The organism is Ruegeria sp. K5 (assembly GCF_056531805.1).
Genome location: NZ_JBQFML010000003.1, coordinates 1 through 57,671 on the forward strand (window position 1 = coordinate 1; position 57,671 = coordinate 57,671).

A 57,671-nucleotide genomic window follows, 5' to 3' on the forward strand; every position below is an offset into this window, starting at 1 on the left:
TTACCTGCTCCTGCTGCAGCATGAAGATGGCCGCTATGCGGAGTGGACGCTTGACGATCAAGGCGTGCGTGTGAGCGGCCAGCCGATCACCAACGTCATTGATGTCGAGGTTTTCTACGGCGTTGATCTGGATGGCAGCGGCTTTATTGGTCCCGCGCCAAAAGTTACCCAACAAAAGATGGCCCAACTTGCGCCGATTTCGGACAGTTTGTCAGATGAACCGGAATTCGATTTTGTTCCCTTGGATACGGACCACGCCACTGAGGGCGAAGAATTGCTGGCAAATGGCTTCGATCTTTCCGAGCGGTTGGGCTTGGACGGTACATCGGAGCCGGTGTCGATTGACATAGTTGATAGCGGTGGCGATCTGGGTATCGCGAACATTTTGGAAGATGACGTTTTCCTGCTCTGAAACGATTGGAGCGGTGCCGTCCTGTGGCGTCTCTCCAAAATCTGAAGCAATTGCAGATTTCCGGGTTCAATCACGCAGTTGCCGGCGTTCCAGACCAATTTTTGTCTTTCGACTGAGCCGCGTCAGGGCCAGGTGGAAGTCTGAGCGCTAGGTTGAGTAGGGCTCAGATGACTTCAAAATCCTCTTTCGCCGCTGCATCTCGGATGACGCATATTCGTCATACAGGCTTTGCTGCTCCATATTGACCAGGTTTGCGGGGATATCCAGTTGGGCCAGCGCCTTGGCGATACGCAATCTGATTTCCGACACGTCATCGGCCAGAACACAGTATTTAGTGAGATACCAGGTCAGAAATTTTTTCTGAAAAGCCGGATCAATCGGCGACGGTTTTCCACAAGCTTTCAGCAAACTGTCAAGTTCGGTTACATGTGTCGTGGCCAACGCGAAATCCGATTTCGCGAAGGTGATCACATTGGCCCCTTGCAGCAAAGCCTCGAATAGGACACCGGAGTTTCCTCCAACCACGCAGGACGCCTTGTTTATCAGCCCATGGATCGAACCGTCCGTCAGATAAACGCTTTCGAACTTGCGCTGCAAGTCAGTCAGCATTCTTTCTACGGCACGGGATTTACATGAAGGGTGGCGTTTTATGACCAGAGTCTGGCCAACTTTCTCACAATAATCCGCCAACGCAAACGCGACCTGAGGCGGTTTGATGTGGTTGAGCTCGGCTACGGTATCTTCGACTGTTTGCAGCGGCATGAAGATGAATTGCCCCGGCGGGTGGGACTTGATCTTTGACTGCTTGTACTTTGATGCGTTCCTTTCAGCCTGCGATTTGGCCAGACCCGCTACAAAACGCTCTGCGTCCCTTGACGAAGTCCGCTCAATACGATCCAGGAAGTTTGACGGATGGGTCGCCAATTCCGAGAAGCCGGAATACCCGAGCCTGTCCAAAGTGTAATAAGGTGGAACGTAGCTTTCTTTGAAGCGCAGAACATTTCCCGCCCGGCCAATGGAATGGAAACTGATGACCAATTGACCTGGTTTGTAAAGGCGCGGGCTCTTGTCAGCGCCAAAGGGCAAACGCACGGGCCGCACACGAACAGAGAGATCGCTTAATGCCAACATGACCGAAGAATAGAACAAGCGGTGCCTGTCACCGTCAGACGGATTGGTAAGGTGGCCATCGGACAGTTCCAGAATGACTTCAGCGTCTGTCGGCGACATTATTTTTCCCTCAATTCACCCATGGGATACAACAAACGCCCAACTATCCGGTGCAGTTTATTGTCTTGATTGCGTGCAAACAGGACAGGGTCAGCGTCGAATTGTTCCAGCCGTTCAGGGTGACGCTTCGATTTGAGTACGGGCCGGACAATCGGCCGCCAAGCACGCAAAACTCCAAATGGACCCATAACGTTCCAATCAGGAAAGATCAGGTCAACGATGAGTTTGTCACGCTTTTTCCGCGTCCACTTCTCACGCGCGAACCTTGCAGGGTTTCGCTTGTAAATTGCCTTGGTCTGGGGCGTAAGGCGGTTTTTCCAGACCCGGCGCAAGACCGGAGACAGCAACCAAAGCCGCCAGCCAAATATACCATAGTTGACGAGAATCTTGGATCGACCTACAGCATTCTGCATTGGCTCTGCTTCGAGTTCTTGGACCGGCTTGAAGCGATCATAGGCTTTGGAGACGATCGCAATTTCGTCTTGATACAAAGCGGTTTCGGCCGGTTTGGCCTTGTCGCCGCCAAACAACGTGCCTGTCGATCGTCCAAGCCACAGCTGTGCGATGTTTGCATTCGTCTCCTGACAGGCAGATCTGATCCAGTCTTCGTTGTCAGGGGTCAGCAGCCAAGGTTTTGGCATTGGCAGGTCGCGCGACTTCCTCCAGTTGCTAAGGCCTGTCGTCGCCTCTTCGATGAAGTCCAGATATGCCTCTTTTGTTCGAAATGGTCTTGAGTTGTAGCTTCGGATTAACTCAACATGCGGCCCGGACAGTTGAACGGAATTGGTCTGAGATTTCGATGGCATGGGAAGCCTGGTCAACAGTTCCAAATCTGTCGATTGGGAAAAATCCGTAACAAGATCGTTGTCTATCAACTCGGACTTCTGGAAAAGACGAATGGTTATCTTCTCCCGCTCAATCGTGCTGGCCCAGGCGTTCAACACGTTTCGGTAGTCCAGGAAACGGGCAACCTCGGCGCTTTCCAACCAGTTGGAAATCGGGTCTTCAACTCTGCCGATTGCTCCGCCGGCCACAAACTCGCAATATTGCGCGTTGGCCCATTCGACCTGATCGCGCAGATAGACGATCATCTCAACATCATAGCCAGAGAAGTACTCTGGAATTTTATGCGCGTTCTTTTGTAAGAAATACGCTTCGCTGGAAAGGACAATGGTATGAATGCGCCCTTCCATAAGTTGAAGGCCGCGTTCAATATATTGCAGGAAAAAGCGATCGTCTGACACGATATAAGGCACAACGCCCGCGTGTCCCGCCTGTTTGTGCGGTCTCGACTCCTGCCAGAACAGACCGACTTCGGGATACCACACCCCATTACGCATCAATTCAGGTCGGTTCTGCTCTAACAGGTGTTGAATGTAGGTGCTGCCGGTTTTTGTTGAGCCGATATGAACAACAATCCGGGGCTTGTCGAAAGGTTTGCTGGCCGCTGGCTTGGCAATCGTCACGCGTTCGTTACGCGCGTAGGTATTCAAGGCGGTCTGCAGGTCCCGCTGGGGTGTGGCTGCCTGCGTTTCCTTTAATGTGACCTCGTACAACTTGTCCTGTGGTATCGGCTCTCTGTTGATCACATAGTCCAGTATGTCAGCACGTTCTGCCAAAATACTTGCGGCAATCAATGGATAAGCCGAAGCTCTCGCAAGCGATTTGTTATTATGTACAAACTCCGAGAGGACTTCGTCCGGTGAGATTTGGCAATGCTCAAGGATCTGCTTCACGCTTTTTATGAACGCGTCACGCTTACCCGGCCCTTCAGAAACGGCAAACCGATAGGCTTCACCATCGACCAATTGAGCGAGCAATTGTGACACGTTGTAGCGAAGATGTTCGCGTAGCGGGCTGCTGGCATCGCCCGCACCGGCATCGAGCAGGGTATCGAGCGTGAATTTGAAGTTCTGCAACATTAGCTCGAAGTCTCGAGCGGTACGAACGCGACGGGCCGTAGAGCCAACTCGAATTCGATACGCTGTAGAATCTATGTTGCGCAGGCTGATTTTTTCTGCGTTCACAAGGGCTTTCACAAGAAAAGCTCTCTCTTCCCACTGCGTAGTCCGGAAGTGGATATCGTTCTGCAGCAAGAATTCCCGGCGATACAGCCAGACCCAGAAATGCCTGTTATTCAGAATATTTGGCGTATCCGCGTAAGTCGTTCGATAGACGTCGTCCTCAAAGAAACGTTCGGCTCTGTCCTGCTTCTTTTCAACCAGTTCATCGCCGACAAAAATAGCCTCATAAGCCTTTCGGCCGCGCACCATGTCAAAGTCTTCGGACTTTGCGTGATCGTACAGAGCGCTCAGTGCTTTGGGGTTTGCCAGCCAGTCGTCACCATCGATGAACCAAACGTATTCACCACGCGCGGCCTTGATCGCCTTGTTGCGCGCAAAGCCCTGGCCGACGTTCTTGTCCAGAATAATCGGGCGAATCCTTGCGTCATGCATGGCAAGGCGGTCGATTATCTCCTGGCTCCCGTCGGGCGTACAATCGTTTACCGGGATGATTTCTATGTCGCGCAATGTTTGTTTTTGAACCGAAGCAATGCACTTTTCGATATAGTCTTCAACGCCGTAAACAGGGATTACGACTGAAACTTTCGGCGGTTCTTCGGTCTCGGTTTCGGCGCGCGGCAGATCAAAAGGTCTGTTTTCTTCGATGTATTGGAGAACATCTTCGATCTCGCTCGGCGCAGTGTGTCCAGGCACGTGGTAGATCGTGTACCAAACATAAAAATAGTAAAACACCTCCTCCAGCGAACGTTCCCGCTTGCGATGGGGGATTGTCTTCCGGTCATCGGTCAGACCCCAACCCGCATAAAAAGGCGCTCCGAAACAAACGACCTCCTTGCCGGCAAACAGTGCTTCCAGCCCCATTTGGCTGGTCGCGACATAGACTTTGTCCACCATGTCAAACAAAACAAACGGGTTCACCGGCTCGCGGATTAGGCGCACACGACCAGTGGACGACAAGTGCGAGTAGTAACCGCTTCGGGTCTCTTTTTCCCAAGACGTATCTGGGTGTGTCTTGACCAGAATCTCAGCGTCCGGATTTTCTTTCAACGCCGCGACCAACATCCTTTGGAAGTCATTCTTGCTGGCCTTGCCGAAAATGGTTGAGGCATCCGCGAAGGCTTGGTCACACACCAATACGCGCCGCTTATATGTCTGACTCGTCGGTGGAGCCTGCATGGGCTGCGCGTTGTATTTGCTGATGCGCTGGGATGCTATTCTGTCGATCAGGCTTTTAGCACGGGCGAGTTGCTCGGCTGACAGAGATTCCTCGCTGTTCAGTTTGTGTGTCAAACGGTTTGGGAAATCCGACATATAGTAGTGCGATATGTCGTCATAGACATAACCCAAGCAGGCGTAACGCGGGTCGCCTTCCCGAAAGGAATGAGACCAACTGTGGGTGCTTGCAAGAAAACCTTGCTCAAAGAGAATAAGATCCGCGTCGATTGGTAAAACGTCGTACAGACCCAACAGCCCCTTGTGAGATTTCTGTTCATTCTGAAAAACTGCGCCGGACCCGAAATAGCCCCGTCCCCGATCCGCATTGGGTGCATTGAAAGGCTGGATATTGGCAAACAAGCTTTTAAGGTTGGCGCCGTAGCCATTGTCAAGTGTTCCGTCGGCGTAGCCGAACACGGCCGGATCGTTTCGCAATGATAACACATGCTCACGAATGTCACGCCCGGCCTCATGGCTTGATTTTCGCAGGTCCAGGAATTCCGAAAATCTAACTTTCTTTTGACCAAAGCTCTGTTTCATTTTGGCGTCGCTTTTATTCTTTTTAAACATCGAAACTTTGGCGCTACGTTGTTAGTTCTGAAACTGCCACCAGCAGTTTCGTCTCGAGATTGGCGTTAGCATTTGGCAACCCGCGCTCGCGGGCCTCACAGAACATCTCTTCCCATTCCGCGAAGATCGTCTCTTCGGAATAATAAGTGTCAAAACGCGTCAAAGAGGTGTTGCCCATTGTCTCTCTGAGATCCGGATCAGACATCAAGCTTTTGAAGGCATTGGTCAGATTCTCTGTTGGGCTGTCAGCCGCACACAAAATACCATTTTCGCCAGACGCGATTTGTTCGTTGATGCCGCTGCAGTTTTGGAACCCGATCAGCGGCAGCCCATGCGCCATCGCTTCCAGGCCACAAAGTGGAAATCCTTCAAAGAAAGATGACAGAACGAATGCGTCGGCATCTTTGTAGTACGGATAAGTGTCGTGTGTCTCACCGACAAATTCGACAGACTTGGCGATTTTCAAGGCAGTCGCCTGTTTACTGAGATTTTCACGCTCCGGCCCGTCGCCAACAATTCGAAGAACCCAGTCCTGGTGACGTGGGTAGCTTCTGGCGAATGCTTCGATGATCAGATGAACGTTCTTCCGGGGAACGAGACGTGCGACCGTCAGCAGTACCTTCTTTTTCTTTGACCTGTCCCCAGGTCGCGCGATCTGCGTTGGCTTTTTAACGGTATTTGGGATAACTCGGATCCGTTCCTGCATGAAGTTCGGCAGTGTCGAGCGGAAGTCTTCGGTCAGCAAGTGAACCAGAGTGGCGCCAAAGAAAGCGGTTTGCCGTTCAAAGACTGTATTGGTTCCGATCCAACGCGGATAGCGTGGGTCAATATGCTCGGACAAAACAAGAGGCACACCCGCGCGATGCGCGCATTTCACGTAGCGCTTGAACTCTCGGTTCATATGCAGCCCCACAAGAACGTCAAACGAACGACTGGCAATAGCCAGCATCATCTGGTCGTCTTCGCGCTCATTACTGTCTTCACCGAAGTAATTAAGCTCGATTGTGTCGTCCAGCGGCCATTGCGAGCGTTGTGCCTGGTCGTCAAATGTAAAGATCGTTACGTCATGACCACGTTTCGCCATGGCATTCGCCATCATCTGTCCAACGTTTTCCGTCCCGCCTTTGCCCTTGGTTATGAAGGGGACAAAAAAGCCAATGCGCATCTTCGCGATGGGCGGCGGCGATTTCAGAGTCTTCCGAGATACAGGCACTTGTTCGGGTATTGTATTCCACTTCCAGTTGACTTGAGTCAGCTGTCCTTCGAACCGTTGCTTCGCATCGAAACCTTTCGGGAAACGCCCCGCATCCCGAAGCGTTTCAAGGTCTCCATTTGCCCTGTGCAATGCGCCCTTTGGTAACGGGCCGGGCCCCCGCTGAGCGATTCCGAACAGATTGTAGCCGTGGTGAATGAACCGTCCATCGGACAGATCGAACCCGGCGTCAGCAAGGACATACATCAAGGTGCCGAGGTTCCAGCCCGAGTTGACATGGCCCCCCACGACCTGATGTTTGAATGGCGGCACGGCTATAAAGAGGTGGCCGTCAGGTTTCAGCACACGCCGGATTTCGCCTAGCGCGCGGCCGGTGTCAGAGACATGTTCCAGAACATGAGCACACCAAACGCAATCGAGACTGGACGTGGCGATCGATTGCATGTCGCAAATATCCAGATCGGGCAGCAGTTCAATGCCCTCCGGAAACCCCCCTTGGTCTTCGTCCAAATAAGCTTCCATGTCCATGCCGGATGCCAGAACATCCCAACCTGCACTGAAAAAGCTGCGGGCTGCCAGACCAGATCCAGTACCGATGTCTAATATGCGACCTTTCTGAGGGAAGCTGGTGATCACTTCATCGACCAGGTCTTTTTGGCCTTGGATTGACTTGGTTACGCTGATGTTCATTCGGTTCACTGGCTTGAAAGTCCTTGCGGGAGTTCGTTCGGCGTTTGCCCTAAGCCTAAGGCTCGCCGCTCTAACGATTAAAATTGTCTAACATTTTTGAAAGTGGGTGCAACATCGTATCAACCGAGCTGCTTTGGCGAAAGAGTCAGTTTCGCGAACTAAGTGGGCGTCCGCGACCGAATTCAATGCGCGCGACGTTGCTGTGTCGTGCCAAGAAGCTTACCGCTGCAGGGCACTATCCTGCGCGATCGTGGGTTACTTGCGTGTTTTGGGTTGCGTCAAGGTGCCAATAATTAAGAATAAAATTCTAGCTTCTTCGCGGGGCCTCAAAACAGAGGCCTGTTCGAAAAGAGTTTAGAGAATGGCGGAGGCAAATTTTCCGATGAATGCCGACGGTGGCAAAGGCTATGTGGCCAAGCGTTCGTACGTATAAGCGGGCTGTCGCCTGACCCTGAGGCTCAGGCGACTATCCGTCAGCTAAGCTCATGTAGAAGCGTTTTCCCTGCAGGTATGCGCCTCCGGCGTCATCCTGTCGCCTGATCCCTCAAATACGCCAGAAGATTCACGATGTCTTCGTCCTTTCTGAGGCCCGGAAACTGCATTTTGTTATCCGGAACCACGCCCCTTGGGTCGCGCAGAAAGGCGGATAGGGTCTCGGGTGTCCAGGTGATGCCGGACTCTTGCAAGGCCTCTGAGTATCGGAATCCGTCGACTTGTCCGGCCTTGGCGCCGAAGATTCCGAACAGCGATGGGCCAACGCCGTTGCGCCCTTCTTTCACCTGATGGCAGGCGCTGCATTTGCGAAAAATCTTTTTACCGGCTTTGACGTCGCCGTACAGCGCGACGGCGGCGACCTGAGGCGAGGATACGGGCGCAATGCTGGCCTGTTCGTCATCCAATTGAAAGACAAACCGCGCGGTGACGGGAACGGTGCGGGTGATGCCCGGCAGATCGGCCAGTTCCATCAGCTTGTCGATACCCGCATTCACGCCCGCATCTTCGGTGCTGACGAATACCATGTCGCTTGTTGTCACCAGCACCGAGTTCTCCGTCAGGCGCGCGACAAACAGCTCTGCGTCAAATTCGACATCTGTTCCGACCAGCGACAGGGCGGCTTGGCTTTCCAGCGTGGTGGTTTGGCCAACCTCCAATGCGGTCAGGTTCTCCATATCGATCTTGGCGGTCAGGGTTGCGGTGCCTGCTTTGCGAAAGACGTATTCGATCATCCTTTCGTTGCGGATATCGATGTTTGTCTCGACCGAGGACAGGTCGATCTCGACCTCGACCTGCCCATCCGGGCTGACCTGACCGCTAAGCGAGGTGAAGCTGTTGACCTCGCCCACCGTGTCTTTCTTGATGCTTCCATATGCAAGATGAGAGCTTTCGGGCACCAATGTCCAACTTGCCGCAAAGGCCGGGCCTGCAACAATTGCCGACGCAAACGTGACTGCCTGTATGAGATGTTTCATTTCATTCCTCCTCGGGTTATGCCAGTCCTGAGCACGCGGGCCCGGTCCGTGGAGGAGAAACACACACAGGTCGCATTTTATTCGATGGCTGGTGAAATGAGCTCGGAACAGGCGGTGCGGACCGCCGTGCAGACGCATTCCAAACGTGTCTGGCGCTTTGCGCTGGCGTTGTCGGGCGCGTCGGATGTGGCGGATGATCTGGTGCAGGCCACATGTCTGCGCGCGCTGGAACGCCACCATCAGGTGACATCGCAGGATCGGCTGGATTCCTGGCTGATGACAATCTGCCGCTCGATCTGGTTGAATGAGGTGCGCTCGCGCGCGGTGCGACGGGCGCAGGCGTTGTCGGTGACGCCCGAGGCGGAGCTTGTTGCGACCGGCCCCGATTCAGAAACGAATATTTTCGCCGCTGAAGTGTTTACACAAGTGATGCAGCTGCCAGAGGCGCAGCGCGAGACGGTGATGCTTGTGTTCGTCGAAGGATACAGCTACCGCGAAGCCGCCGCGTTGCTGGACGTTCCCATCGGCACGATCATGAGCCGGTTGTCCAGCGCCCGGCAGAAATTGAAGACCGTAATGCAACATGATGCGGCAGGCACCGCGCAACGGAGTGGCAAATGACGTTTTCCGACGAGACGCTGCAGGCGTATCTGGAAGGCACACTGGACGAGGCGCAGTCTCGGGCCATCGAAGCCGCGGTTGAGCAGGACGCCGCGCTGGAAGGCCGCCTGATGGCGCTTGATCCGTTTGCGCCCGTCGTGCAGCAGGTGTTCGAGGGCCTGCCCGCCGTTGCCCCGGAGATTGACCTGCCTGCGCCCTCTGCCCCTGAACGGTCGGGCGGTGTGGTGCGGTTGTGTGCCGTGGCCGCATCCGCCGCAATTGCTGCCTTTGCAGTAACCTTCTGGGCCACGCGCCCGGCCGAGTTGGGTTGGGCGCAGCAGGCGGCGATCTACCAGTCGTTATATGTGCCGGAAACCATCGCCGGGCTGGATGTCTCGCCTGCCACGCTGGATGCGCAGATCGCTGAGGCCGAAGAGACGTTGGGCCGGTCTTTGAACCGAGAAACGCTGGAGTCCCTGCCGGGGCTCGAGTTGAAGCGGGCACAGATCCTCTCGTTCAAGGGCAAGCCGCTGGTTCAGATCGTGTTCGCGGATGAGCAGGGCCAGCCGCTGGCCTTCTGCGTGATCCGGCAGGGTCCGGCTGCCCCCGCCAAGGACGTCAAGCAGGCGGTGCTAAGCGGTCTGGCCACCGCGACATGGGCGCAGGGCGGGTATGGCTATATGCTGCTGGGCAGCGATCCCCAGACGGACCTGAGCGGTGAGTTGGGCGTGCTGACCCAGACATTTGCGGGTTAAAGCGCTTTGCGTTTAACTTGAATCGGAATGCGCTTCCTCTCCCTTTGGTCGAACGCGCATTCCGATGAATGTACCTCAGACAAAACGCAAAACGCTGTAGAAGAAACCCCTTGTGAACCGTCCAAAATGCCCAAAGAATGCGGGCATGAAGTCGAAACATGTCATACCTGCGCCTGAGGATGAGGCCGAAGACGCCACACCGCGCAGCATCTATGACACCGACCCCCCGGATGACGATGATCTGTGGTTCCTGCCGCCCGAAGAGGATGAACCACGCGACGATTTCCTGCCCCCCGGTCCTCGCGCAGATACGCGGGTTTTGTTTGATCCGCGCGATTGGCGCAGAGCGCAATCAGAACTGTCCGCCGAACTGGCAGATCTGGCTGTCACCTTTGGGGCCTTGGACGAGCGCTTGCGGGCCGGACCCGAGGGGTGGACCCATCGTCTTGCGCTGATGGATGTATCCGATCTTGGCTGGTGGACCGGGGATCGCATCAGCGTCGACCGGCTGGCCCTGTGGACGGGTCTGCGGATCGGCGCGACCAGTGATGATGTACAGGCGCTGTTCCGGGCAGGTTGGGCCGTGCGGCGTCTTACATCTGGCGCGGCGCCCTCGGCGCACGGCTGGGAGACCGGACTGGCCGCATTTCTCGACCGAATGGCGCAGGGGATCGAAGAGGTGCCCGAAGCCGTTGCCGATCTGGCCGAGGTTATGCGAAACGCTGAAGGGCTGCACCCGGTCACGCAGGCGGCCATCGCGTTTCACGCCTGGCGCGCACTATCCGAAGGAATTGGTCAGGATACCGAGGCCGCGATTATTGCTGCGCGTCACGCCGCCTCGATGGGGCGGGGCGGGGCGCTGTTCATGCCGCTGGCGCTGTCCGGGCCGGGGGCTTTGCGCGGGGTTGGCGAGCCCGAAGAAAAACTTTCGGCGTGGATCACCGGGGCAGGGCAGGCGGCGCTGGCGGCCCTGTTGCATCTGGATCGCGTCAGCGCCTGGGAGGTGCGTGCCCGTGAAGCCACGCAGGACCTGTCCGGACGCACGCCGCCGGTGTTGATCGATGTGCTGACCGCCTGGCCGATGGTGTCGGCCCCGCTGGCCGAGGAGCTCACCAAAGCCTCGCGCGCGGCGGTTCAGCGCAATATCGACCGCTTCATGCGGCGCGGCCTGATCCGCGAGGTCACAGGGCAGGGACGTTACCGCGTCTGGACGGCAGCGCTGTAGTCCAACAGCCACTCGCGAAACACACGGGCCGGAGGTCGCAGGTCGGTGCGGGACGGGTAGATCAGGTGATAGGCCTCTTGCCCGGCGACCTGAGCGTCGGGAAGGCAGGGCACCAGCCCCGAAACCTGCATGATCCGATCCGATGCGGGCGCGCGGGCCAGCGCAATTCCGGTACCGCTGGCCGACAACTCGGCAGCCATGATCGAATTGTCAGCAAAAAAGAACCGGGCCTGCCCGGCGGGTAAACGCATGGTTTCGAACCAATGCGGCCAGCTTACGCGATGGGTCGAGACCTCGATCAAAGTGAACTGAAACAGATCCTGGGGGGTTCGAATCCGGGCGGCAATCTCTGGCGGCGCGACGGGGTACAAAACCTCGCGCAGCAGTTCATCGCCTTCATTGCCGAACAGGGCGGGGTTGCCGAAGACGATTTGCAGATCCGTGAACCGGTTGACGAAGTCCGACGCAATATTCCCGGTGGCCAGCGACAGGTTGATCTGCGGTTGCGCGGCCTGAAACGCAGGCACGCCTTTGGCCAGAATCCCATGGGCGAACAGCAAAATGGATTGTAAATAAAGCCGCTGCTCGCGGGTTTCTCCGAACAGGCCCGAGGTCGCGGTTTCCAGCATCAGAAGGGATTGCTGAACCGATGGCAGATAGGCCCGCCCGGCTTCGGTCAGCGTAACCGCATGGGCGTGACGGTGGAACAAAGGCGTGCCCAGTCGGGTTTCCAGCGCTTTGACCTGCTGGCTGACGGCAGCGGCGGACATGTTCAACTGCGCGGCGGCCCGCGCAAAGCTTTCGGTTCGCGCCGCAGCTTCGAACACGCGCAACCAGTTGAGAGAGGGAATGCGGCGAGACATGGGCGCAGGCTAAGTCAAGCTTAGCCTGACAGGCAAGAGGTTCAGTTATGGAATGCTGAAAAGCCGGGATAGGCTGAACGCGCAAAGCGAACAGGTGACCGGATGTCTATGAATACCACTTTGACCCAAGAACAGGCCGACCAGTATTGGCAGGACGGATTTCTGTTTCCTCTTTCCGTCTTTTCCAAACACGAAGCCGCCGGGTATCGGGCGGAACTGGAGCAGATCGAGCGTGACTGGCTGGCCGCAGATCTGCCATTGCCGCTGAACACCTACAAGCGGATCAACGCACATCTGGTCGTTCCGCTTGCCGCGCAGATTGCGCAGGACCCGCGCGTTCTGGATGTGGTCGAAGGCGTTCTTGGCCCCGATATTCTGATATGGTCGGCCGAGTTCTTCATCAAAGAGCCGAATACCAAACACACGGTTGGTATGCATCAGGATCTGACCTATTGGGGCATGGGTGAGACGCCCGATCAGGTCACGGCCTGGATTGCGCTGTCACCGGCGACGGTTGAAAGCGGGTGCATGGATTTCGTGCGTTCCAGCCACAAAAACCCGATCCTGCCGCATACGGATACCTATTCGGACACCAACCTTTTGTCCCGTGGTCAGGAGGTAGCCGTAGACGTTGCAGACAGTGACAAAACCCATGTCGAGCTTGCGCCCGGTCAGATGTCGCTCCATCACGGGTTGACGATCCATGGGTCTGGGCCGAACCAGTCCGAGGATCGGCGGATCGGCCTGGCGATCCGTTACCTCAGCCCCGGCGCCCGGCAATTGGTGGCCGACAAAGACTATGCGCTGCTGGCACGAGGGTCTGATGCCCACAGCAATTTCATCCCGGTTCAGCCGCCGACCGAATTGTTCTCATCCGAGTCTCTGGCGATCTATGAACAAGTGCGCCGCGATCAGAGCAAGGCATTGACCGACGGGGCCAGCAACTCGGTTCCGCTGTACGCTGCGAAGTGAGGGCGAGTTCATCGGGCGCTCAGCGCCCGACCCCCACATAAGTTTCAAAGCCGGATTTCAGCACTTTGCTTTCAGAATAGATGTTGCGTAGATCGACCATCCGGGGCGTGTTCATCGCCTCGGCCAGATCGTTCAGGTTCAGCGCGCGGAACTCGTTCCATTCGGTCAGCAGAACCACGACGTCGGCCCCTTTTGCGGCGGCATAGGGATCCTCGCACCAGTCAACACCGGGCAACAGGGCCTCACCTTCGGATTTGCCTTGCGGGTCGACCACGCGCACCTTGGCCCCGCCGCCGATCAGGGCCGGGACAATGGTCAGCGATGGTGCATCGCGCATGTCATCGGTGTTGGGCTTGAAGGTGACGCCCAGCATCGCAACGGTTTTGCCGTTGAAACTGTCATTGCAGGCCTCGCGGATTTTCTCGATCATCCGCTTCTTCACCTCATCATTCACGCGTATGACGGTTTCGGTGATCTGCATGGGATGGGCGTGTTCCTGTCCGATCCGCGCCAGCGCGGCGGTGTCTTTCGGGAAACACGAGCCGCCATAGCCCGGCCCTGCATGCAGGAACTTGTTGCCGATACGCCCGTCCAGACCGATGCCGCGCGCGACCTCTTTCACATCGCCGCCCACCCGTTCGCACAGGCCCGCGATTTCGTTGATAAAGGTGATCTTGGTCGCCAGAAATGCGTTGGAGGCATATTTGATCATCTCGGCGCTTTCCAGATCGGTGGTCAGGATAGGGAAGTCGCGCAGATAGAGCGGGCGGTAGATCTCGGCCATCACCTCGGCGGCGCGATCGCTTTCAACGCCAACCACCACACGATCGGGGCGCATGAAATCGTCAATCGCCGCGCCTTCGCGCAAGAATTCCGGGTTCGAGGCGACATCGAAATCCGCATCCGGATTGGCGGCAGAGACAACCGAATGCAACTTGCGGTTGGTGCCCACGGGCACTGTCGATTTGGTGACGATGACGGTATAGCCGGTGACGGCCTGAGCAATCTCTTCCGCGGCCGCCATTACATAGGTCAGGTCTGCGTGGCCATCGCCGCGGCGCGTCGGCGTGCCGACCGCGATGAAAACTGCATCCGCGCCGTCCACGGCTGCGGCCAGATCGGTGGTGAAACTCAGCCGTCCTGCGGCCACGTTCTTGGCCATCAGCACATCAAGGCCGGGTTCATAAATCGGAACGTCTCCGGCCCGCAGCATCTCAATCTTTGCTTCTGCCTTGTCGACACAAATCACGTCATGGCCAAAATCCGAGAAACACACCCCCGACACCAGGCCCACATAGCCGGTGCCGATCATCGCAATACGCATTCTAAAAAATCCTTCTCACCAATTACCGCCTGCGGCGCGGATACCATCAAAGAAACTGCGCCCAGTTTCAATGCCTGACAGGGGCTTTGACCGGCATTCGACAGTTTCTTGCTGTTCTGACGGTGTGATTTGGTGCAGAGGATTCAATCTCTGGGCGCGCAGAGAACGGGTTGAGGCAAATCCACTCAACCCGTTCAGTCTGCGCCGGGTAACGAAAGGGCGTTACGTCAGAACCAGCGCCCGACAGCGATGGCAGTTGGTGACACGGTTGCGCTGTCCGAGGTTGCGGACAGCACCTTGTAGGCTGCTTGTGAACCGGATGGGGTATCGAAGCCCACGAACCGCGCCAAAGCGCCGCCGTCGCCGCTAATTGCGGGTGTGTCCGCGAAGGTTGCAGGGAAGGCCCATGTCGCGGTGGCGCTGGCAAACAGCGCACCCTCGACATTTGTGCAATCGGTCGCGGGCAATGTGGCGGTGCAGATTTGGGTCCCGTCGGCAAAGCGCACATAGTCCCCGGTTGCGCTGCTGCCGCGTTCGATCACTGCGCCGGTCGGGGTGCCTGCCGCTTCTGACACTGTGCCCAGCAGGTTGCCCGGCCCATAGCCGTAATCCGCGCGCATCAGGCGACCCGAGGTTGTGTCATCGGGGCTGCTCTGGACCGCCGACCCAGCTGCGTGGCCGGTGGCGGGATCAAAGCTCAGCGCTTCGGTCCATGTCCCGCCATCCGGGGACACTTTGATCGAAAAGCCAGTGCTGCCGGACAGCCCCATCTCTGCATGGCCCGTCCAATTGGACTGGAACAGCAGGGATGCGGTCTCGGACGCGCCGGATTTGTTGATCTTTAGCTGGTGACCGCCGCCATCATGGCTCAGCAACGTGGCCGGGCTGCGAACAGACAATCGGTTGGTGCTGTCATAACTGGTGGCGACACCCAGACCGTCCAGATTTTGCGTCGCAATCGGAGGAGTAACCCACGCGTTGCCATCCCAAATCTTCGATTGCGCGCTGGCCAGATCCCAAGCGCGCCATCCCGGTTGAGGAGAGACAAAACGCCAGGCGTTGTCCAGCCATGCGGCCAGTTCACCGCCATGCCCCGACCAGTCCCCGCCGGGTGTCGCACCCAAAGCGTGGATTTCACCCTGCTCGGGTGCGGGTGGTGGCGTGGTTGCGTCGACAGTTGCGACGGTTAACTGAACAACCAGATCCAGCTCGCGCAGCGCCTCGTTATGGGTGACATGTTTCTGCGCCTGAGACGGTTGCAGGAAAGGCAGGTTCAATCGGGGTGAGTTCTGAGACACGGGGCGCGTCCTCCTGTAGCTGTCGGTCCGACGTTTCTGTTGCGCGCCACCCTGCCGCGAGGCGCGTGAATCCCGTCTGACCGGGCCGAACGCCCGATTTACCTGCCGCTAATAGGTGGTTTCCAATTTGGGGACAAACCTTGACTGAGCGCTGATCTGTTCAGGCATTCGCCAAGGGTGTTCTGGGTGGGTGATTCTGTGAACCCAACTTTCAGACGCAGTTAGCTGCGCGCGTAGATATCTTCGTACCGGATGATGTCATCCTCACCCAGATAGCTGCCGGTCTGAACCTCAATCAATACCATCGGAACCTTGCCGGGGTTTTCCATCCTGTGAACCGCGCCCAACGGGATGTAGACCGACTGGTTTTCCGACACCAGGCGGACCTCATCGTCAATTGTGACTTTGGCCGTGCCCTTGACGACGATCCAGTGTTCGGACCGGTGGTGATGGGATTGCAGGCTCAGCGCTGCGCCGGGATTGACGTGGATGCGTTTGACCTGAAACCGGTCATCGACCACAAGGCTTTCAAACCACCCCCACGGGCGGTGATCGACGGGCAGGGATTCCGCCTGACTGGCGCCCTTGGCCTTCAAAGCGGTGACCGCCTGTTTGACGTCCTGAGCCCGGTCCATGCTGGCGACGAGAACCGCATCGGGCATGGCGACGGTGATAATGTTTTCAAGACCCATTGCCACCACTTCTTGCGCCGGGGATTCCGAGCGGATCAAGACGTTGTGGCAGTTGATGGTCGTGACTTCTCCGGTCGTGGCAACACCGTCTGTGTCGGGGTGGCTCAATTCGTGCACGGCGGTCCAGCTTCCCACATCGGACCAGCCGGCGGCATAGGGAACAACGCTGAGGTTTTGGGCCTTTTCCATCACCGCATAGTCGATCGAAATGTCGTCAGCCTGCGCCCATTCCCCGGCATCCAGCCGCAGAAAGCCCAGATCGGTTTTTGCCTGATCGACAGCTTGTTTGACGGGGGCGATCAATCCCGGTGCGTGTTCTTCGAACGCAGCAACGATGTCGCGCACGGCGAACAGGAAAATCCCTGAATTCCACAGATAGCTGCCGTCGGCCAGCATGGCCTTGGCATTGTCCAAATCCGGCTTTTCTACAAACCGATCCAGCGGCACGGCCGCGCCGGATGTGTCAGGCGTCTGGCTCAGCTTCAAATAGCCATAACCGGTTTCAGGCCGGTCCGGAGTAATACCGAATGTCACCAGATCCCCGCGGTCAGAAATCGCGTTCACGCCTTGCGCCACGGCGGCATGAAAGGCGGATTTGTCTGGGACCACGTGATCAGACGGAGCGACAAGCATGATCGCGTCCGGATCGCTGTTGGCCAGATACAACGCAGCCGCCAGAACCGCAGGCGCAGTGTTGCGCCCCTCGGGTTCGATCAGGATCGGGCCGGGGTCGATGCCAACGGCCCCCAACTGCTCGGGCACTACAAAGCGGAAGGCTTCGTTGGTCAGAATCAAGGGCTTGGCATACGGTGCGCCGTCCGTCCCGCGCATCCGCTGGGCGCAATCCTGCAGCAGGCTCGTCTCACCCACCAGCGGCACGAACTGCTTGGGGTAGCTTTTGCGCGACAGGGGCCACAGCCGGGTGCCTGACCCACCGCACAGAATGACGGGATAGACAGTATTCATGATGCGCACGCCTTTGAACTGCAAGTACCCGACGGTATCGCCTTAATTGCAGTCAAGGGAAAGGGCCTGTGATTATTGGGCCGCCTTCCCCGTGGCAACGATGTCATTCAGATACTGGCTCAGATCGCCGCGCAGATCGTCGCGGGCCAGCGCAAACGCCACTGTGGCCTGCAAAAACCCGGCTTTCGAGCCGCAATCGAAACGCTGCCCGTCGAACTTGTAGCCAAAGACCGGAACGCCGTTGCGGATGTCTTCCGCGATCGCATCGGTCAGTTGAATCTCGCCACCGCTGCCGGATTTCATCGAATTCAGGTTATAGAGGACCGACGGGCCAAGCACATAGCGCCCGATCACGGCAAGGTTCGAAGGTGCCTCATCCGGTTTGGGTTTCTCAACCATACCCCGCGTGCGCACAACGGTGCCCACATTGTCGCCCACATCCAGAACCCCATACGAGCTTGTTTGTTCATGCGGAACTTCCATCGCGGCGACCATGTTGCCGCCTGTTTCCTCATAGGCTTCGATCATCTGCTGCAAACACGGTTTGTCGGCGGCGATGACGTCGTCGGGCAGCATCACGGCAAAAGGCTCATCCCCAATCAGACGCCGCGCGCACCAGACCGCGTGGCCCAGCCCCAACGCCTTGTGCTGACGGATATAGGCAATCGCGCCGCTTTCCATGTTGGTGGCGTTCAGCGTTTCCAGCAGATCGTGTTTGCCTTTGGCCTCTAACGCCTGTTCCAGCACCAGATTGTGGTCAAAATAATCCTCAAGCGCCGACTTCCCGCGCGAGGTTACAAAGATGAATTCCTTAATCCCGGCAGCGCGCGCTTCGTCGATGGCATATTGCACCAGCGGACGGTCAACCAGGGTCATGATTTCCTTTGGAACCGATTTCGTTGCTGGCAGAAATCGGGTGCCCAGCCCGGCTACGGGAAAAATCGCTTTGGTGACCTTACGTGTCATAGTGCCTCTCAATTCGTAATTCGGCCGGAAGGTCGCAGCGCGTCCGGCATTTCCTCATAGGCTGCGAAACCAGATCAATCAATGATGCCCGTCCTTGTGGGCGTGAATAGGATAAATCGTGCCATTTGGAAGGGTCAGAGTCAAAATCCAATCGTTAACGTGAAGGATTTGTCATCCGGAGTTTACCCATTGTGCATTGCATATGCCCCGATCAGTTTTTCAGGCTGGCTTTCATGCGCTGTTCCGGAAAACAAGTCGCGCTTTGGCCTGTCGCCTCTTGCCAGCGTCCGATTGATCGGCGGGTTTTGAACCCCGGCAGCCCATCCGCCCCGCCGACGTCATGGCCTTGCGCTTCGAGCGCGCGTTGCATCGCCGCAATGTCCGAGCGGTAGAGGCCGCCAACCTTCCCCCAGCGGCCAGAGAAATCGCCGACGCCAAACTGGATCCGGTCCCCGACATGGCCGACAAACAGGGCATAGAGGTCGCTTTTGTTGTACTCTTTCAGCACGTAGAAATTCGGCGTCACCACAAAGGCAGGTCCGTTGCGCCCGGCGGGCATCATCAGATAGCCTTCACCCGCCAGTTCATGGGCCGGGAAGGGCTTGCCCGAGACGCGCGTGATGCCCATTGCCGCCCAATCGCGAATGGGCCGCCCCTGATCCGGCCCTTCCAGCGCGCAGGACACTGTGTTGGGCACCGTCACCTCGAACCCCCAGTCTCGACCAGTGACCCAGCCATGCCGGGCCAGATAATTCGCAATCGAGGCCAGCGTGTCATCGGCAGAACCCCAGATATCCGCCCGCCCGTCGCCATTTCCGTCGGCGGCATAGGTCAGAAAGCTGGATGGCATGAATTGCGGCTGCCCCAACGCCCCGGCCCACGAGCTTTTCATGTCCCGAACATGCCCGGCTTCGGCAATCTGCAGCGCGGCGATCAATTCGCCGGTGAAATAGTCCGCCCGTGTGCTCATGAACCCTTTGGTGGCCAGCACCTGAAAGGCGTCATGTCGGATCGGGACCTGTCCATATCCGCTTTCCCGGCCCCAGATGGCCAGAAGGATGCGCGCGGGCACACCGGTCTGCGCCTCAACCCGCGCAAGGGTTGCGGCATGACGTTTTGCCATTTGCCGCCCGACGGACGTTGCCCCCAGAACCGAGCCCGCGTTGAAATACCGCCCGGGCGAGCCGAACTCGGCCTGCTTCTGCTTCTTTGGCGTCTTCGGCTTGCTTCCGGGCGGGACAAGATCGGGCAAGTCCCAGTTCAGAGTAACCCCTGAAAACGCGCGGTTCATAGTGTCACGAGAGACACCCTTGGCACGGGCCTGCGGCCAGATCGTTTTGTTCAGCCAGGATTGAAATTGCCGCTCAACCGATGCGCGATCCTGCGCATTGGCGCTGCTGGCCGCAAAGACCAACAGAAGGATGGAAAGAAATGCACGCATCGGATGTTTGCTGCCCTGTGCCTGTCTGGTTAAACCCAAAGTTCTTGCCGTCAAGGATGCAGGAATTGGGCAAATAAATCCATTCCTGCTCTTCCAATAGACGAATCCTCTGCGTTCTCGAAAAAACCTTGAGAATTGTCCTGCACTTGCCGATAGTTGACGCTAATCGGGGGCCACAGAGGACAGGCGGGTATGAGTACCATCAGAATGCCCCTCGGGTCGGTTTTGGCGCTGATCGCGGTGGCTATGCTGGTTGCCTCGGCCCAGATGGCGGGTGCCAGCGACAGTTTCATGGACCCTCAGGGCCCTATAGCGGCCGTTCAGAAAACACACCTGTTGCGGGCGACGGTGCTGATCCTTGTGGCGGTTGTGCCTGTTCTGGTGCTGGTCCCTCTGATTGCGCTGCGCTATCGCCGCCGAAAGGGTGGCACTGCGGCTTACAGCCCGAATTGGGACTTTTCCGGCCGGCTTGAGATGCTGATGTGGGGTATCCCGGTCGTGATCGTGGCGATCCTGTCCTTCTATCTGTGGAAGGCGACCCACAGGCTGGATCCCTATGCTGCACCTTTCGGGGACGAGCCCGCCGTGCAGGTTCAGGTTGTGGGTCTGGATTGGAAATGGCTGTTCATCTATCCCGAACTGGGCATCGCCAGCGTGGGTGAACTGGGCATTCCGGTAAAACAGCAGATCGCCATGACGCTGACGACGGATACGGTGATGCAATCCTTCATGATCCCGGCGCTTGCGGGTCAGATTTATGCGATGCCGGGCATGACAACTCAGCTGCATCTGGTCGCGGACCGGCCCGAGACGATGCAGGGCGAGAACACCCAATATAACGGGCGCGGCTTCACCAAGCAGAAATTCGAAACGCTTGCCATGCAGCCTGACGAATTCGAGACATGGGTCGAAAGTGTCCGGCAAAATGGCATCGTGTTGGATCAGGCGACCTATCAGACCCTCGCCATGCGCACAGACCGGGATGAAGTGCAGGCGGCACTTGGTACTCCGCAAATGCCTGAAAACGCGCTGTATTTCCGGCTGGACGACGGTGATCTGTTTCAGACGATCCTGCATCGCTATCACTCGGGGCAGGCTTTGCCATTGGATCAACAACCGGGAACAACCGCTTACGGGCAGGAGGTCGGGCAATGACATCAGAGTCCGGCTTTTTCGGTCGCCTCAGCTGGGATGCGCTTCCCATCACGGGTCTGATCCAGAACCCGAACGCAAATGAGATCGTCGCCAATGCCGCCGCAGCGGTGGTTATCGTTGGCGCGGTTGCGGTGGTTGCCCTGCTGTCATGGTTCCGCCTGTGGGGTCCGCTCTGGCGCGATTGGCTGACCAGCGCTGACCACAAGAAAATCGGCATCATGTATGTCGTCTTCGCCATAGTTATGCTGGCGCGGGGCGTGCTGGAAGGCGTTGTCATGCGCGCGCAACAGGCCGCAGGACCGGGCGAGGGGTTCCTTGAGGCCGAGCACTTCGCTGAACTGTTCAGCACCCATGGCACGATCATGATCTTCTTCGTGGCCGTGCCCTTTGTGTTTGGTATCGCCAACTATGTCGTCCCGCTGATGATCGGCGCGCGGGATGTGGCCTTCCCGGTGATGAATCAGATCAGCCTAGGCCTGACCGTTTCAGCAGGCATGATGCTGATGGTGTCGCTGGTTGTGGGCCATTTCTCGACCGGAGGTTGGACGGCCTATCCGCCCTATACAGGGGCCGCGTTTAATCCCGGCGTTGGGCCGGATTACTGGATCTGGGCCATTGTCGTCTCTGGGATAGGAACCACGCTGACCGGGATCAACTTTGCCGTCACGATCTACAAGCTGCGTGCACCGGGCATGACCTTCATGCGGCTGCCGATGTATTGCTGGACGATCATCTGCAGCTCGATCCTGATCGTCTTTGCCATGCCGCCCCTGGGCGTTGCGGCCCTGTTGCTGGCCGCTGACCGCTATCTGGATTTCCACTTTTTCACCAATGACCTTGGCGGCAACATGATGAACTACGCCAACCTGTTCTGGCTGTTCGGCCACCCCGAGGTCTATCTGCTGGTGCTGCCCGCCTATGGCATCTACTCCGAGATCTTCGCGACCTTCTCGGCCAAACGACTTTATGGCTACGCCTCGCTGGTCATCGCCACCATGTCGATTGCGGTACTGTCCTTTACGGTCTGGCTGCATCACTTCTTTACCATGGGCCAAAGCGCGCTGATCAATGCGGTGTTTGGCATTGCAACCATGCTGATCGCGATCCCGACCGGAGTGAAGGTTTATGACTGGATGGCAACCCTGTGGCGTGGGCGGATCCGGTTCTCGGTGCCGATGCTGTATGGTCTGGCCTTCCTGATGCTTTTTGTGATCGGCGGGCTCAGCGGCGTGATCCTGGCCAACCCGACTGTCGACTATCAGGTGCATAACACGCTGTTTCTGGTGGCTCATTTCCACAATGTGCTGCTGCCGGGCGTGCTGTTCGGTTTGCTGGCCGCCTATAATTACTGGTTCCCCAAGGCCTTCGGGTTCCGCCTGCACGAAGGCTGGGGCAGGGCGACGGTTGCGCTTTGGACCATTGGGTTCATGCTGACCTTCCTGCCGCTGTACTTTGTCGGCCTGATGGGCATGCCGCGCCGGTCCTACAGTTGGGAAGACCCCAGCTTTCACCCCTATATGATTGTCGCCGTTATCGGAGCGCTGGTCATAACGGCGGCTCTGTTTTCAGTTCTGGTCCAGCTTTGGATCAGCATCCGCGACCGGGATAAGACCCGCGTGCCTGTAGGGGACCCTTGGGATGGGCGCACTCTGGAATGGTCGATCCCGGCGCCGCCGCCGCCCTATAACTTTGCCATCATTCCGCAGGTGACGGACCGGGATAACTTTGCCATCGCCAAGGAACGCGGAGCAGCTTATCCCAAGCCTGAGGCCTATGAAGACATCGAAATGCCACGCAACACAGGCATCGGCTTCATCCTCTGCGTAGCTAGTGGCATCTGGATGTTCGCCTTGGTCTGGTGGATCTGGTGGCTGGCTGCGCTGATGACCGTTGCGATGATCCTGGCCTTCATCCTCTGGACTTTCGACACCAGCACCGAGATCACGATTCCAGCCGAAGAGGTGCGCAAAGAGCACGAGGCCTGGCTTGCTCTGGTCCATAGCGAAGCCGCCGTGGACCGTGACCATGAGACCGCGCCGGAAAACCGCGGCCTCGCCCGCCCGGATTTGGAGGCGATCACATGAAGCGCGCGCCAACGCACAGCTATCCGGGGATCAACCTCGGCGACCGCCACGCCAGCGCCCACAAGGCATCCGAGGTCGTAACCTTCGGCTTCTGGGTCTTTTTGATGAGCGATCTGGTCTATTTCGGCCTGATGTTTGCTATCCACATCACCATGATCGATGCGCAGGCGGGCGGTCCGGGCCCGCATGAGTTGTTCGATTTGACCAGCATCTTCGCCCAGACGATGATCCTGTTAACCAGCAGTCTGACCGTTGGGCTGGCAATGCTGGCCCTGAAATACAACCTGCCCCGGCCAAGGATTATTCTGTGGTTCGGCGTGACGCTGCTGTTGGGCATCAGCTTCCTCGTTCTGGAAATCCGGGACTTTATCGCCATGGCCGAAAAGGGCGGCATCCCGCAGCGCAGTGGGTTTCTGTCGGCCTTCTACGGTCTTGTTCCATTGCATGGCCTTCACGTGGCCGCCGGCTGCGTGTGGCTGGTGGTGCTGGGCATCCAGTTGCGGGTGATGGGCATGACCGATCTGGTGATCTCGCGCGTGGTGCGGCTGGCGCTGTTCTGGCACTTTCTCGACCTAATCTGGATCGGCATCATCACAATCGTCTATTTCGGAGGGCTGACCTATGGATAAACGCTCTGAAATGCACCGGCGCGAGCGGCGGCGCTATGTGATTGGCTATGGCGGGTCACTGCTGCTGACGTTTGCCATGTTCGGCGTGGCCTATCGCTGGGGGATCGAAACGACCGGAGTGTATCTGACCATCGGTCTGCTGGGGCTGGCCCAGCTTATTTTCCAACTTGTCTACTTCCTGCATATCGACCGCCGTCGCAGCAGCCGAGAGGATCTGGATCTGATCCTGTTCTCAACCCTTGTTCTGCTGATCATCATCCTGGGCACAGTCTGGATTTTGGGCAATCTGGCGATCCGTATGCATGTGCACCCGATGTAAGAAGGTCTGAGTTATGAAGTCGCTGAAGCTGGTCGCAATTCTTGTCATGCTTGCCGCGATTGGTGCGGGGCTGTTCCTGTTCTGGCGACATGAAGAGAGGTATCCGTCCACGCAAGACGCCTATGTCGGCGCGAATATCATCTACATCGCGCCGCAGGTGACCGGGCAGGTGGCCAAGGTACATGTTGACGAAAACCAAGCGGTCAAAAGCGGCGATCTGCTGTTCACCATAGATGACACGCAGTTCAAGGCGTCGGTGGATCAGTCCAAGGCCAATCTGGACAGCGCCGAGCAGCAGGCCAAATCATACGCAACTCAGATTGCGGCCGCCGAGGCATCGGTCGCAAGCGCGCAATCCGCTTATGACACAGCGCAAAAGGCGCTGGAACGCGCCAAGGTTCTGTTCTCGACAGGGGATGTGGCGCAGTCTTCGCTGGATCAGACAACCTCGGATTTCGCGCAGGCTTCGGCACAGTTGACCAGCAGCCAGTCCAGCCTTTTGGCCTTGCAAAGCGGGCTGGCGGCGAAGCAGGACGATATACTGTCAGCACGCGCCCAGCTGGAAATCGACAAGGCCAATCTGGCCTGGACCAAAGTCTTTGCTTCCGCCGATGGCTGGATTGCCAACCTGACCCTGCGGCCCGGATCGTCGGTGTCTGCCAATGCGCCGCAGTTTTCCATCGTCGAATCCGCCGACTGGTGGGTCGATGCGAATTTCAAGGAAACCGCGCTGCCGCGCATTCGTCCCGGTCAGCCGGTGACGGTTCAGATCGACATGCTGCCGGGAGTGACTTTGACGGGCAAAGTCGCCTCGATCGGGCGCGGGTCGGGGGATACATTCTCATTGCTGCCCTCCGAGAATTCCAGCGGCAACTGGGTCAAGGTCACCCGCCGCTTCCCCGTTCGGATCGAGCTTGATCCGACCGATGCACCCCTGCGGGTTGGTGGCAGCAGCAAGGTGGTCGTGGACACAACAGCGGCAACACAATGACCGGCGTGACAAGCAGCCACGTCAATCCGGTGATCGTGGTCGCCGTGGTCTGCAGTGCTATTCTGGAAGTGCTGGACAGCACAATCGTCAACGTGGCCCTGCCGCATATTCAAGCCGCGTTCGGGGCCACCACCGATCAGGCCACGTGGATCCTGACCAGCTATATCGTCTCGGCCGTTGTGGTGATGCCGCTGACCGGCTTTGTCGCGCGCCGGGTCGGGCGACGCCGCTTGATCCTGACCGCCGTGACCGGCTTTGCCTGCATGTCGATCATGTGCGGCCTGTCCTGGAGCCTTGAGACCATCGTGTTCTTCCGACTGGCGCAAGGCATGTTCGGGGCCTTCCTGATCCCCTTGTCGCAATCTATTCTGTTCGACGCCTTCCCGCGCGAAAAACGGGGCGAGGCGATGGCCGTATTTGGCCTCGGTGTGGTCGTGGCCCCGGTTCTGGGCCCAACGGTGGGCGCGATCCTGACCGAGTATTTTTCGTGGCGGATGGTCTTTTTCGTGAACCTTCCCATTGCGGCCATGGCGCTGCTGTTGCTTGCCGGAGAGCTGCCGAAAGACGAGACCGAAGAGGTGAAGATCGATTGGCAGGGGCTTGCGCTTCTGGCCCTTGGCATCGGGTGCCTGCAGTTCATTCTGGATCAGGGTGAGACCAAGGACTGGCTGTCCTCGCGCATTATTCAGGTTGCGCTTGTTGCGTCGGTTCTGGGCGCGCTGGGGTTGATCGTACATTGCCTGACAGCAAAAACTCCGGTTGTTGATCTGCGCCTTTTCGCGGACCGCAACTTTGCCCTGTGTAATCTGGTGATCGTGGGGTTTGCGGTGTCGCTCTATGGCGGCATCGCCATTTTACCGACCTTTGTTCAGACGCTGCTGGACTATCCGGTCATCGAATCCGGCCACCTGTTCATCCCGCGTGGTCTTGCGGCCGGCGTGTCCATGGTCGCAACCGGGGCCGTGCTGGTGAAACGGTTTGACCCCCGTGTGCTGGCCGGGGTCGGAATGACGCTGACCGCAATCAGCAATTTCATGATGGGGATGCTGAACTTGAATGCAGGATTCTGGGAACTGGCCATTCCCGGCATCATCAGCGGTCTGGGTATGGGGCTTGTCTTTGTCCCGATGTCCATTCTGGCCTTCGAAAGCATCAGCAAAGCGCGGCAGGACGAGGCCTCGGGCCTGTTCAACGTCACCCGTCAGTTGGGCTCATCGGTTGGTATTTCACTGGTCGGGACTTGGGTCGTGCGGGGATTGCAGACCAATACCGCGGTGCTGAGCCAGAACGTCACGCCCTATAACCCGGCGGCACAGGCTTATCTGGCGCCCTTGGGGCTGACACCGGACAGTGCCCAGGGCGCGGCCATTCTGGGGCAAGAGATCGCGCGACAGGCCGAGATGATCTCGTACCTGACCGTGTTCAACAATCTGGGGCTGCTGGCGCTGGCGACCTTGCCGCTGTTGTTTTTCTGCCGGGCCCCGAAGCCGGGCACAACGGCTCAGGTACATGCCCATTAGCGGGTTAGCACCAACCCCAGCCACAAGGCCCCCCAGCACAGAATAAGGCTGACCATGATATTGCCTGCCGCCAGTGCAAGCGTTCGTTCGCGGCGCAATTCCAACGTTTGATAGGCAAAGCTGGAAAACGTCGTGAACCCGCCGCAAAAGCCGAAAACCAAGCGTTTCTGTTCTTCCCCCATCTCGACCGGACCGCCCAGATAGCCGATCCACAGGCCCAGCAGCAGACTGCCCAGAACGTTCACGATCAGCGTGGACAGGGGCAGGGCGTGGGTGACCCGCAATGCCAGCCAATGGCGCAGAACCGCACCAAGCCCGCCGCCCAAGCCGAACATCGCATGCAGGTACAGGTCAATCATTGCCGCCCACCTTTTGCATGAAACCACCGCCCCAATGCCTCACCCACAAGGGCCGCAGCCAGACCAAACGCGATCTCAAGCGCCGCAGCAGCGGGGGCCGTCCAAAGCGCGGTTTGGGCCAGCCGGTCAAGTTCTGCCACGAATGAGGAAAACGTTGACAGCCCGCCACAGAACCCAACGGCCCCCAGATGCAGAACATGCGCGTGGACCCGGTGCCGGATGGCATACAGCCAGCCCAGCACAAAACACGCGAAGATGTTGATGCCAAAGGTTGCGGTCAGGATGGGCACGCCGGGAATGTCCAGCGCAAACAGTTCGCGCAGAAGCGACCCAAGCGCCCCGCCCACGAATACTGACAGGAACATCAGGACACGCCCATGTTTCGCAGTCTTGCCGTTTGGTCCCGCCACCCGTCCCGCCTATTGCTGTCGCTTGACCGGCATACTGTGCGCGAACCGCGGGATCAATCAAACCTGTAACGTGGTTTCACATTCCCGACCGGTTTGTTTCCGCGAAACCTAAGGGCTTGCAATCAAAAGCCAAGATGTTTCACTTTGGCGTCAACGCCTTCGGTCTAAATCACATGGGTTCAGACCGTCCCCACCAACAACCCACCCAAGGAGATCAGGAATGGTTGTACGCAGGCTCTATTATTTTCTGAGTTTCGTCTGTCTGCCCTTGGTGGCGATCCTGGGCTTTTTCTGGCCACCGGCGCACTGGCTGCTGGTCATTTTGATCCCGTACGCCGTGATCGGGATGTATGATATGCTGACCACCAAGCACAACGTGCTGAACAACTATCCGGTGCTGGGGCACTTCCGCTACATGCTGGAATTTGTCAGCCCCGAGATCCGGCAATATTTCGTGGAAACCAACGAAAGCGGGCGGCCCTATAATCGGATCATTCGCAGCCTTGTCTATTCCCGCGCCAAGGGTCAGGTCGATACGCAGGCGTTTGGTACCCAATATGACATCCTGACTGTGGGCTACCATCGGGCCAACCACTCGCTTGCGCCCAAGGATGTGCACGAAAGCGAAGAAAGGGTGATGCTGGGCGGGCCGCAATGCGACAAACCCTATGACGCGTCGCGCCTGAATGTGTCGGCCATGAGCTTTGGCGCGCTCAGCGCCAATGCGATCCGGGCCCTGAACGGCGGGGCGAAGGATGGCGGGTTTGCACATAACACGGGCGAAGGTGGGCTGTCGCCGCATCATCTGGCCGAAGGTGGCGATATCATCTGGCAGATCGGCACCGGCTATTTCGGCTGTCGCACGCCCGAGGGTGGGTTTGACAAGGACAAGTTTGCTGAAAAGGCCCAAAAGGATGTCGTCAAAGCGATTGAAATCAAGCTCTCGCAAGGGGCAAAGCCTTCGCATGGCGGGGTGCTTCCGGCCGCGAAGGTCGACAAGGAAATTGCCGAGATCAGGGGTGTGCCCGAACATCAGGATGTGATCTCACCCCCCGTTCATTCCGCTTTCGACGGCCCCACCGGGTTGATCGAATTCGTACAGCATCTGCGCGAGATGTCGGGCGGTAAGCCGATCGGCTTCAAACTGTGCATCGGCAACCCGTCCGAGTTCATGGCGATCTGCAAGGCCATGCTGGAAACCGGAATTCTGCCCGATTTCATCACCATTGACGGCTCGGAAGGCGGAACCGGGGCTGCGCCGGTTGAATTCACCAACCGTCTGGGAATGCCGCTGAACGAGGCGTTGATCTTCGTGAACAACTGCCTGCGCGGTGCCGGGCTGCGTGACAAGATCCGGATCATATGCTCGGGCAAAGTGGCCACCGGCTATGACATGGTCGAAAAATTCGCCCTTGGCGCGGATATGTGTAACGCCGCGCGCGCGATGATGTTTGCGGTAGGCTGCATTCAGGCGCTGCACTGCAACACCAATCGCTGCCCCTCGGGCGTGGCCACGCAAGACCCGATCCGGGGCCGCGCGGTGAATGTTCCGCAAAAACGCCAGCGGGTGCATCGCTATCATGACGCCACCTTGGAAAGCTTCCGCGAGTTGCTGGGCGCGATGGGAAAACAGACAGTGTCCGAACTGACACTCGCTGATATCCGCCGCCGTACAGCGGACGAGCGGGAGTATTCTTACGCCGAACTATACACGCTGGTCGATGAAGGCGCGTTTCTGTCCGACACGATTCCGCCCGAATATGCAGCGGATTGGCAGCGCGCGTCAGCCGCGCAGTTCTGACGGCGTCAGTTGACGGTCGAACGGGGGTTATTGGCAGCGTGCGTATTGATCCGGCGCACGCTCCATTCCACCGCGTCCCGCATCGTTCGTCCCAATGCGACGTCGAAGGCATTGACCAGATCGGGCGTCTGATCGCTGGCGGCCACTACGTTTTCCTGAAACGAGCTTGAGGCGATGATCTTGTCTTCATATTCATCGATGATCTTGATGTTCATACGGACTTCGATACGGACGGTTTTGCCGTTTTCTGTTTCGGACACCACGATGCCCTGAAATTCGCGCAGATCCGGCGCGATGACGTAATCGGCGCGAAGACCCACGGTTGAACGACCAACGGCAGCGACCTTGCCCGAATTCTCATAGCTTTCGACCAGCAGCGCCTGCACGATCAGCGGAGCCCGATCCACCCATCGCGCGCGGGGCAGGTATTGAACCTGCAAAGGGGTCGGTTGCACCGCGATCTGATCGGTGTTCACAGCCGCTGTTGCGGTGGGTTCTTCAACCACGATCTGCTTCTGGATACGCGGCAGCGAGGATGCGAACGTGCTTTTCGGCGTCAAAAGATACAGGTCGTTCGGTTTTGAGGCCTGCTGCAACGTGCCCAAACCGGCGCAGCCGCCCAGTATCACAGCCACCAGGGATAGAATAAGGGGCCTTATCATTGACGGAACTCCGATGCTTGGGTGCCCAGCAAAAAGCGTGCCGGGTCGCGTTCGACCTTGTCGACCAGGCGATCAAGGCTGATGACCAGACGCTGGGATTCTTCAATAAACCGAATGAACTGCGGTAATCCAACCCGCAGGAAATCAGACACCTGACGGCGATTGTCCTGCACCACCCCGTCGATAGTGCCCAGCAGCTCTTTCGCGGAATTCGACGCGCTGAGCACGTCGTCAGAGATCTTGTCGATCTTGTCGGTAATGCCTGCGACGGTTTCGGTCACCTGATTGGCGGCTCGGCGAATATCCTGCGCCACCGGGGCGACGTCGGTCTCGATCACCTGATTGGCCGAGTCAAAGGCCCGCTCTGCCGAGGCCAGCGCCCCCTTGGCCGAGTCCATGGTCGAGGTGATCGATCCAAGCGTCGTGTTGGCGTTCAGAACAGTCTCGGTGATCACGCTGAGGGATGCGCCAGCCTCCTGCGACAACCGGGTGAGGTTCTCGGCCAGATCCGAGCCGCGTTCGATGAACGGGCGAATATCCTGTTCGATCACACGGTTGGTCGTTGTCAGGGTCACCTTGGCCTCATCCAGCGCCTCTTTTGCGGTGTCGGAAGCGGTTTTGATCGACTTCAATGTGTCCGTACCGGTTTCAAGGGTGGATTCAGCGGAACTGATCAACGGGTCCAGCTTTTTGGTGAAGACCCCGATATCCTGCGCCGCATTGCCGATATTGGCCGAGACGGATTCGAAATCCGAAAGCGTCTTGTCCAGCCGACCGGTGGCCGAGGCGAGGTTTTCCAGAATGTCGGATACGGCCTTCCGGTTCTTCTCATCCACGACCGAGTTCAGTTCCTGTAGCAGGGTCACGGCCTCGTCCAGCACTTTGGGCGCGCCTTCAAACAGGGACTGGATGGTGCTGCGTTTGCTTTTGATCACGCTGTCCTGCGGCAAACGTGCTGCCGAGGTGGAGCCGCCGGTTAGCTCGACATAGCCCACTCCGGTCACCCCCAGCGATTGCAACTGCGCAATGGTTTCTTCGGTGACCGGAATATCGGCGTCGACCTCGATGCGCACGCGAACCTTCGACGGATCGTCCTCATCCAGCTTCAAGGATATAACCTGCCCGACCGGCAGGCCGTTATAGCTGACGCCGCCCGCCGCCGACAGGCCCGAGACATTGTCGAACAGCACATCGTAATAGGCGTATTGGCGGGTCACTTCGAATTTGGCAAGCCACAGGAAGAAGCCGAACGCCCCCAGAATGCCCGCAAGGGTGAACGCGCCGATCAGAATGTAATTCGCCCGGGTTTCCATCGCCTCTACCTGTCCTGCCCTTTGTCCTGCGCCGCGCGGGCGCGGGGGCCTGTGAAGTATTCCTGCACCCAAGGATGATCGACCTTGGTCATCTCTTCAATCGGACCTTCGACCAGCACGCGCTTTTCTGCAAGCACGGCGACCCGGTCGCAGATGGCATAAAGGCTGTCCAGATCGTGCGTGACCATAAAGACGGTCAGTCCCAGCGCCTGCTGCAACTCGCGGATCAGGGCATCATAAGCAGCCGCACCGATGGGATCCAACCCGGCGGTGGGTTCGTCCAGAAACACGATCTCGGGGTCCAGCGACAGGGCGCGGGCCAGCGCGGCCCGTTTGCGCATACCGCCCGACAGTTCCGACGGGAACTTGCCGCAACTCAGCTGTGGCAGCCCGACCAGGCTGATTTTCAATGCGCCCAGCGACTCCATCAACCGTTCGCTGATACCGGTATGTTCGCGCAGCGGGGCCATGACGTTTTGCAGCACAGTCAGCGAAGAAAACAGCGCGCCATCCTGAAAGGCGACGCCCCAGTGGCGCTCGATCCGGCGGCGATCTTCTTCGGGGCCGTTCAGAACATCGACGCCCAGAACCTCGATACTGCCCGCCGCAGGTGTGTTGAGCCCAACAATCGTGCGCAACAGTACCGATTTACCGGTGCCCGAGCCGCCGACGATGCCCAGAACCTCACCCCGCCAGACATCCAGATTCAGGTCGTCATGCACCACTTGCGGCCCGAATTGATTGCGCAGCCCACGCACGCGGATCACGGCCTCGCGCTGTGCGTCCACCGGGGTTGTCTGATGCTGCACGGTGCCGTCCATGTCAGATCCCCAGCTCTGAGAAGAAGATCGAAAACAGCGCGTCGATCGCGATCACCATGAAAATCGACTGCACCACCGAGGCGGTGGTGCGTTGCCCGACGCTTTGCGCCGAGCCCTTGACCTGCATGGCCTGCCAGCACGCGATGACCCCGATGACCAGCGCAAAGAACGGGGCCTTGATCAAGCCAACGGCCAGTTGCCAGACATCGGTGCTTTCGTTCAGGCGCGTGATGAACATGCCGGGGCTGATGCCCAGATCGATCCAACTCATCAACGCGCCGCCGAACAACCCGGCCATATCGGCGACAAAGCCGAGAATTGGCAACATGATCAGCAGGGCCAGAACACGTGGCACCACCAGAACCTCGATCGGGTCCAGACCCAGCGTGCGCATGGCGTCAATCTCCTCCTGCACCTTCATCGACCCGATTGAGGCGGTAAAGGCCGAGCCTGACCGGCCCGCGACAATGATCGCGGTCAGCAAAATCCCCAACTCGCGCAGAACCGAGATTGAGATCAGTTCGACCACAAAAATCTCGGCCCCGAACTGTTTCAGCTGCGTGGCCCCCTGAAAGGCCAGAACAACGCCGATCAGAAACCCCATCAGCGCCACGATGGGCAGGGCCTTGAACCCGGTTTCTTCCATATGCGTGAACAGGGCCGCCCGCCGCAACCGCCATGGCATTGCAATCGTGCGGGCCAGCCGGTGCAGGGTCAGACCCAGAAACCCGAGGATCGACAGCGTATCCTTCCATGCCCCGAAGGTGCTGCGACCAACGCTCTCGACCCAATCGGCGAAGGTCCTTGGTTGGGCCAGCCGCCCCGGCTTGTCGGGGATGTTGTGCGATACGGTATCGATCAAAGCGGCATGTGCCGGTTTCAACCCCAGAAACTGAAGCTGCGCACCATTGGCCGTGAACCGCCGCGACAGGTCCGCCACCAACCACGCCCCGCCGGTATCCAACGCCTCGATTTCCGACAGGTCCACGGTCACGTCGCCGCCAACTGGCTGAACCGCGGCGAAGTCGCGTTCGACCGTTTCCAAGGACTGCGTCAACAGCGCGCCCGAAATGCGCACATGTGTGCCGGTGCTTTCGCGCTCAGAGGTGATCTTGGGCGGCGTCATGAGGACATGTGACGGAAAACGCCCACGGGCTGCAACGGCTTTGTGCGCTTTCGCGGGGATTTGGGGGATCAGAATGGCCTGGGTGTGACACTGCTTGGCGTCAGAGGGCAGATTCCCGGTCGCATTGTGACCCAATTCACTTGTTTCAACCGAAGGTAATGCTACCTTATTACATGTGGTTGAGTTTTAGTTGTTTGGTTGTGTGTCATGTCTGACCATCACGCGAATGTTGATGTCGAAATCGGGTCCGAGCGCGGGTTCGGATTTGTCTTCACAGCGGTTTTTCTGATCATTGCCCTGTGGCCTGTATTTGGCGGCGGGTCTCCGCGTTGGATACTGCTTGCTATTGCAGGGATCATCCTTGCGCTGACCTTTCTTGCCCCGCAGGTTTTGGCCAAACCGAACCGGCTTTGGTTCAAGTTTGGTATGCTGTTGGGGGCCATTGTCGCGCCTGTCGTGATGTTTCTGGTCTTCATCACCACCTTTGTGCCGTTTGGCCTTGTGGCGCGTTTGTTGGGCAAAGACCTTTTGTCCGAAAGGCTAGACAGCAGTGCAGATAGCTATTGGGTCGTCCGTAAGGACCAGCCTGGCAGCATGAAACAACAGTTTTAAAAAAGGGAGTACCAGACGTGACATTCGTTTCCGAGCTCTGGTCGTTTTTGAGGGTCAGAAAGAAGTTTTGGCTGCTGCCCATCTTTGTCATGTTGGGTGTATTCGGAGGGCTGATCGTCCTTAGCCAAGGTTCGGCCATTGCGCCGTTCGTCTACACGCTGTTCTGATCTTATGACGTACATTTTGGGCATTTCCGCGCTGTATCACGACAGCGCCGCAGCATTGTTGCGCGACGGCCAGATCGTGGCCGCCGCACAGGAAGAGCGGTTTACCCGCAAAAAACACGACCCCGGATTTCCGGAAAAGGCGATCCAATACGTGCTGGCCGAATCAGGCATCACATTGGCGGACGTGGACAATGTTGTGTTCTACGACAAACCGTTTCTGAAATTCGAACGTTTGATCGAAACTTACATCGCAGTCGCGCCGCGCGGGTTCAATTCGTTCCGAATGGCCATGCCGGTCTGGTTGCGCGAAAAGCTTTTTCTGAAGGATTTGCTGAACAAGCAGCTTCGCAAAATCGATCCCGATTTTACCGTCGATAAGATCCTGTTCTCGGAACATCATGTCAGCCACGCCGCCAGCGCGTTTTACCCTTCACCCTTTGAAGAGGCGATTGTGCTGACGGTGGATGGTGTGGGTGAGTGGGCCACAACCACGGTTGGTATCGGGCGCGGCAATGAGCTGACGATGGTCAAGGAACTGCATTTCCCGCATTCGCTGGGTCTGCTTTATTCCGCCTTCACCTATTACACCGGGTTCAAGGTCAATTCCGGCGAATACAAGGTCATGGGTTTGGCCCCGTACGGTATGCCGAAATACAAGGATCTGATCCTCGAACATCTGGTTGATCTGAAAGAGGACGGCTCATTCCGGCTGAACCAGAAGTACTTTAATTATACGGCCGGTCTGACCATGACCAGCAAGGCGCTTGAGGATTTGTTTGGCCAGCCGGTGCGCAAGCCCGAAACCGATCAATTGACGCAGTTCCATATGGATATCGCGGCATCCGTGCAGGCCGTGACCGAAGAGATCATGCTGCGTATCACCCGCGATCTGGCGCGCGAACACGGCATCCGAAATCTGTGCATGGCGGGCGGTGTGGCTCTGAACTGCGTGGCAAACGGCAAGATTTTGCGGGACGGCGCGTTTGACAACGTCTGGGTTCAGCCTGCCGCCGGGGACGCAGGCGGGGCACTAGGGGCCGCCTGTGCTGCGTGGCATCAGGAATTGGGGAACTCACGACAGGTCACCTCGGGCGATCAGATGCAGGGGGCCTATCTGGGCCCACGTTTCGAAGATGATGAGATTGCCGAAGAACTGACCCGTGCCGGGGCCAAATTCACCATCCACGAAAACGGTGAACTGGTTGACCAGACTGCGCAGGCACTGGCGGACGGAAAAGCGGTCGGATGGTTTCAGGGGCGGATGGAGTTCGGGCCACGCGCCTTGGGCGCACGCTCGATCCTGGGGGATCCACGATCCGAGTCGATGCAGAAAACCCTGAACCTGAAGGTCAAATACCGCGAAAGCTTCCGCCCCTTCGCGCCGTCTGTTCTGCGCGAGGACGTCGCGGATTGGTTCGAGCTGGACGGCGACAGCCCCTATATGCTGATCGTGGCTGATGTTCAGGAAAAAATCCGCCGCCAGATGACGGATGAGGAAAACGATCTGTTTGGCATCGACAAGCTGAACGTCAAACGATCCGAGATTCCGGCCGTGACCCATGTGGATTACTCTGCCCGCATTCAGACCGTGCATCAGGACACGAACCCGGCCTATCACGCGCTGATTTCCAAGTTCAAAGACCTGACCGGGTGCTCTTTGGTCGTAAACACCTCGTTCAACGTGCGGGGCGAGCCGATTGTCTGCACCCCGACCGATGCGTTCCGTTGCTTCATGGGTACGGATATCGAGGTTCTGTCGATCGGCAACTGCCTGTTGCGCAAGGAAGATCAGGACCCGGCGCTGAGGGAAAATTACGAGACCAAGTACGAGCTCGACTAAGTTCTTGCGAGGTCAGCCGTTCCGGGACACAGTCCGCACCAGAAACTCGGGTGCGGAATCGAGGTGCGCGACATGGGTCAGGCTGGGAAAGTTCTGTTCATCATCATCGACCAGCTTCGGGCAGATTGCCTGTTCGGAGCGTTGGCGGATCACGTAAACCTGCCAAATCTGCGATCCTTCATGGCCGAGGCGGTGACGTTCAAACGGCACTATTCGGTGACCAACCCCTGTGGCCCGTCACGCGCATCGCTGTTGACCGGGCAATATGCGATGAACCACCGCTCGGTCCGTAACGGTACGCCGCTGCGCCACGATATTCCCAATATCGCGACCGAAATGCGCAAGGCTGGCTATTTGCCGATGCTGTTCGGCTATACCGACACCCCGGCAGACCCGCGTGCCTACGACCCGAATGATCCGATCCTGCGGACCTATGAACAGTCGATGGAAGGCTTCCTTGAAGTTGTCGAGATGCGGTTGGAGGAATCCTATCCCTGGCGCGCGCATCTGATGAAAAAGGGCTATGCGTTCGACAGCTATATGGACGTCTACAAGCCGGTTTCGCTGTCGGGTGGGCCGCCCAAACTAAATGACCCGGCGATGTATCGGGCCGAGGACAGTGACACGGCCTTTCTGACCGACGCGTTTCTTGAAGGTATCGCGTCGCATCACGATCAGAACTGGTTTGCCCATCTGACCTATATCCGCCCGCATCCTCCGCTGGTGGCCCCAGCGCCGTACAACACCATGTATGACCCGGACAGCGTGCCTTTGCCTGACCGGCTGGCCACGCCCGAAGACGAGAAAGCCCAGCACCCGTTCTTCGGCCCCAAGCTGGAGGTCTACACCGAAAAAGAGTTCGTGCACGGTTTTGATACAGTCGAGCCCACGGATAAGAACATCCGCACCCTGCGGTCGATCTATTTCGGACTGGCGAGCGAGGTGGATCACCATATTGGCCGCGTGGTCCAGTACCTGAAGGACAGCGGACAGTATGACGATACGCTGATCGTACTGACGGCGGATCATGGTGAGATGCTGGGCGACCGGCATAGCTGGGGCAAGATGACGGTCTATGACGCGGCCTATCACACACCGCTGATGATCCGGACGCCCGGAAATCAGGCGCGGGCGGGGGCTGAGGTGACGGTTCCCACTGAATCCATCGACATCACGCCGACCATTCTGCAATGGGTCGGGCAATCCGCCCCGAATGAGATGGACGGTCGGTCCCTGATACCCTTATTGCAGGGCAATGTGCCCGACGATTGGCGAAACTATTCCTTCAGCGAGCTTGATTTTTCCGAGCCAGAGAACCCGACCCTTTGGCAACAGCGCTTGGGGACGGGCAACAGCGATTCATGTCTGGGCATCCTGCGCGATGATCGCTTCACGTTGATTGAGTTTGCAGCCGACCTGCCGCCGATCCTGTTCGACCATCACGGCAAGGGTGAGTTCGAGAACGTCGCCGGTGACACGGCCTATGCAGATGATCTTGCCCGGTTGTGTCGGCAGATGCTGCGGCATCGGATGCGGAACATGGATCACACCCTTTCGCTGCATTCCATCACGCATGAGGGCGCAAGGTCCCGTAATAGGTACTAAGCCTCGGAGTTCGGAAAAATCCTAGACAAATTCATATCTTACGATATCGTCGCCTTGACTTGATGCATTTGATTTCTTTTCCGCCAGGCAGCGTGACGGTTTGATTGGTTGATTGTCCTGTGTGAAGGCCTGCGGCTTCTCATATGAACGGTATCCCGGCCTCTGGGGTGACGTGGTTACAGGAGATGGGCGATGATCGACTGGTTTGTGAATGTGTTGCGCAGCTACCCCGAACTGGCGGTGTTTCTGTCCATCGGCATCGGGTTTCTGGTTGGTCCATGGAAGCTGTTCGGGTTCAGTCTGGGCACCGTAACCGCAACTCTGCTGGCTGCTGTCGTGATCGGGCAGGTGCATATCGAGGTCGACTCGGCCGTCAAATCCACTTTCTTCATCATGTTTATCTTTGCCGTCGGATACGGCGTCGGGCCGCAGTTTATCCGAGGGCTCAAGGCCGATGGCGCGCGCGAGGTTCTGTTTGCGCTCAGCGTACTGGCCCTGTGCCTGATCGTCCCGGTTGTTGCCGCCAAGATTGCCGGGTTGGAGCTTGGTTTTGCCGCCGGGCTTTATGCTGGATCGCAGACAATCTCGGCTGCGATTGGGGTGGCGACGGATCAGATCAACCAGTTGGGGCTGTCGTCCGAGCAGGCGCAAACCTATGCCAACCAGATCCCGATTGCCTATGCGGTCACCTATATCTACGGCACCATCGGCTCGGCCATCATTCTGGCCAAGATCGGGCCGCGTCTGATCGGCGTTGATCTGGTCGCCGCCTGCAAGGAATACGAGGCGAAGCTGGGCGGTGGTGCGGCCGTGGACACGGGCGAGGGGATCGTTTCGGGCTATCGCGCCATCGAATCCCGCGCCTTCGTGATCCCCGAGGGCAGCGATCTTCTGGGCCAACCCGTCAAAGACCTCATGCCCGGCGTCCGCATCTATGCCGAGCGGATCAAACGTGGCGACCAGATCGTCGAGGTCGAAGATGATACGATCCTGCAGGCGGGCGACACCGTCATGTTCTCAGGCCGCCGGGCCGACCTTGTGGGATTGCTCGAAGCCAAGCTGAAAGAGGCTGACGCGCCGGAACTGCTGAGTATCCCGTCCGAAAAGCTGGATGTTCTGATCACCAACAAAGAGGTGCACGGAAAAACGCTGGAGGAGTTGGGCAAGCTGTCCATGGCGCGCGGCGTCTATGTCTCGAAGCTGATGCGCAACATGGTTGAATTGCCTCTGTTACCGGGCACCGTGCTGCATCGCGGTGACATTCTGACGGTGCTGGGCAGCAAACGTCATGTCGAGGCTGTGATAGCCGAAATCGGCTATGCTGACCGGCCCGTAGATACAACTGATCTGGCCTTTGTCGGCTGGGGCATTTTCCTCGGTGGGTTGGTCGGGACGCTGGCCATCACGATGGGCGGGTTTCCGATCAGCCTGTCGACCACGGGCGGCGCATTGCTGTCAGGTCTCTTGCTGGGTTGGTTGCGTACGGTGCATCCCACATTTGGGCGCATTCCCGGCCCGTCATTGTGGTTGATGAATACACTCGGCCTGAATGTCTTTATTGCCGTGATCGGAATCACCGCCGGGCCGGGCTTTATCGCCGGGCTGCAACAGGCGGGTATTGCCTTGCTGCTGTGGGGGATCGTGGCGACGTCCTTGCCGATGATCTTCTCGGTCTATGTGGGACACTATGTCTTCAAGTTTCACCCGGCCATCCTGTTCGGGGCCTGCGCCGGTGCGCGTACCACCACGGCGGCGCTGGGGATGATACAGGAAGCGGCCCAAAGCCGAATTCCCGCGCTGGGATACGGGATGCCCTATGCCATCGGAAACACGCTGCTGACCATCTTTGGCATGGTCGTTGTTTTGATCCTCAGCTGATTTGGAAAGGTTGGATTCATGGACAGACTGAAACTGCATGACTACGAAGCGCTCAGCCCCTTTCAGATCAAGGATGAGCTGATCAAACTCGCCTCGGACGAGGCGCACAAGTCGAACTCGGCCTTTCTGAACGCAGGCCGTGGCAACCCCAACTGGATCGCCACCCGCCCGCGCGAGGCGTTTTTTGCACTGGGTCAGTTCGCTGTGACCGAAGCCAAACGCGTCATGAACCACCCAGCGGGTCTGGGCGGGATGCCCGCGCAGAACGGATGCCATGAGCGTCTGTTGAAATGGGCCGAGACCCACGCCGAAACGCCGGGCGTCGATACGCTGCTTGAGGTGATCAAACACGCGATCTTCGCCTTCGACTTTAACGCGGACGCGTTTGTGCATGAACTGACGGATTCGATCATCGGCGACAACTACCCGGTGCCGGATCGCATCCTGAAACACAACGCGATCATCGCGCATGAATACCTGATGTGGGCCATGTGTTCCGGCCATCAACCGGATGCGAAATTCGATCTGTTTGCGGTTGAAGGCGGCACGGCGGCCATGTGCTACATTTTCAAAACGCTCAAGGCAAATCGGTTGCTCAACCCCGGGGACACCATCGCCCTGTGCACACCGATCTTCACGCCATATCTGGAGATGCCCGAGCTTGAGGATTACAGCCTCGAATCCGTGCATGTCGAAACCGATGAAGAGGACGGTTTTCAACTGACCGATGCAGCGGTGGAAAAGCTGAAGGACCCGAAGGTCAAAGCCTTCTTTCTGGTCAATCCGGGCAATCCGTCATCGGTTGCATTGAACAAGGCCTCGCTGCAAAAACTGGCGGATCTGGTCGAAAATGACCGACCCGATCTGATCATGCTGACCGATGATGTTTACGGCACCTTCGTGCACGATTTCACCTCGGTCATGGGATTCGTGCCGCGCAATACGATTGGAGTGTATTCCTACTCGAAATATTTTGGCTGCACCGGCTGGCGTCTGGGCGTGATCGCGGTTGCGCAGGACAATATCTTTGACTTGAAACTGGCCGAACACCCCGATGAGATCAAAGAGAGTTTGGACAAACGCTATGGCACGCTCAGCCTGACGCCGCGCGACATTCGGTTCATCGACCGTCTGGTTGCGGACAGCCGGGATGTGGCACTGAACCATACGGCGGGACTGTCCCTGCCGCAGCAGGTGATGATGACCCTGTTTTCGCTGGTCGAGCTGGTGGATACCAAAAAGGACTATCAGGCCGCCTGCATGGAACTGGTCCATCGCCGCTTCAAAATGCTGACCGAGGCTTTGGGCATCGATGTCGATGCAGGCGAGAACTATGACGCCTATTATGGGATCATCGACTTCGAATTCTGGCTGCGAAAATATGTCGGCGAAGAGGTCGTGGACTGGATCAAGCAGAACGTCCACCCGCTGGATATCGCGTTCAAACTGGCCGAAGATCACGGCATCGTCCTGCTGAACGGCAGCGGGTTCGACGCCCCGGGCTGGTCGGCGCGCGTGTCCTTTGCCAACCTTCCGGACGAGGCCTATTCCCAGATTGGCCGCGCCGTCCGGGCTGTCGCGCGTGGATATGTCGAAGCCTACAGAGCCGCCAATAACAAACCCCTGCACGGGTAAATCAGCCCCCTACACCTGCGGGCTGTCTGGTGCTACGGATAACCTGCGGGGGAGGGTGATTTTGGACATTTCGGAACAACGCATCAAGGCGATGACAACCGCCGGGCTGAACCTGATTGGTCAGGCCCTGTCGATCTATGACAGCCAATTGCGGCTGGTCCTCAGCAACCGCCGGTTTCAAGAGATGTTCGACCTTCCCGACGAGCTGGTGCAACCGGGCGCATTGTTCCGCGACACGATCTATTGTCTGGCCAGCCGAGGGGAATACGGCGACGAGGACAGCGTCGAGGAAATGGTCAAGGTGCGGGTCGATCAGGCTCTGGCCTTCGAACCGCACTATATGGAGCGCGTGCGTCCAAATGGTCAGGTGATCTCGATTGAAGGTGCGCCATTGCCGCAAGGTGGTTGGGTGGCCGTTTACACGGATATTACCGGAGCAAAACGCGCTGAAAACCTGCTGCGCGCCCGGTCCGAGGAACTGTCCGGCCAATTGTTGACCCATGCCGAGGAATTGTCAGCCACCAACCGCCAGTTGGCGGCTACGATCACAGCGCTGGAAGAGGCCAAGCGCGAGCTGACCGAAATCGAAGCCCGCACGCGGATGACCACCGAAATGATGCCGGCCCATATTGCTCATCTGAACACCGAAGGGCGATACGATTACTCGAACCGGCGTCTCAGTTCGGTCATGCCCGGGCGGCCATCGGATATTCTGGGTCTGCATATCTCGCAAGCGTTGGGGACCAGCGCCTTTGCCCGCGTCGAAAACCATCTGCAAAGGGCGTATGACGGCAATACGTCTGTTTTTGAATTCACCGAAGATCAGGATTCCCGCCGTATCCGTGTCTCGTTCACGCCGGACGGGGCAGGGGGTGTTTACGTCATGTCGGTGGATATAACAGAAGAAACGCAGGCCCGCGTTGCCCTGCAGCAAACCCGCCGCCGCGAGATGGCCGCGCAGATGACCAACGGGCTGGCGCATGACTTTTCTAACCTGCTGACGATCATTCTTGGGATGCAGTCCCAGCTGACCAAAATGGACCTGCCCGAGGACGCCCGCTCTCTGGTCGCCGCAACCCAGAAAACGGCGCGGCGGGGTGGTCAGTTGCTGAACCGGATTGCCGATATGACGGGCAATCGCACGCCGCAGCCCAAAGCCACCGATATGCGCCGTCTGCTCGAGGATTTGCGGATTGTCGCCACCCCGTCTTTGCCGCGCGGTGTTGGCCTGTCGGTTGTCAATACCTTGCCGGATCAGGCCCTTATGCTGGACCCGGGTATGCTGCAGGACGCGTTGCTGAACCTTGTGCTGAACGCGCGGGATGCTTGCGGCACGTCTGGTCAGGTCACGATCAGCGCCCACACGGTCGGCAATATCTGGGTCGAGATCACGGTGTCAGACACAGGTCCCGGCTTTTCGTCCGAGGCGCTGGAAAAAGCGCTGAACCCGTTCTTCACCACCAAAGGCAGCGATGGCTCGGGCCTTGGTCTGCCGATGGTATATGACACGGTTAAGCTGGCGGGCGGTGATCTGAACCTGCGCAATACGCCCTCTGGCGCTTCGGTCGTGCTGCGGTTGCCCTACCGGCCTGCCCCGCCTGAACAGGATGGTCTGGTGCTTTTGGTCGAAGACAGCGATGACCTGCGCGGGCAGTTCCGGGATATGCTGATCGATCTTGGCCATTCGGTGATCGAGGCGACCTCGGCCGATGAGGCGCTTGCGTTGACTGCAAATGTCGAAGGGATTGTCATGGTGCTGTCCGACATTCGGCTTGAAGGGCCCGCTACGGGCCTGGACATGCTGGCGCAGCTTCCAACGGAATTGCCCTGTATCCTCATGACTTCTTTGCCTTATTCCGACCCGCTGCATCGGCAGGCCCTTGCCAAAGCGCCCGTGCTGAGTAAACCCTTCTCGCAGGCGCAATTGTCCGCGCTGATCCGAACCGAGGCCGCTTGATGACCCAGCCGTTGGTGACCATTCTGGATGATGAGCCAGAGATCCGTCGCATCCTGACCGATGCGCTGGAAGAGGCCGGATTCCGCACCCAAAGCTTTTCCCGCGCGCGCGAGTTCGAGGCTGCGTTGAAACGCGTCACACCGGATGTCTGCCTGGTGGACTTGTCCTTGCCGGATACGGACGGGTTGGCACTGGTTCACAGGCTGGCGCTTGAACAAGGGGCGGCGGTGATCATCATTTCGGGCCGGGCTCAGGTGCAGGACCGGGTCACGGGGCTGGAACTTGGGGCAGATGACTACATCACCAAGCCATTCGACCCGACCGAAGTTGTGGCGCGCATCCGCGCCCGGTTGCGGTCTCCGCGCGGCCAGGCGCCGAATTCCGACGTCGCGACGTTCAACGGATGGACGGCGTATTTCGATCGTTATGTTCTTGAGGATAGCTCAGGCGTCGAGACACCGTTCAGCCATGCCGAAGGCGAGGTTCTGCGCCTGTTTCTGGAAAGCCCCAAACGTTTGATCAGCCGCGCCCAGATGCAGGAATCGCTGGGTGGCGGTGCCGGTGACAGTTTCGACCGCGCGATGGATGTTCGTATCTCTCGGCTTCGGACCAAGCTGGGAGAGGACCCCAAGAACCCGCGATTGATCAAAACTATCTACGGCGCGGGATATATTTTTGTGGGTGATGTAACCTGGAAATAACTTCCATTTCCCAGGGGGAATGGCGCAATCGACCATCGTCCGAAACGAAACCCCGGCTACTCTCGCAGCGCCTGATCTTTGATCTTCACAACGGGCTGCAGAATGTAATCAAGAACAGATTTCTTGCCGGACAGGATGTCCACTTCGGCGATCATGCCGGGAATGATCTCGACCGCAATACCTTGTGCGTCCAGCATGGTGCTGCTGGTCCTGATCTCAACAACAAATACGTCTTCGTCGTTGCGCTCGGACCGGGTGATTGTATCCGCGCCTATGCGAAGGATTTCCCCATCCAGGCCGCCATAACGCGCAAAATCATAGGCCGTGATCTTCACTTTCACCGGCTGGCCCGCGTGCAGAAAGGCAATGTCCTCGGGTCGAACATAGGCTTCGACCAGTAACGAGTCATCCAGCGGAACAATCTCGATCAGATCCTCGCCGCTTCTGGCCAGACCGCCAATCGTGGTGCGATGGATACGGTTTACGATCCCCCGAACGGGTGAGCGTACCTGCGCCCGCGATGCCCGGTCGCGCAGGGCGGGAAGGGCAGGCTCCAGCGCCGCAAGCTCGGCTGTGGCCAGCGCCAGATCGGTCAGGGCCGCGGTTCGAAACCGGCTGCGCGTGGCTTTGATACGGTCGTCGATTTCGTCCAGCCCTGTTTTCAACCGGCTTGTCGCCGCCTCGGCCCGAACCTTGCGACCCTGCCATTCCGCCTCGCTGCGGCGCAAGGTCAGCAGGGTGGTGGCAGGCTCCATCCGTTGTTCGACCAAAGGGGCCATGATTGCCCGCTCTTCGGCCAACACTTTCAGCGTTGCGTCGGCGGTTATCTGATCGACCAGCCCTTCTTCGTATTCCTGATGTTTCTGTTGTCTTTGACGTTCGAGGATCGCGACTTCCGCGCTTAGTTCGGCTTGGCGACCCTGATACAAGGCGGTTTCCGACTTCACGACATTTGGTGCACCAGTGATCAGCTTTGCGTCAAAACGAAGATCTGTTCCTTCGATTTCAGCCTGCAAACGTTGCACGCGCGCCATGAGACCATAGGCACGCTGCTGTTCCTGACTCAGCTTGCTTTCGATCTGCGTGGTGTCGAGTTCCATAAGCAACGTGCCTGTTTCGACAACCTCACCTTCGCGCACGTGAAGCGCCTGCAGCACTCCGGGCTCGGTCGCTTCGATCATTTGCAGGTCGCCTGAAGGCACAATGCGCCCGTCCACCCGCGTGACGTCGTCGAGCTCTGTCAGATAGGCCCATGTCCCCGCCGCAAGCAGGCAGGCCAGGATCACGATCAGCAACAAAGATCCGCGCAACGGCGAGCGCCCGCGCATTTCACGCGCGAGTTGGGCCAGGTCAGGATGCTGCGACATTCAGATGCCTCCCCACCCGACGCGCGTGCTGCGCCAGCAGGCTTTTGGGTCCGTCCGCGCCGATCTTGCCACCCTCAATCACAATCACCCTGTCGACCAGTTCCAGCAAACTGGTCCGATGGGTGACAATGATCATAGTCGTGTCCTTGGTTGCCTCTTTCAGACGCTGGATCACCTGCGCCTCGGTCTTTACATCCATCGCGCTGGTTGGTTCGTCCAGCAGCAATACGGGCGGTTTGCCGATCAACGCGCGCGCCAGAGCTATGGCCTGTTTTTGCCCGCCCGACAAACCCTCGCCCCGTTCTGCCAGTTGTTGATCATATCCTCCGGGGTGGCGCGCGACGAAATCCTCTACCCCGGCAACACGCCCGGCCTCGATCAGGTCCGCGTCGCTGGGCCGGATCGCTCCGCTGACAATGTTGTCCCGAATGGAGCCTGAGAACAGCCACACATCCTGCAAAACCGAACCGACATTGCGGCGCAGGTCGCCGGGATCAATCTGGCGGATGTCCAGACCATCCAGCATGACCGAGCCCACTCGGGGCGTGTAGAGCCCCAAAATCAGCCGCGCGATTGTGCTTTTGCCCGAGCCGATTTGCCCCAGAATGGCGACCTTTTCACCTTGGTTCACGGTGAAAGATACGCCGTTCAGGATGTCTTCACTCTGATCGGGATAGGCAAAGTGAACATTGCTGAAGGAAATGGCACCCTTGACGCCGGTTCGGGATATCCAACTACGGCCTTCGGGCCGCTCGCTTTCGGCCTGCATCAATGCGTTCAGGTGGCGATAGGCGCTGCGCGCTTGATTCACCCGAGTCAGCGTCTGGGCCAGTTGACCCAAAGGAGCCAGCGCGCGGCCCGTCAGCATGACGGATGCAACCAAGGCGCCCATGCTGGCCTGACCTTCTGTGATCAGGAAAACACCATAAAACACGATCAGAACCTGAGCTGCCTGCTGCGTGAACCCTGTCAGGTTCAAAGCGAGTTGAGTCACCGCCCGGCTTTTTGCACCATGCGCCGATTGCCGTTCAATCGCCTGTTCCCATCGATTGCGCATCTGCCGTCCGGCGGCCGTGGTTTTGATGGTTTCCAAACCCGTTACGGCTTCGACCAATACGGATTGCTTTGATTGTCCATCCTTAAGGCTCTTTTCGGCCATGCGAGACAGGATCGGTTGCACGGCCAGCCCGGTCAGCAACACAACAGGGACGGCAAGCGCGGGGATCAGCGCTAGATCGCCACCCACCAGATAAATGACAAAGACGAACAGGCCGATGAACGGCAGGTCGACCACAGCGACCAACGTGGCCGAGGTGAAAAACTCGCGCAACGTTTCAAACTCGCGCACCGTGCTGGTCATTGCGCCGGTCGAACCGGCGCGCGATTTCATCTGGATGTTGAGAAGGTGATCAAAAACGCGCCGCCCCATGAACAAGTCGGCATTCTGGCCTGCCCGATCAATGAAACCCGCCCGCAACAACTTGAGAATGAAGTCAAACAGCAAGGCCAAGCCCACGCCGATGGTTAACGCGATCAGGGACTCGGTTGCTTCGTTGGGAAGAACGCGGTCATAGACCACCATGATAAAAATAGAAGTCGAAAGGCCCAGCAGATTGGCCAGCGCTGCGGCAAGGGCGACCTGAATATAAGACCACCGGTTGGCGGCCAGAGCGGACCAGAACCAGTGGCCGGCATGGCCGGGGGCTTTTGCGATCAACTCCGCCTTGTGATCGCGCCGGAACAGGATCGCGTATCCGGTATAGGCTTTTGCAAGAACCTGTTCGGCCACTTCGCACAGGCCTGTACCGATTTCGGGATCGAAGATCAGCAAGGCCCCACCGGGCGCGCGTCCGTGGTAGGTGACGGCCTTGCCCCCATCCAGTAACAGCATCGCGGGGACAAGGGTGTCGTCAAAGGCTTTGAGGTTCTGGGCACCGTATCCCGCTTGCAGCCCGGCCCGTCGGGCAACGCTGAGAATGTCTCGCACGCTCAAATCGCCATTCTGTCCAGATTGCGCCGAATGAAGTGCGGCCAGAGTGATGGGCCGCTCTAACGTTTCGGCGATGTTCAGCATGCAAGCTTCAATTGCCGAAACCTGCTCTTGGGTCGATGGCATGTCGCTTTGACCCATCATGGTGTGCCCCAAGTGTTGAAGGACAGCCCCAGCAGGTCGAGTATGTCGCCTGTCAGGCCAAGCGCGGCATAGTTGGTCAGGAAAAAGCTTTGTTCAGCCAGGATCAGACGTTCCTGAGCGTTCACGTAATCCCTTTGCGCATCCAGAATTTCAATCAGGCTGCGACGGCCTATAGTGAATTGCGCCCTCGCCGCCTGAACGCTTTCGGCATTTGCCTCGACCGCGATTCTGGCCGCGCGCAATCGTTCGGCCCCTGCTTTCTGGTCCGAGCGGATGAACCCGAGCTCGCGCGTGATTTCCCGGATCAGCGCTTCGCGCGCGAATTCTGCGTCTTTGACCCGAGCTTGTGCGGCTGTGATAGCGGCCCGCCTTTGACCGGTGCTGTCGAGCTCATAGTTGAAGGACAGATCCACACCGAAATTTGCGTCGCGATCCGTGTCCTGATTGGCAAAAGCAGCGACCCGAATGTCAGGCTGCCGACGCGCCTGCGCGGCAGTCCATTCTGCCTTGGCAGCCAACAGGCTTGCGTCTGCCCGGCGGACCTGCGGGCTGTTCATCACGATCTGCGCATCGGTCCGGTTCAGATCGGGCGCCGGAATGGGCTGCGGCAACGGCCCGGCCGGGGTTCCAAACACCTCGCGGAACCGGGCCTCGGCCCGGTCAACTTGGGCGATCGCATCGGCTAGGCGGGTGCGGGCATCTGCCATGCGCGAACGGGCCGTCAACACATCCGCGTTAGACCCGGCACCACTGGCCGCGCGTTCAGAGATCTGGCGGACAAGATCTTCGTGCGCGGTGACATTCTGCGAATTGACGTCGCGAATTTCGCGCCGGTCCAGCACCACCACATAGGCTTCGATGGCGGCAAGCGCGGTGGCTGCCGCCGTCTGCAACTGATCGCCATGGCTTTCATAAACCCGAGCCTTGGCGGCGGTCAGATCACCCCTTGCTGCGCCACCGTCATACACCAGTTGCGATACGCGCAGATAAGGCGATACATCCGCAATGTCCGAGTCGATCCGCTCGGACCGCGCGTTCACACCCAATGAGACCTGAGGCAGAAACGCCCCCCTTGCCGCATCCTGATTGGCGGCTGCAACTTCCATTCGTGTTTCGCTTTGCGCCAGCGTCGGGCTTGTTTCGACGGCGTATCGAATCCTTTGGCCGAATGCGCTTTGCGTTAGCGGGGCAGAGGGCTTGGTCGCCCCGGCACCAGCGGTGCCACCGGAGAACGAAAGTTCAACGCCCGACAAATCGGGGGGCTGCGTGCAGCCGGACACATGGAGCGCGATGAGAATGAAGCCAGTGATTTGAACAATAATTTTAAACATGTGCTTGGACAACTTCCGGTTGATTAAGGCCAAAAGCGTGTTCTTTGGCTTGCGCACCGACGACAGCGTCCAAAAATCCGGATATCTCGGATGAGGCGCGTCCACTCGCGCGATGCGCCATCTGACGCTGTGCTTGCGTCAGCCAGGCAACGTGAGACAGCGACACCTGATGAGCATGGATCAGCCGCAAGGCACCACTATTGGTCAGAAGCGATTTGTGGCTTTGGGGCAAAGAGTGCACGGCCTGCAAGCTGACGCCCAGCAAACCATCCGGGCACTCGACACTGGTAAGCTGATCCAGGGGGCTAAACAGATGCATACCCTGAATGACCCGGCACAAAGTCAGTGTGTTCTGCTGAGCGGCGGCGCGTTGGCAAAGAAAACGCTGCACCTTTGCCAACTCGGGTGTCAGCTTGCCGTCCGCGTCAAAAAAACACTCGTCGTGCGGGTCGTCAGTGACAAGCCCAAGGGTTTCGTCGACCATCAGGCAACCCGCCGGTTGGGGTTCGGACTGTGCGTCTGTCAGGTCTACTTGAAACGGCGGGCAGCGGAGTGCTGACGGCAAATATTGCGCCAACCAGGTTCCTTCGTCCGACACAAATGGCGTTGACCCCTCGGCGTGCACAGACAGCAAGGCAACGGCTTCGACTTCACCCGAGACGACGCGAAACGCGATTGGAAAAGCGGCCGCAGCCTGAAGGATTTCCGGCTCAACCACCGGGCATTCAGGAAGATGCCGGGCAAATTCAAAGGATGTGAATCGCCGCCAATACCGATGCCCGTGGTTGAGACGCGTGACCGGAGTTAAGCCGTTCTGCACCATAACTGCCCCCTCGTTCTGTTTGGTTTCCAGCCTTTTGCCGAGATTTGTGCCCTGCGGGGACGACCTATGCGGTCGCCCCTGTGGGGTCTGTGTGCAGGATGTTGTCAGCAGTCAGCCCGCTCAGATCGTCCAGCCCGTCAAAGATCGCAACGGTTTCGACCGAGGCTGTATCCGGTGCCGAATAGTCCACTTTGACCAAAGCGCTGTCGGTACCGTCGGTTGCCAGCACATAGAGCTCATCCCCCGCCAGCGCGCCCGAAAAGCTTTCGACTGCGGCTTCGATGGACCCAGCAGTGAGATCTGTCAGAACTGTTGTCAGGCCGACAAACCCGGTATCCGCGCCCAAAGCATCGCCTGTCGCAAGGGTTTCGAAATTTGTGCCGTTGCCGCGCAACGTCAGCACATCCAGACCATTGAACATCAAAGCGTCCGAGACATCGGCCTCTGAGCCAAGCGAGAACCCGGTGATCGTATCAACGCCATTTTCTGCCGGATCAGCCTCGAACACGACGACATCGCGACCCGCATCGCTGAGGTCGATCATGTCATCGCCGTCGCCACCGCGCACGATTGTGTCGATGCCTGCGGCGGTCAGGGTATCAGCGCCGTCTGTTCCCAGTTGAAAAAACGTCGGCCCTCCATCCGGGGTGGTGATCGTCAGTTCAATGGGTTGGGTCGGGTCTTGCACCGTCATCGTGAAGGTGACCAGCGGTTGCGACAGGTCCGTGAACGTGGTTGCCGCACCGCCAAATCGAATGACGTCGCCGGTTCCCGGGCTGGCCAGGAACAGATCGAACTCACCATTCTCGGAATCCGATCCGGTGTCGTATGTGACAACGGACGAGTCAAACTCAAGATCCGCAGTCATCGCCAGACCACTTGAGATATCGCGATCACTGTCGGCGTAAATCGCAAAGGTCACTACTGATCCGGACTGCCCGATTTCCGAGATGACATACGCCGCGGGAACATGCGCCGTTGTCTCGCCGGTTGCCGGCACAGGATCAGGCCCGCCGGAGACTGTTGCCTGAGCGGTGAAACTCAGGTCATCACCGGCCTCGGTGCCCGAAAACTCAGCGGCCGGAACCGTCAGAGACCAGGTCCCGTCGGCAGCGACTGTTGCCGTTCCGACAGAGCTGCTTCCGAGCAAGACGTCTACCGATTGACCCGCGCTAAGCCCAACAGACGTGCCGCTGACAACAAGGCCGGATGTTTGCGCGTCGGCCAGCGAAATAGAGCCGTTGGTGCCAAGTGAATTCAGGTTCAAAAGCGGTCGGAAATCCGTGGTGATGGAGGTTGTGGCCGGGGCTGAGGCATTCCCGGCATCGTCCGACACAGTTGCCGCAATTGGGAAAGTCCCTGTATCCGACAGAGCAGCCAGATCCGAGGCTGGGACGGTTGCGGTCCAGGTACCTCCGGTCACGGTTGCAGTGTATGTCTCGGTGCCCAGCGTGACCGAAACGGTCTGGCCGTTCTCAGCCGTTGTGGTGCCCGAGATGGTAAGGTCACTGTCGCGCTCGATCACGTCCAGCGTTGCGCCGACCGGCAGAGCATCCATCGTGATGGACGGTGCCGAGAAATCGGTGGCAAAGGTTGTGGTTGCTTGGTTGCCGTTTCCAGCCGCGTCTTCGACCGACGCAGTGACGTCATAGGTCACAGCGTCTTGCAGCCCACTCAGATCGGAGGCAGGGGCAGTGAAGGTCCAGCTCCCCCCGGACACGGTTGCGGTGCCGCTTACGTCCACGGTGCCGTCGGGGCGGGCGATCTCTACGGTTATAACGGTTCCATTCGCCGCATCTGATGTTCCCGATACGCTCAGATCGGTTCCCTGTTCGGCGGCGTTCATAACGGCCCCGTCAGAGAGGGTGGATATCGCAATCGTGGGCGCAGTAAAATCCGTGTCGAAACCGCTGCTGGCCTGAACCGCCGGATTGCCCGCAACATCGGACACGTCAGCTATGACGGAAATTGTCGCAGCGTCCGACAGGATTGCCAGATCGGCTGCGGGAACTGTGACGCTCCACCCTCCGCCAGAGGCGGTTCCGGTATATGTCACATCATTCAGAGTGACCGAAACGACTTGCCCATCCTCAGCTGATGTGGACCCTAAGATGGTCAGGTCTGTGGCTTGTTCCGCAGCGCTCATGACTACCCCGTCCGAGAAACTGTCGATGCTCAGCGTCGGCGCGGTGACATCCTTCGACAGGTTTACATCCGCTTGCGGGGCGGCCAGTCCGTCTGCGTCCGAAACATCAGCCGTGATGGTGAAGTCGCCCCCGTCCGCCAGTGCCGTCAGATCTGCGGTTGGGACAGTGACGCTCCAGGTGTCGCCAGAGACTGTGCCGGTATAGGTTTGCCCGTCCAAGGTGACCGTAACCGTCTGACCGTCGCCGACATTCCCGGTTGTGCCGGAAATCGTCAGATCCGACCCGACCTCAACTGCGTTCAGAACGGACCCAACGGCAAGAGGTGAGATATTGATTGATGGACCTGTCAGATCGACCGGTACCGATACCGTGACGGGGACAGAAGGGTTGCCCGCTGTATCGTCAACCGTCACGCTGATGTCGGCGGGAACGCCTGTGGTCAGGCTGGACAGGTCAGCGTTAGGGACCGTCACGCTCCAGCCGCCGCCGGTCGCTGTGCCGGTGTAGGTCTGTCCGTCCAGCGTGACGGTAACGGTCTGGCCATCTTCGGCTGTGGTGGCGCCCGTCAGGGTTAGATCACCAGTTGTGTCGACCAGATCAATCGATCCCCCGGCGACCGGATCCAGTGTCAAGGTTGGCGCGCTGAAATCAGTATCAAAGCTGCTGCTGGCCTGAGGCGCGGGGTTCCCGGCCTGATCCGAGACATCTGCTGTGACCGAAATCGTCGCACCGTCTGGAAGCGACGCGAGGTCCACCGCAGGAACGGTGACGCTCCACGTGCCGCCAGAGACCGTGCCGGTGTAGGTTTGCCCATTCAGGGAAACCGTGACGGTTTGTCCGTTTTCTGCATCGGTTGTACCAGTGATGGTCAAGTCCGTTGCCTGCTCGGCGCTGTTCAGGACAGCGCCGTCCGAGAAGCCGGCCACCGACACGGTGGGCGGCACGGTATCGATGTCGAATGTAACGGTCTCAGTCGACAATTCCTCACCCGTGCCATCCAGGTTGCGGATTGTGATCTCTGAGACCCCCTGCGGCAGGCCGCTGACCTCAGATGGGGTCAGGGAAATGCTCCAACTGCCATCGGCGTTGGGTGTCGCTGTTGTCACCAGTGATCCGATTGTCACCTCGACCGTGCTGGTCCCATCGGGCGCGGTGACTTCGGTGCTGGCGCTATTGAGCGCCGTACCCTGCAAATCGGCAAGATTCAGACTTGGGTAGCTGGGTGCAGGCGGCGGCGCAGGAGTTGGGGCGGTTGGCGCAGGTTCGGTGTCGTCGCCACCGCCGCCGCCTCCGCCGCCCGCTGCTGCGGCGGCTCCGGCAAGGCCAAGACCACCCAAGGCCGCCCCTGCGCCACTGATGCCGCCTGCGGCAGCACCGCCAGCCTCGGCAATGCTGAACTGAGCGATTTCGGCAACCGTTGCCTCGGCAATCATGATGGCGCCGCTGTCCAGAATCTGAACGTTTTCAGCCGCAACAATCAGGCTGCGGCCATCCGCCATTTTCAGCAGGACATCGCCGTTTTTCAAAAGCTTGGCCGACTGAACACCGGGGATGGTTTCGGCAAACTGAAAGGCGTACAGCTCTTCAATCGTGGCCTGAGACAGGGCGGGCAGCGCCATCAGCGTGGAACCCAGACCGCCCGCCAGACCGCGCCCGGCCCAGCGTTTCATCTTGCCGTCGATCCACTGACGAATGTGCTGTTTGCGATCTGCGCCCGGATGAGATTTGGACTCAGGTGCTTTGGTCATCTTACCCTCACATGTGTTTTCCGCGGTTTCGGAAGGGGGACAGTGCGCCCCGTTTAGGCTTTTGCTCATCTGTCTTTCCCTTTGGTTTCTGCGGCGATCGAACCCGAAAAAATTGAACTAAACTGAAGCCGAACTCCTCGTTTTCACCACATTCCTGCTTTGGTTTCGGTCCGGGCATCAGTTGATCCTGTTCGCAACGCCAGGGGTGGCGGTGGGGTGATGGCAATGATGCTGCAATTCGAAACTTTGGTCGCAACGGGGAGCACGGCGCTCGATTCAGGTATCGGCGATACGGCTTTAAAAACGTTTAACGGGGACACGTATCTCTACACCGTGACGGGCCCGGCAGGGGGGATCGCGGTTTGGCACCTGGTGGATGGGTCCATCCCTCAGCTGGTCGACACCGAGTATTACAGCGGCACAATCACGTTTCAGGTGGGGCGCTCGGGAACGCCTGTTTCCTTGGCTGGAACCGACCAATTGGCGTTGGATATAGATACCGCCACGGGGCTTGTGGGCTATGATTTGAACCCGGATGGCACCATCGGTGATCTGCAGGAAACAGGTACCCTGAGCGGCGGAGGGGATCTGTCCGCTTTGGTGCAATTATCCGTTGGCGCGACCGACCTTTTGGCGATGGCGCATGAAGATACCGGCCAGATCGCGACCTATGTCATCAATGGCGACGGCACGCTGAGCCTTGCCGGTCTCACCACAGGGTCTGCCGATTCGATGCTGGCGATTCAGGTTGGGGCAGAGCAGATCGTGATCGCCACCGACGCCGCCAGCAACAGCATCACAACATACACGGTCGCAGGGACCGGTACGCTGAGCGCGGTCGACAACAGCGCGACCACGGGAACGTTGGGCATCGCGACACCAACGGCGGTCGAGGTTGTCGAAGCCTTTGGCGAATCCTGGGTGATTGTTGCCGGGTCGGGCAGCAACTCGCTAAGCGTCATGAAGCTGCACAGCGATGGCAGTCTGATCCCGACCGACCATGTGCTGGATTCGCTGGATACCCGGTTCGCCTCGGTACAGGATCTGTCGGTGATCGAGGTGGACGGGCGGGTTTTTGTGGTCGCCGGTGGCGGCGATGATGGCATCACATTGTTCACCATGACCCCGAACGGGCAGTTGGTGCATCTGGACAGCTATGCAGACACTTTGGACAGCAGGCTGCAGAATGTCGAAAGCCTGAGCGTTGCGCATGTCGGGGACGAGTTGCAGATTCTTGCAACCAGCCAGATCGACGCGGGTGTGAACCTTTTTACGGTGTCCGTCGCTGATCTGGGCGTGGTGAGCGAAGGCTTTGGTACCGTAACCGGCACTGCGCTGGATGATATGCTGAGCGGTGGCGTACTGAACACTGACCTGTCGGGCGGTGCGGGCGATGACATTCTGATCGCCGGGGCAGGGGCGACCACCATGACGGGCGGGGCAGGGGCCGACATCTTTGTCATGCAATCGGGCAGCGGCCCGACAACGATCACCGACTTTCAGGCAGGCGTGGATCGGTTGGACCTGTTTGATTATCTGTTGCTGCGATCCCCCGCGCAGCTGACCGTCACCTCAACCGCCGACGGGGCCGAGATCACCTATCGCGACGAGGTTGTTCAACTCACATCAGCCTCGGGCGGTCCTTTGACGAGCAATGAAATCTTTGGTGCCGGTTTTGGCGGGCCGGACCATATCCCCGTCGATTTCAGCGATCTTGGAGTGACCGATCCGCCGAGTTCTGATGGCATTCAGGGCAGCGTTTCGATTGATTCCGAGGGGGCCAATCCGGGGCTGGGAGATGCCGAAATTCATTTCACTCCCGACGGCAACAGCACGATCAGCACCACAGCGGATGAGGATGGCAGGTTCGACTTGGGCCTACCTACAGGGACCTACACTGGCGAGTTGGACATCACCAAAGGGTATTCGACCGCCAGCGCCGAAATCACAGCGCTGGATGCGCTTCAGGTGTTGCGGATTGCGGTCGGGCTTGAACCGACATTCGGGCCCGCCGCGCCGGAAAACCTGATCGCTGCTGATATTACACAGGACGGTGCGATCAACGCGCTGGACGCGCTGGCGATTCTGCAAGTGGCTGTTGGGCAACCGTCAGCACATGACGCGAAATGGGTCTTCCTGGATGCCGACGCGGATCTTTCCGGCATTACCGCGTCCAATGTCGACTATGAAACAGGTGTGGATGTGGTCGCCATTGATGGGGTGATCGAGGCGGACATGACGTCAATTCTGTTGGGTAATCTTGAGGTGGTCTAAAAGACTTATAACTATGATTATGTTAATTTCATTTGCTTGGATCTGACAAAATCAACGTCGTTGCCGTAACAAAATCAGACAGATTGCAGCCAGAACACCCTAAACACGTGAAGATGTGGCCTCGGTCGGTATGTTGTCCTTTTGCCGAATGGTCGGGTCAGCGATCAAATCAAACCCGTTGCGATCTTGCGAGGAAATCGCGCGGGCGGCTTGTATGCCGGTCAGGCTGGCCCAATCGGCTCCGGGACGGTTCACATGGTAGATTGAAGAAAACTTCTTAACTTCCTGAAACACGGCGGTTCGGTAGTTCGTCTGTTGTTCACGCCAACTGGCAGCCGCATTGGTACGCGGGAAATGAATCACTTTTGAGCCCAGCATGTCGCTGGATTTCACAAGGCCTGCGCCTTCGAGTTCCGAGATCGCTTTTTTGACCTGATCTTCCTCGCTGAGCTGCAGGATGGGCGCGTTCGCGGCACAGAAATACTCAACGCAGTAAACGCCCTGCCCTTCGGGAACCATCCCGCCACCAAAGGCCCCAAAATTGGTTATGCGCCCGCAATCCAGATTGGGATCGTTCACTTCGAGCCACGCGTGCGGAAAACTGTGAGGTGCCTTCAGGAACAGGTAGACCAGTAGCACTGACCGATCCGCCTCGGGCTTGGGCTGTGGGGTCTGGACGTCACTGTCGGCATGCTTTTTCAGCATGCCCCACAGGTTTTCGATCGTCATGCTGGACACAACGTTGCGAACGGTCGCTTCGTGCTCGACCTCATCCTGGATCCAACGGACAAGCACCTGCTCGCCATTGATCGGTTTCAGATCGGTGACCGTGGCTCCGAACTGTATCTGGCCGCCTTTATCGTCATAGGTGGCCGCAAGCTTCTCAAAAAGTTGACCAGTGCCGAAATACGGGTGTCGCCAGGCAAGCTGTTTTGAAACGCCCCCACGTCGCGCCATCGTAAAAGCCTGTTTGACAGAGGCCAAACGCCCGGATTTGGTGCCGTTCCCGGTCGGATCCGCCTCGGGTGGCGGCATGTCAGCCCATCGGGCACCGCGGAACTTTTCCCAATACCCTTGGGCCAGCAATTTTGCGAATTTGCTGCCAACGCGGGAATACCAAAAGTCCTGATATGTCTCGGGTTGTTTGACCATTCCCTTGATCCAACCCTTCAGCATCGCAGCCCCGCCCGTTGCCAGCCATGTTACAGGCATGCCGCGCGTTGCGCCCCGATACCCGCCAGACATCTCAACGATCCTGCCCTGGTACAGGCTGCCAACGCGGTGCGGGTAATCCCTGTAGTCATCGCCAAGCATTTGGCTCCAAAGATCATCAATCTCGGGAAAGCGGGCGTATAGCTCTTTACGCCCCAAATCGAGAATGAAGTCCCCCCAGCGCGGGGACCGCATCAGGCCGCCAACCTCGGTCCCTTGTTCGAGAATGATCGATGATTGCCCGGCTGCCTGAAGTTCCAACGCCGCGCTCAGGCCCGACGGGCCCGCGCCAATGATAATCGTATCGGGGATGCTTGTGCTGTCGCTGTGTGAATTGGACATTCTTAACTATTGCAATGGTTAAAATTCATTTTCGGAATGTATAGCAAGTTTTTCCGGGCCGTGTTAGCAATTAATCGTGTTAGGCGTTCTTGTGTCGCGTCTAACAACCGACGGTTATCAGAACGATTTTGTATTTTAGTAAAAGTTAAACGGGTAAAAAGCTGGTGTTATCGGGGTCACAATCCAACGGGGGTTTTGTTCTTTCACTCGACTTTGAGTTGATGTGGGGCGTCTATCCTTCGCAAACAGTGGAAAGCTACGGCGCCAACGTCCTTGGCGTTCGAAACGTTGTCCCGCAACTGTTGGACTTGTTTTCCAGCTTCGGGATCAAGGCCACCTGGGCAACCGTCGGGTTCCTGTTTTTTGACGACCGGGATGAGCTTTTGGCCGCCCTGCCCGAGCGCAAGCCGAAATTTCGCGACAAGAGAAACACAACATATTCCTTTCTCGAACAGCTGGGCGAAAACGAAAAAAAGGACCCCTATCATTTTGGCCTGTCGCTGGTCCGGCAGGTCGTTGGTTGCCCGGGTCAGGAAATTGGCACGCACACATTTTCGCATTACTTCTGTCTGGAAGAGCCGCTGGATCAGGCTGCGTTCAAGGCCGATCTAGATGCGTCGATTGCAGCCTCGGCCCGGGTGCAGAGCCGCCCAAGAAGCATCGTGTTTCCCAGAAACCAGGTTTGTGACAAGGCGCTGGACGTCTGTCGTGACCGAGGCATCGATGTGTTTCGCGGTCCGGGCCCGTTTGGCTTTGATACACCAAGCGCGCGACGCGACGAAG

Annotated in this window: 44 protein-coding genes (1 of these 44 running past the window's edge); 22 read left to right on the top strand and 22 right to left on the bottom strand. The window is 58.3% G+C overall.

Features of this window, described 5'->3' with window-relative positions; genetic code table 11:
• The coding region (locus tag ACR0MO_RS11315) for a hypothetical protein (RefSeq protein ID WP_480891271.1) at nucleotides 1-412 on the top strand (412 nt) is incomplete at its 5' end.
• 147 nt (nucleotides 413-559) lie between these two features.
• Here ACR0MO_RS11315 and ACR0MO_RS11320 read toward each other — a convergent pair.
• The 4 genes from ACR0MO_RS11320 to ACR0MO_RS11335 form a co-directional block, all read right to left on the bottom strand.
• Nucleotides 560-1,642, bottom strand: a complete 1,083-nt coding sequence (locus tag ACR0MO_RS11320; RefSeq protein ID WP_170622101.1) for a capsular polysaccharide export protein, LipB/KpsS family — start codon at nucleotides 1,640-1,642, stop codon at nucleotides 560-562.
• Nucleotides 1,642-5,421 carry a capsular polysaccharide export protein, LipB/KpsS family gene (locus tag ACR0MO_RS11325; RefSeq protein ID WP_480891275.1) on the bottom strand — a complete coding sequence of 1,260 codons (3,780 nt, stop codon included), beginning with the start codon at nucleotides 5,419-5,421 and terminating at the stop codon, nucleotides 1,642-1,644. Before ACR0MO_RS11325 ends, ACR0MO_RS11320 begins: the two co-directional genes overlap by 1 nt.
• Before the next feature lie 43 nt (nucleotides 5,422-5,464).
• Entirely contained in the window at nucleotides 5,465-7,354 is a 1,890-nt protein-coding gene (locus ACR0MO_RS11330; protein WP_480891277.1) for a glycosyltransferase, read from the bottom strand.
• A gap of 524 nt (nucleotides 7,355-7,878) precedes the next feature.
• Nucleotides 7,879-8,823: a c-type cytochrome gene (locus ACR0MO_RS11335; RefSeq protein ID WP_480891279.1), complete on the bottom strand. Its 945-nt coding sequence runs from the start codon at nucleotides 8,821-8,823 to the stop codon at nucleotides 7,879-7,881.
• Nucleotides 8,824-8,907: 84 nt separating this feature from the next.
• On the opposite strand from ACR0MO_RS11335, the gene ACR0MO_RS11340 reads away from it, so the two are divergent.
• The 3 genes from ACR0MO_RS11340 to ACR0MO_RS11350 all read left to right on the top strand — a co-directional run bounded on the left by ACR0MO_RS11340 (nucleotide 8,908) and on the right by ACR0MO_RS11350 (nucleotide 11,403).
• Nucleotides 8,908-9,444, top strand: a complete 537-nt coding sequence (locus tag ACR0MO_RS11340) for an RNA polymerase sigma factor (RefSeq protein ID WP_170453711.1) — start codon at nucleotides 8,908-8,910, stop codon at nucleotides 9,442-9,444.
• A complete protein-coding gene (locus ACR0MO_RS11345; RefSeq protein WP_480874011.1) occupies nucleotides 9,441-10,178 on the top strand; it encodes an anti-sigma factor in 738 nt (245 codons plus the stop codon). Before ACR0MO_RS11340 ends, ACR0MO_RS11345 begins: the two co-directional genes overlap by 4 nt.
• 145 nt (nucleotides 10,179-10,323) lie before the next feature.
• Nucleotides 10,324-11,403, top strand: a complete 1,080-nt coding sequence (locus ACR0MO_RS11350) for a helix-turn-helix domain-containing protein (protein WP_480626745.1) — start codon at nucleotides 10,324-10,326, stop codon at nucleotides 11,401-11,403.
• On the opposite strand, the gene ACR0MO_RS11355 is transcribed toward ACR0MO_RS11350, so the two are convergent.
• Nucleotides 11,376-12,266: a LysR family transcriptional regulator gene (locus ACR0MO_RS11355; RefSeq protein WP_480891282.1), complete on the bottom strand. Its 891-nt coding sequence runs from the start codon at nucleotides 12,264-12,266 to the stop codon at nucleotides 11,376-11,378. The two genes, ACR0MO_RS11350 and ACR0MO_RS11355, sit on opposite strands and share 28 nt — an antisense overlap.
• A gap of 108 nt (nucleotides 12,267-12,374) precedes the next feature.
• On the opposite strand from ACR0MO_RS11355, the gene ACR0MO_RS11360 reads away from it, so the two are divergent.
• Nucleotides 12,375-13,238 carry a phytanoyl-CoA dioxygenase family protein gene (locus ACR0MO_RS11360; RefSeq protein WP_480891285.1) on the top strand — a complete coding sequence of 288 codons (864 nt, stop codon included), beginning with the start codon at nucleotides 12,375-12,377 and terminating at the stop codon, nucleotides 13,236-13,238.
• A gap of 19 nt (nucleotides 13,239-13,257) precedes the next feature.
• Here ACR0MO_RS11360 and ACR0MO_RS11365 read toward each other — a convergent pair whose 3' ends face one another.
• The 5 genes from ACR0MO_RS11365 to ACR0MO_RS11385 form a co-directional block, all read right to left on the bottom strand.
• Nucleotides 13,258-14,562 (bottom strand): UDP-glucose dehydrogenase family protein, encoded by a 1,305-nt coding sequence (locus ACR0MO_RS11365; protein WP_480891288.1) that lies wholly within the window; start codon nucleotides 14,560-14,562, stop codon nucleotides 13,258-13,260.
• Nucleotides 14,563-14,789: 227 nt separating this feature from the next.
• Nucleotides 14,790-15,860 carry a DUF2793 domain-containing protein gene (locus ACR0MO_RS11370; RefSeq protein ID WP_480781153.1) on the bottom strand — a complete coding sequence of 357 codons (1,071 nt, stop codon included), beginning with the start codon at nucleotides 15,858-15,860 and terminating at the stop codon, nucleotides 14,790-14,792.
• A gap of 221 nt (nucleotides 15,861-16,081) precedes the next feature.
• Complete coding sequence (locus ACR0MO_RS11375) at nucleotides 16,082-17,518, bottom strand: mannose-1-phosphate guanylyltransferase/mannose-6-phosphate isomerase (protein WP_480891291.1); 1,437 nt, start codon at nucleotides 17,516-17,518, stop codon at nucleotides 16,082-16,084.
• 72 nt (nucleotides 17,519-17,590) lie between these two features.
• A complete protein-coding gene (gene galU / locus ACR0MO_RS11380; RefSeq protein WP_170453719.1) occupies nucleotides 17,591-18,484 on the bottom strand; it encodes a UTP--glucose-1-phosphate uridylyltransferase GalU in 894 nt (297 codons plus the stop codon).
• Between the two features lie 211 nt (nucleotides 18,485-18,695).
• The gene (locus ACR0MO_RS11385) at nucleotides 18,696-19,925 is read right to left on the bottom strand and encodes a lytic murein transglycosylase (protein ID WP_480891293.1); all 1,230 of its coding nucleotides are present in this window, start codon (nucleotides 19,923-19,925) and stop codon (nucleotides 18,696-18,698) included.
• A 192-nt stretch (nucleotides 19,926-20,117) separates the two neighbouring features.
• Here ACR0MO_RS11385 and ACR0MO_RS11390 point away from each other — a divergent pair, with 192 nt between their 5' ends.
• Genes ACR0MO_RS11390 through ACR0MO_RS11415 form a run of 6 tightly spaced genes read left to right on the top strand, consistent with a single transcriptional unit; the run spans nucleotide 20,118 to nucleotide 26,623 of the window.
• Nucleotides 20,118-21,080, top strand: a complete 963-nt coding sequence (locus ACR0MO_RS11390) for a cytochrome ubiquinol oxidase subunit II (RefSeq protein WP_480891297.1) — start codon at nucleotides 20,118-20,120, stop codon at nucleotides 21,078-21,080.
• Nucleotides 21,077-23,164 (top strand): cbb3-type cytochrome c oxidase subunit I, encoded by a 2,088-nt coding sequence (locus tag ACR0MO_RS11395; protein WP_480891300.1) that lies wholly within the window; start codon nucleotides 21,077-21,079, stop codon nucleotides 23,162-23,164. The genes ACR0MO_RS11390 and ACR0MO_RS11395 overlap by 4 nt, the downstream gene beginning before the upstream one ends.
• Complete coding sequence (locus ACR0MO_RS11400) at nucleotides 23,161-23,793, top strand: cytochrome c oxidase subunit 3 (protein WP_480891303.1); 633 nt, start codon at nucleotides 23,161-23,163, stop codon at nucleotides 23,791-23,793. The genes ACR0MO_RS11395 and ACR0MO_RS11400 overlap by 4 nt, the downstream gene beginning before the upstream one ends.
• Entirely contained in the window at nucleotides 23,786-24,112 is a 327-nt protein-coding gene (locus ACR0MO_RS11405; protein ID WP_480584532.1) for a cytochrome o ubiquinol oxidase subunit IV, read from the top strand. The genes ACR0MO_RS11400 and ACR0MO_RS11405 overlap by 8 nt, the downstream gene beginning before the upstream one ends.
• 13 nt (nucleotides 24,113-24,125) lie before the next feature.
• Nucleotides 24,126-25,103, top strand: coding sequence for an HlyD family secretion protein (locus ACR0MO_RS11410; protein WP_170522980.1), 978 nt, complete (start codon nucleotides 24,126-24,128; stop codon nucleotides 25,101-25,103).
• Entirely contained in the window at nucleotides 25,100-26,623 is a 1,524-nt protein-coding gene (locus ACR0MO_RS11415; RefSeq protein ID WP_480781158.1) for a DHA2 family efflux MFS transporter permease subunit, read from the top strand. Before ACR0MO_RS11410 ends, ACR0MO_RS11415 begins: the two co-directional genes overlap by 4 nt.
• Here ACR0MO_RS11415 and crcB read toward each other — a convergent pair.
• Both crcB and ACR0MO_RS11425 read right to left on the bottom strand, forming a co-directional pair.
• A complete protein-coding gene (gene crcB / locus ACR0MO_RS11420) occupies nucleotides 26,620-26,982 on the bottom strand; it encodes a fluoride efflux transporter CrcB (protein WP_480882142.1) in 363 nt (120 codons plus the stop codon). The genes ACR0MO_RS11415 and crcB overlap by 4 nt on opposite strands.
• Nucleotides 26,979-27,392 (bottom strand): fluoride efflux transporter FluC, encoded by a 414-nt coding sequence (locus tag ACR0MO_RS11425; RefSeq protein WP_480781159.1) that lies wholly within the window; start codon nucleotides 27,390-27,392, stop codon nucleotides 26,979-26,981. The genes crcB and ACR0MO_RS11425 overlap by 4 nt, the downstream gene beginning before the upstream one ends.
• Nucleotides 27,393-27,612: 220 nt before the next feature.
• Between ACR0MO_RS11425 and ACR0MO_RS11430 the strand changes: the two genes are divergently transcribed.
• On the top strand, nucleotides 27,613-29,193 hold the full coding sequence (locus ACR0MO_RS11430) for an FMN-binding glutamate synthase family protein (protein WP_480891307.1): 1,581 nt from the start codon (nucleotides 27,613-27,615) through the stop codon (nucleotides 29,191-29,193).
• Nucleotides 29,194-29,198: 5 nt separating this feature from the next.
• On the opposite strand, the gene ACR0MO_RS11435 is transcribed toward ACR0MO_RS11430, so the two are convergent.
• From ACR0MO_RS11435 to ACR0MO_RS11450, 4 genes are read right to left on the bottom strand one after another with little or no spacing between them, the layout of a single operon-like run.
• Nucleotides 29,199-29,855: an ABC-type transport auxiliary lipoprotein family protein gene (locus ACR0MO_RS11435; protein WP_170453728.1), complete on the bottom strand. Its 657-nt coding sequence runs from the start codon at nucleotides 29,853-29,855 to the stop codon at nucleotides 29,199-29,201.
• Nucleotides 29,852-31,168 carry an MlaD family protein gene (locus ACR0MO_RS11440; protein ID WP_480891310.1) on the bottom strand — a complete coding sequence of 439 codons (1,317 nt, stop codon included), beginning with the start codon at nucleotides 31,166-31,168 and terminating at the stop codon, nucleotides 29,852-29,854. The genes ACR0MO_RS11435 and ACR0MO_RS11440 overlap by 4 nt, the downstream gene beginning before the upstream one ends.
• A 5-nt stretch (nucleotides 31,169-31,173) precedes the next feature.
• Nucleotides 31,174-31,989, bottom strand: a complete 816-nt coding sequence (locus ACR0MO_RS11445; protein ID WP_170453730.1) for an ABC transporter ATP-binding protein — start codon at nucleotides 31,987-31,989, stop codon at nucleotides 31,174-31,176.
• A 1-nt stretch (nucleotide 31,990) separates the two neighbouring features.
• A complete protein-coding gene (locus tag ACR0MO_RS11450) occupies nucleotides 31,991-33,115 on the bottom strand; it encodes an ABC transporter permease (protein WP_480891313.1) in 1,125 nt (374 codons plus the stop codon).
• Between the two features lie 207 nt (nucleotides 33,116-33,322).
• Between ACR0MO_RS11450 and ACR0MO_RS11455 the strand changes: the two genes are divergently transcribed.
• The 8 genes from ACR0MO_RS11455 (at nucleotide 33,323) to ACR0MO_RS11490 (ending at nucleotide 43,510) form a co-directional block, all read left to right on the top strand.
• Nucleotides 33,323-33,727 carry an SxtJ family membrane protein gene (locus ACR0MO_RS11455; RefSeq protein WP_170453732.1) on the top strand — a complete coding sequence of 135 codons (405 nt, stop codon included), beginning with the start codon at nucleotides 33,323-33,325 and terminating at the stop codon, nucleotides 33,725-33,727.
• Between the two features lie 17 nt (nucleotides 33,728-33,744).
• Complete coding sequence (locus ACR0MO_RS11460; RefSeq protein ID WP_170453733.1) at nucleotides 33,745-33,894, top strand: DUF5989 family protein; 150 nt, start codon at nucleotides 33,745-33,747, stop codon at nucleotides 33,892-33,894.
• A gap of 4 nt (nucleotides 33,895-33,898) precedes the next feature.
• Nucleotides 33,899-35,734 (top strand): carbamoyltransferase family protein, encoded by a 1,836-nt coding sequence (locus ACR0MO_RS11465; RefSeq protein WP_480891316.1) that lies wholly within the window; start codon nucleotides 33,899-33,901, stop codon nucleotides 35,732-35,734.
• A 72-nt stretch (nucleotides 35,735-35,806) separates the two neighbouring features.
• Entirely contained in the window at nucleotides 35,807-37,339 is a 1,533-nt protein-coding gene (locus ACR0MO_RS11470) for an alkaline phosphatase family protein (protein ID WP_170522949.1), read from the top strand.
• Between the two features lie 192 nt (nucleotides 37,340-37,531).
• Nucleotides 37,532-39,217: an aspartate-alanine antiporter gene (aspT, locus tag ACR0MO_RS11475; RefSeq protein WP_170453736.1), complete on the top strand. Its 1,686-nt coding sequence runs from the start codon at nucleotides 37,532-37,534 to the stop codon at nucleotides 39,215-39,217.
• Between the two features lie 18 nt (nucleotides 39,218-39,235).
• Nucleotides 39,236-40,852 carry a bifunctional aspartate transaminase/aspartate 4-decarboxylase gene (locus ACR0MO_RS11480; protein WP_170622124.1) on the top strand — a complete coding sequence of 539 codons (1,617 nt, stop codon included), beginning with the start codon at nucleotides 39,236-39,238 and terminating at the stop codon, nucleotides 40,850-40,852.
• 61 nt (nucleotides 40,853-40,913) lie between these two features.
• A complete protein-coding gene (locus ACR0MO_RS11485) occupies nucleotides 40,914-42,809 on the top strand; it encodes a hybrid sensor histidine kinase/response regulator (protein ID WP_480891320.1) in 1,896 nt (631 codons plus the stop codon).
• Entirely contained in the window at nucleotides 42,809-43,510 is a 702-nt protein-coding gene (locus tag ACR0MO_RS11490; protein ID WP_480891323.1) for a response regulator transcription factor, read from the top strand. The genes ACR0MO_RS11485 and ACR0MO_RS11490 overlap by 1 nt, the downstream gene beginning before the upstream one ends.
• 56 nt (nucleotides 43,511-43,566) lie before the next feature.
• On the opposite strand, the gene ACR0MO_RS11495 is transcribed toward ACR0MO_RS11490, so the two are convergent.
• The 5 genes from ACR0MO_RS11495 to ACR0MO_RS11515 all read right to left on the bottom strand — a co-directional run bounded on the left by ACR0MO_RS11495 (nucleotide 43,567) and on the right by ACR0MO_RS11515 (nucleotide 53,060).
• The gene (locus tag ACR0MO_RS11495) at nucleotides 43,567-44,877 is read right to left on the bottom strand and encodes an HlyD family type I secretion periplasmic adaptor subunit (RefSeq protein ID WP_480891325.1); all 1,311 of its coding nucleotides are present in this window, start codon (nucleotides 44,875-44,877) and stop codon (nucleotides 43,567-43,569) included.
• Complete coding sequence (locus ACR0MO_RS11500; RefSeq protein WP_480891326.1) at nucleotides 44,861-47,011, bottom strand: type I secretion system permease/ATPase; 2,151 nt, start codon at nucleotides 47,009-47,011, stop codon at nucleotides 44,861-44,863. Before ACR0MO_RS11500 ends, ACR0MO_RS11495 begins: the two co-directional genes overlap by 17 nt.
• Complete coding sequence (locus ACR0MO_RS11505; RefSeq protein ID WP_480891329.1) at nucleotides 47,008-48,342, bottom strand: TolC family protein; 1,335 nt, start codon at nucleotides 48,340-48,342, stop codon at nucleotides 47,008-47,010. The genes ACR0MO_RS11500 and ACR0MO_RS11505 overlap by 4 nt, the downstream gene beginning before the upstream one ends.
• Nucleotides 48,335-49,165 (bottom strand): SapC family protein, encoded by an 831-nt coding sequence (locus tag ACR0MO_RS11510; protein WP_480891331.1) that lies wholly within the window; start codon nucleotides 49,163-49,165, stop codon nucleotides 48,335-48,337. The genes ACR0MO_RS11505 and ACR0MO_RS11510 overlap by 8 nt, the downstream gene beginning before the upstream one ends.
• 64 nt (nucleotides 49,166-49,229) lie before the next feature.
• The gene (locus ACR0MO_RS11515; protein ID WP_480891334.1) at nucleotides 49,230-53,060 is read right to left on the bottom strand and encodes a beta strand repeat-containing protein; all 3,831 of its coding nucleotides are present in this window, start codon (nucleotides 53,058-53,060) and stop codon (nucleotides 49,230-49,232) included.
• A gap of 225 nt (nucleotides 53,061-53,285) precedes the next feature.
• On the opposite strand from ACR0MO_RS11515, the gene ACR0MO_RS11520 reads away from it, so the two are divergent.
• Nucleotides 53,286-55,334 (top strand): dockerin type I domain-containing protein, encoded by a 2,049-nt coding sequence (locus tag ACR0MO_RS11520; RefSeq protein ID WP_480891337.1) that lies wholly within the window; start codon nucleotides 53,286-53,288, stop codon nucleotides 55,332-55,334.
• Between the two features lie 99 nt (nucleotides 55,335-55,433).
• Here the strand turns inward: ACR0MO_RS11520 and ACR0MO_RS11525 are convergent, their stop codons facing one another.
• On the bottom strand, nucleotides 55,434-56,888 hold the full coding sequence (locus ACR0MO_RS11525) for an FAD-dependent oxidoreductase (protein WP_480891339.1): 1,455 nt from the start codon (nucleotides 56,886-56,888) through the stop codon (nucleotides 55,434-55,436).
• Nucleotides 56,889-57,109: 221 nt separating this feature from the next.
• Here ACR0MO_RS11525 and ACR0MO_RS11530 point away from each other — a divergent pair, with 221 nt between their 5' ends.
• A protein-coding gene (locus ACR0MO_RS11530; RefSeq protein ID WP_480891342.1) for a polysaccharide deacetylase family protein crosses the window boundary here: on the top strand, nucleotides 57,110-57,671 show its 5' portion. 383 nt of this gene lie beyond the right edge of the window; only the first 562 of its 945 coding nucleotides appear in the window; its start codon is at nucleotides 57,110-57,112; its stop codon lies beyond the right edge, outside the window.

Bases quoted from the DNA above. Each gene is read 5' to 3' on its own strand.
- ACR0MO_RS11320 (WP_170622101.1), bottom strand. From the start codon at position 1,642: ATGTCGCCGACAGACGCTGAAGTCATTCTGGAACTGTCCGATGGCCAC.
- ACR0MO_RS11325 (WP_480891275.1), bottom strand. From the start codon at position 5,421: ATGAAACAGAGCTTTGGTCAAAAGAAAGTTAGATTTTCGGAATTCCTG.
- ACR0MO_RS11330 (WP_480891277.1), bottom strand. From the start codon at position 7,354: ATGAACATCAGCGTAACCAAGTCAATCCAAGGCCAAAAAGACCTGGTC.
- ACR0MO_RS11335 (WP_480891279.1), bottom strand. From the start codon at position 8,823: ATGAAACATCTCATACAGGCAGTCACGTTTGCGTCGGCAATTGTTGCA.
- ACR0MO_RS11340 (WP_170453711.1), top strand. From the start codon at position 8,908: ATGGCTGGTGAAATGAGCTCGGAACAGGCGGTGCGGACCGCCGTGCAG.
- ACR0MO_RS11345 (WP_480874011.1), top strand. From the start codon at position 9,441: ATGACGTTTTCCGACGAGACGCTGCAGGCGTATCTGGAAGGCACACTG.
- ACR0MO_RS11350 (WP_480626745.1), top strand. From the start codon at position 10,324: ATGAAGTCGAAACATGTCATACCTGCGCCTGAGGATGAGGCCGAAGAC.
- ACR0MO_RS11355 (WP_480891282.1), bottom strand. From the start codon at position 12,266: ATGTCTCGCCGCATTCCCTCTCTCAACTGGTTGCGCGTGTTCGAAGCT.
- ACR0MO_RS11360 (WP_480891285.1), top strand. From the start codon at position 12,375: ATGAATACCACTTTGACCCAAGAACAGGCCGACCAGTATTGGCAGGAC.
- ACR0MO_RS11365 (WP_480891288.1), bottom strand. From the start codon at position 14,562: ATGCGTATTGCGATGATCGGCACCGGCTATGTGGGCCTGGTGTCGGGG.
- ACR0MO_RS11375 (WP_480891291.1), bottom strand. From the start codon at position 17,518: ATGAATACTGTCTATCCCGTCATTCTGTGCGGTGGGTCAGGCACCCGG.
- galU (WP_170453719.1), bottom strand. From the start codon at position 18,484: ATGACACGTAAGGTCACCAAAGCGATTTTTCCCGTAGCCGGGCTGGGC.
- ACR0MO_RS11385 (WP_480891293.1), bottom strand. From the start codon at position 19,925: ATGCGTGCATTTCTTTCCATCCTTCTGTTGGTCTTTGCGGCCAGCAGC.
- ACR0MO_RS11390 (WP_480891297.1), top strand. From the start codon at position 20,118: ATGAGTACCATCAGAATGCCCCTCGGGTCGGTTTTGGCGCTGATCGCG.
- ACR0MO_RS11395 (WP_480891300.1), top strand. From the start codon at position 21,077: ATGACATCAGAGTCCGGCTTTTTCGGTCGCCTCAGCTGGGATGCGCTT.
- ACR0MO_RS11400 (WP_480891303.1), top strand. From the start codon at position 23,161: ATGAAGCGCGCGCCAACGCACAGCTATCCGGGGATCAACCTCGGCGAC.
- ACR0MO_RS11405 (WP_480584532.1), top strand. From the start codon at position 23,786: ATGGATAAACGCTCTGAAATGCACCGGCGCGAGCGGCGGCGCTATGTG.
- ACR0MO_RS11410 (WP_170522980.1), top strand. From the start codon at position 24,126: ATGAAGTCGCTGAAGCTGGTCGCAATTCTTGTCATGCTTGCCGCGATT.
- ACR0MO_RS11415 (WP_480781158.1), top strand. From the start codon at position 25,100: ATGACCGGCGTGACAAGCAGCCACGTCAATCCGGTGATCGTGGTCGCC.
- crcB (WP_480882142.1), bottom strand. From the start codon at position 26,982: ATGATTGACCTGTACCTGCATGCGATGTTCGGCTTGGGCGGCGGGCTT.
- ACR0MO_RS11430 (WP_480891307.1), top strand. From the start codon at position 27,613: ATGGTTGTACGCAGGCTCTATTATTTTCTGAGTTTCGTCTGTCTGCCC.
- ACR0MO_RS11435 (WP_170453728.1), bottom strand. From the start codon at position 29,855: ATGATAAGGCCCCTTATTCTATCCCTGGTGGCTGTGATACTGGGCGGC.
- ACR0MO_RS11440 (WP_480891310.1), bottom strand. From the start codon at position 31,168: ATGGAAACCCGGGCGAATTACATTCTGATCGGCGCGTTCACCCTTGCG.
- ACR0MO_RS11445 (WP_170453730.1), bottom strand. From the start codon at position 31,989: ATGGACGGCACCGTGCAGCATCAGACAACCCCGGTGGACGCACAGCGC.
- ACR0MO_RS11450 (WP_480891313.1), bottom strand. From the start codon at position 33,115: ATGACGCCGCCCAAGATCACCTCTGAGCGCGAAAGCACCGGCACACAT.
- ACR0MO_RS11455 (WP_170453732.1), top strand. From the start codon at position 33,323: ATGTCTGACCATCACGCGAATGTTGATGTCGAAATCGGGTCCGAGCGC.
- ACR0MO_RS11465 (WP_480891316.1), top strand. From the start codon at position 33,899: ATGACGTACATTTTGGGCATTTCCGCGCTGTATCACGACAGCGCCGCA.
- ACR0MO_RS11470 (WP_170522949.1), top strand. From the start codon at position 35,807: ATGGGTCAGGCTGGGAAAGTTCTGTTCATCATCATCGACCAGCTTCGG.
- aspT (WP_170453736.1), top strand. From the start codon at position 37,532: ATGATCGACTGGTTTGTGAATGTGTTGCGCAGCTACCCCGAACTGGCG.
- ACR0MO_RS11480 (WP_170622124.1), top strand. From the start codon at position 39,236: ATGGACAGACTGAAACTGCATGACTACGAAGCGCTCAGCCCCTTTCAG.
- ACR0MO_RS11490 (WP_480891323.1), top strand. From the start codon at position 42,809: ATGACCCAGCCGTTGGTGACCATTCTGGATGATGAGCCAGAGATCCGT.
- ACR0MO_RS11495 (WP_480891325.1), bottom strand. From the start codon at position 44,877: ATGTCGCAGCATCCTGACCTGGCCCAACTCGCGCGTGAAATGCGCGGG.
- ACR0MO_RS11500 (WP_480891326.1), bottom strand. From the start codon at position 47,011: ATGATGGGTCAAAGCGACATGCCATCGACCCAAGAGCAGGTTTCGGCA.
- ACR0MO_RS11505 (WP_480891329.1), bottom strand. From the start codon at position 48,342: ATGTTTAAAATTATTGTTCAAATCACTGGCTTCATTCTCATCGCGCTC.
- ACR0MO_RS11510 (WP_480891331.1), bottom strand. From the start codon at position 49,165: ATGGTGCAGAACGGCTTAACTCCGGTCACGCGTCTCAACCACGGGCAT.
- ACR0MO_RS11515 (WP_480891334.1), bottom strand. From the start codon at position 53,060: ATGACCAAAGCACCTGAGTCCAAATCTCATCCGGGCGCAGATCGCAAA.
- ACR0MO_RS11520 (WP_480891337.1), top strand. From the start codon at position 53,286: ATGATGCTGCAATTCGAAACTTTGGTCGCAACGGGGAGCACGGCGCTC.
- ACR0MO_RS11525 (WP_480891339.1), bottom strand. From the start codon at position 56,888: ATGTCCAATTCACACAGCGACAGCACAAGCATCCCCGATACGATTATC.